Here is a 57,671-nt window from a genome sequence, read left to right as displayed (position 1 = left end):
TCCCGGTCCGCTGCCGGCTCTCGGACTGTAGTCGCTGGTCACGCCTCGCGGGTTGATTGCGCCGCGAGGGTGCGCCGTCCCACCGTCTGAGCGGTCCGTCCCACGCCAGGACGGACCGCGCGCCGGACCGTGGCGCACGATGCGGTCGCGGGCCGCGGCGAGCGGCAGCGCGAGCCTGGGCGATGCATCGGTGCCTGGCCGCGGCCCGGTCCGCCCGATCGCGACGTTCGGAGCGCCGGGCTCTTGCGGTGCTGTGGAAGCCTCGTGGGATGAGGCTGAACGCGGAGCAGGCCGAGTTGGTGACCGGGCTGGCGCGGGACTGGCGGGCGGCGGCCGCGGTGTCCAGGCCGCTGGACCGGGAGGCGACCGAGGCGGTGATCCGGTCGGTCTACGAGGATCTGGAGACCCCGGCGCCACGGATCGCCTGGGTCGACTCACCGCGCGAGGCGGCGCGGCTGCTGGACGATCTCGGTGAGCGGGCCGGCGGCGTCCTGCCCAGGAAAGATCAGCCCCAGGGCATCACCGGTTGGGCGGACCCGCGGCACGTGATCGCGATCGACGCGGCCCTGCTGCACCAGGCCGGTTTCGACCTCGAAGACGTCGACGTCGACCTCCTCGCGGACATCGCCGCGCCGTTCGGCGTCACCGTTCACGACTGGTACGCGCCACCGGTGGAGGGCGCCCACGGCTACGAGGCCGACGCGCGGCTGCGGTGGTCGGTGCGCGAGGCGGTGCGCTCCGACCGGTCGGTGCCCGCGCCCTGCGAGGCGTGGACCGCCGCGACGTGGGTCGGCTTCTACGATGCGGTACTGCGGCTGGGTCTGCTGGGTCCGCCGGAGGACGCGCCCGGCTACGTGCGGTACTTCGGCCAGATCGCCGACCTGGGCCGCTGCGGCGCCGGCTGGTGGTGGCCGCGCACCGACGTGTGCGTGGTGTCGCGCCGGCCGGTCTTGATGTCGGTCGAGCCGGAGGACGTCCGCGGATTCCAGGTCATAGCGCGGGGCGAGGCGCACCGCCTGCACCGCGACGACGGCCCGGCCCTGGTGTTCGCCGACGGCTCGGCCTACGAAGTCCGCCACGGCATACCGCACGCCGGGCCGTGACGACCGGTGGCGCCCTCGTCGCCGTGTCCCCGTCACCGCTCGCCGAAGGCACGGCGATAGCGGTCCGGGCTGGTGCGCAGCGCCCGCCGGAAGTGGGCGCGCAGCGCGGTGGCGGACCCGTGGCCGCTCTGCGCGGCGATCACCGGGACCGGCAGGTCGGTGGTCTCCAGCAGACGGCGGGCCAGGTGCAGGCGGCGGGTGTGCAGCCAGGCCAGCGGCGTGGTGCCGGTCTGTTCGCGGAAGCGGCGGGTGAGCGTCCGGGCGCTGAGGCGGGCGTGCCGGGCGATGTCGGCGACCGTGACGTCGTCCGCGGCGTGCGTGTCCAGCCAGTCGAGTGTGCGCGCGAGCGAGCCGTCAGCGCCGGCCGGTCCGTGGTCGACGAACTGGGCCTGGTCGCCGTCCCGGACCGGCGCCATGACCACGAATCCGGCGGTACGGGCGGCGACCTCCGCACCGAGGTCGCGTCGCACCAGGTGCAGGCAGAGGTCGAGGCCGGCCGCGACGCCGGCCGAGGTGAACACCCGCCCGTCGCCGGTGAACAGCGATGCGGCGTCCACGTCCACGGCCGGATGCCGGCGGGCCAGGTCGGGCGCGGCCCACCAGTGAGTGGTGGCGCGGCGGCCGTCGAGCAGTCCGGCCTGGGCCAGCACGAACGCGCCGGTGCAGATCGAGACGGTGCGCGCGCCGCGCGCGTGTGCGGCCCGCAGCAGGTCGAGCACGGCGTCCGGCGCCCGCCACGGCATCGCGACGCCGGGGATGACGACGGTGTCCGCGTCGGCGGCGCCGTCCAGCCCGTAGGGTGCCTCGATCCGGTAGTGGCTGACGCCGGAGACGCTGGTCCGGACCGTGGTGCGCAGACCACAGACCCTGATGTCGTACGGGTGGGTGCCGTCACCAAGGCGGGCGCTGCCGAACACCTGACACGGTACGGCGAGGTCGAAGCCGACCACGCCGTCGAGTGCCAGGATCGCGACGACGTGGGGTCTACCGGCCACGGGCCGTCCACACCGTGCCACGCGGCTCGAACTCCAGCACGCCGGCGACCATCACCGCCACGTCCGGGCCGCACTCGCGGTCGAGCACGTGCAACGCGAGATCGATGCCGGACGTGCTGCCCGCGGACGTGATCAGGTCGCCGTCGTCGACGACACGCGCGTCCTTGAGCACGGCCCCGGACTCGGCGAGCTGCTCCCGTACCGTGTGATGGGTGTTGCACGGCCGGCCGCGGGTCAGACCGGCGGCGGCGAGAATCAGCGCGCCGGTGCAGACCGAGGCGATGGTGAGCCGGGCCCGCCGGGCGGCCGCGAGGCGCCGGGGCAGCTCACCCTTCTTGATCTCGTGGGCGACGCCGGGCTCGTCCGGCCCGGTCGGCCCGCCGCCGGGCACCAGCAGCAGGTCGGCGTCGCGCGGTGACCAGCCCCGGTCCACGACGATCCGGGTACCGCCGAGGGCGTCGACGGTGCGGGGCCCGTCGGCGGTGACGTAGCCGGCCGTGACCGCGCCGCCGGTCGCGAAGCCGGCGATGGTGAGCGCCTCGTTCGGCCCGATGAAGTCCTGCTCGGCGACGCCGTCGAAGAGCACCATCTGCACCCGCAGCGGCCGATCGGCCGTCCATGGTGGAGCCGATTCCGGAACGGCGGTGAGCGCCGCGGGCGCGAGGGCGGTGGCGGTGAGAACGGCTCGGCGTCGCATGATTCTGCTCCCGGTGTCGGTGCGTGCGGAACACCAGTTCATCGGCCGCGACGGCCCGGGGATAGCAGGTGGCACGCCAGTCTCCGCCCGTTTCCCGCCGCCTGGGTGGGCACAGTCCATCGGGTGGTTGGTCGGGCCGCGGGACGCTGTGGTTCCCGCGCATAGCCGTAAGGGTTGTATCACGTGGCGGCGGTGGATCCCGTCGCGGCGGGCGGCACCGCACAGCGGCTCGGGCGTGCTGTCGCGCCCGAGCCGCTGTCCGGATCACCGCAGGCCGAACGCCCGCGTGATGCGCTGTTCAACGGTGTTGCCCCGGGCGTCGCGGGCGCTGGTGCGCAACGTGACGAACTGGGCTGTCCTGGGCGCGGCGATGCGGGTGGTCCAGCCGTTCGGCTGGCGGTGGAGGACCGTGGGGTGCCAGGTGGCCCCGTCGTCGTAGGAGACGTCGAGCGTGACCGTCTTCACGACTCCGGGGTCGGTCGCCGTGGCCAGGGTGGACGTGGCGATCGTCAGGTCGGCGTTGCGTCTCGCCCGGCCGTCCCGGTCGGTGTCCACGTCGTAGTCGAGCTGGATCAGCGGTGGGCTGTACAGCGTCCCCGGCTGCACGTCACCGGAGGTGAACGACCACTCGGTGCGGGTGCGTGTCGAGTAGGGCCCGGCCCAGGTGTCCCGGTTGTTCTCCGACACCAGCCGGTACGGAAGCGCCTGTGCCGCCAGCGGTCCGGCGACCAGCAGCGCGTTGTACCTGTCGTTGGCGCTCACCAGCTTGTCACCCTGGTAGAGGGTCAGCCGGTTGTCCGCGCCCGGGTTGTCGCCGGTGTTCCCCGCGTGCGCGGCGCCCGAGTCGCCCCAGCCGGGGATGTTGGCGAAGAACCAGCCACCTTCCTGGCGGAAGATGTTGAGGCCGTCGGGCTCGTCGACCAGGCGGGGTCGCTGCACCGGGCCGAACCACCGCTGCCGGTGGACCGCACCGGCGCGGTACGCGGTCGGCGCGGTGTGCTGGGCCTGCTCCCCCGGTATCTCCACGTTGGAGATCCACTTCCGTCCGGCGGTGACCCAGTCCGTGCGGTCGCCGCGGGCCGGAATCTCTGTGTAGTCGAGGAACATCGCGAGGCCGAGCGAGTCGATCTCGGATCGTTGCTCGATCGCGCGACCCTGGCGCCAGTTGTCGAACGACATGTCGACCTTGGCGAGACTGCCCGGCGTGGCCCGGTAGGAGAGGTCCGCGGGCACCGCACCGACGTAGTCGGTGACCAGGTCGTAGGCGTACTCGGTGACCGGGTGCGAGGTGACGTCGAGCCGTACGCCACGCTCGCGCTGGATGCGGGCGATGAGCTTCTCGCCCTCGTCGTGGGTGAGGGTGGCGACGGTGATCGGTGGCGGATCCGTCGGCATCCACACCGAGCCGGGCCAGGGCTCGAGGCGCCCCGGGCCGTCGTTGACGACGAGCAGCATTGTGGCGCCGGCCGCCGCGGCAGCGACCGCCCGGTCCTGGATCGAGGTCGCGCCGCCGGCCCGGACGACGAGCGCCTTGCCGCGCACGGCGCCGCCGAGCACCGCGTCGAGGCTGCGCACGGTGACCGGCAACGGCGTCGCGCCATGCCGTACCCGCAAATCGTCGTAGTCGGCGAGGGTCAGTTGGGGCTGGGCGAGGCGCCAGCGTGCCGACGCGGTCAGGGTGCCGTCCGGAACTTTGCCGGTCGGCAGCACCCAGACGCTGTCGTACTGCGGTCCCGGGTACCACGCGTCAAGCCACGGATTGCCGCCGGTGATGTCCCGGATGAGCGTGAACCGGGACGCGGTCACCGTGGACGGCAGCGGGGCGGTCGCGGTCAAACGGCGGGCACGGCCCGTGTCGAAGACGACAGTGCGGTCCGCGTTCAGCTGGATGCCTGTCACCGGGAGGATGGCCAGGCCCATGGAGCTCGGCCCGTGGGTCCCCTCGACGTCGCCGGTCAGGTAGGCGGTGTACAGGCCCTCCGGCAGCCGCAGGTCGAGCGCACCCGTCTCGTCGATCATCTGGATGACGGTCCGGTCACGGCTGAGCACGACGACCACGCCACCGAGCGGCTTGCCGCCGCGGTCCCGGCCGCGCAGCGCGAGCTGATAGCGGGCGCCCTCCTTGCCACCACCGACTGAGGTACGCAGCCCGCCGGTCGCGGTCACGTAGCCGGAGAAGGTCTGCTCGGCCGGCACCCTGTCGAACGATGTCGTCGCGGTCACCGTAGCGGTGCCGTGGGCCGGGACGGTGATCTGCTTCGCCGACAGGGTGATCAGGTCGAGCGAGGAGGCCAGATCGAGCGTCACCGCAGTCGCGCCGATGTTGGTGTAGGTGATCTCCCGGGTGACCGGGCCGGTCGGCGCGGGATAGGACGCGTAGCCGAAGTCGGCGGACCCCGTCGCGAAGACCGTGGCACGCTCCGTCGCGGCGACGTCGAGCCGGCCCGACCCGCCCTGGTAGGCGTTCAGGTCCGGGGTGGCCTTGGTCGTACTGACCAGGGCATCCTTGAGCTGCCGGCCCTTCAGCTCCGGGTGCGCCGCGGCGACAAGTGCCGCAGCGCCGGCGACGTGCGGCGTGGCCATCGACGTGCCGCTCATCGACGTGTAGGAACCCTCGCCGGTCGCGCTGAGGCGGGAACGGGCGGCCAGGATGTTCACGCCGGGCGCGGTCAGGTCGGGCTTGAGCCCTCGGTCGCCGGCCCGCGGCCCCTGGCTCGAGAAGTCGGCGAGCACGTCGCGGCCGTCCACCGCGCCGACCGTCAGCGCCGCGTCGGCGGCGCCCGGCGTACCCACTGTGTATCTGCCCGGTCCTGCGTTGCCGGCCGCGATGACGAACAGCGCGCCGGTCTCCTCGCTGAGCTGGTTGACTGCCACACTCATCGGGTCCGTACCGTCGGTCGGGTCGCCGCCGAGGCTCATGCTGACGACGCGGGCGTGCCTGTCGCGCACCGCCCACTCCATGCCGCTGATGATCCACGACTCCTGGCCGGTGCCCGTGTTGTCGAGCACTTTGCCGACGTGCAGGCGGGCGCCTGGCGCGACGCCGCGCTCCCTGCCACCGGACGCGGCACCGCTGCCGGCGATCGTGGACGCGACGTGGGTGCCGTGGCCCATGCCGTCCTCGACCGACTCGCCGGGTACGAAGGACGTGGTCGTGGCCACCGCGGCTGCCAGGTCCGGGTGCTCCGTGTCGATCCCGGTGTCGAGGACGGCCACGTCGACCCCGATGCCGGTGTTGCCCTTCTGCCAGACCTCCGGGGCGCCGATCTGCGCGGTGCTGTCGGCCAGGGTTGCCTTGGCCTTGCCGTCCAGCCAGATCTTCTTGACCCCCGAGGCCGATCGGGCGCCGATCGCGGAGTTCAGGAACCGGCCGGAACGGTCGGCGGTCAGCGCGGCGCCGCCGATGCTGTCCAACGGCCGGACCGCGGTGGTGCCGGGCAGTGCCGCGGTACGCATGGTGGCGGCCGGGTCGGTGTAGGTGACGATCAGCGGGATGCCGGCGCTGTGCGCGTCGTCGTAACCGTCGGCCACCAGCTCGGTGACGTTGAACAGGTCCTCGTCGAGCAGACCGGAGGCCAGGTGCCGGAAGGCGTCGTGCGGATAGACGTAGGTGTCGCCGTCCTTGAAGTTCGACAGGTAGCCGGCCATCTGACCAGCGGGGTTACGGACCTGAACGCCGCCGTCGGCGGCGACGGTCACGGTGTCGCCGGTGATCAGGGTGACGGTGGTGGCCGGCGCGCTCTGAGGCGGCGGCACGGACGGGGCGGCATGGGCGGCCGAGGGGACGAACGTGACCGCACTTGCGGCCAGTACGACGAGCCCGAGCCCACGTAGGCGTGACAGTGACAACGAAACCTCGCGGATGATCGATGAATCGAGCACCGCTCACTATGAGTATCTTCGATTACGTTGTGATCAACAATCCGTATCATGTGGACTTGTCCGGTCTGACAACAATCCGCGCGCCGTCATCGCACCCGACCTGCCGGTCGCCGGTGTCGGGGGGCGTATCGCTTTTGAGCGAAAACGCCGAACGGCGGCCCGCTGAACCAGCCGGGCCGCCGTTCGAGGTAAAGCTGTGGATCAGAGCGGGCGGATGTTCGCCGCCTGCGGGCCCTTCTGGCCCTGGGTGACGTCGAACTCCACCTTCTGGTTCTCGTCGAGGCTGCGGAAGCCGCTCGACGCGATCGCGGAGAAGTGGGCGAAGACGTCGGCGCCGCCGTCGTCCGGGGTGATGAAGCCGAAGCCCTTGTCGGCGTTGAACCACTTCACGGTACCTGTAGCCATGTCTGCTCCTTCGCAGGCCGGAGAGCCCGCCCTGTGCGAACCCCTGACGCTGCCGCGTTGATCACCCGCGTCGAAACGACACGACAGAACGAAAAAGCGCCTGCACGGGTGTAGATAACCCATCCGGCGCTGAAAACGTCTTTGGAGATCAAAATTGCAACACACAGACCGTAGCACGGACCGGACAGCGGCACGGTCTCGCCGTGTCCGACCGCTGAGCCGGCCAGCCGCTGTCTGGATGGTGGGCGGCCGGCTCGTGCGGGTCGTCGCTCAGGGGAGGTCGGTGAGCCACTCGGTGACAGTGGGCCTGCGCCGTGGCGCCCGCCGGACCTCACGGCCCGGCGGGATGCACCGTGAGTGGGTCAGCCGCGCGGTGGGCGGATCGTGAAGCCGAGACCGTCCCGGACGACGACCTCCAGGGCGCTGTAGATGAACGCGTCCGTACCGTCGGCGTTCTGCAGTCCGATGAGCGCGTTGCGGCCGCGGACGTACCAGCCGGGATCTGACGTGCGGTAGTTGACTGTGAACGTGCCGTCGGGCCGTAGCACCAGGCTCACCGAGATCCGGCCGTCCGGTTCCCGGCTGAACGGCCGCAGCACCTGGACGTCACGCCACTCCACGACGATCTGGTCCGCGCCGAGCGTGGTGTAGACGCCGGCCTGCGCGTCGATGCCGAGCACCGAGTAGAACGGCAGGACCGCGCCAGTCGGCAGCATGCTGTCCGGCGGCTCGGGCAGCACGTCGATGAACGGCGGCGGGATCGGCCCGGTGACGCTGAGCGCGCCGTTGCCGCTGATCCACGCGGTACGGGACGTGCTGCCGTAGACGCTTACCGGGAACGGCAGGTCCACCTGGGTGACCGCGCCGTCATTGCCGGACAGGTCGAGCCGGGTGGTGCCGGCCTGATATCCGGTGACCGGGGCGGTGCAGGTGTGGCCGTACTCGGCGAGGTCGGTGCGCGCGGGCAGGTCCACGTCGAGGGTCCGGTCGGCGGTGACCTCGATCGGCACGTCGGCCGGAAGCGCGCACCGGCTCGGCGACTCGGCGCTCAGCAGGTAGTCGCCGCCGGTCGGCAGGGTCAGCCGGTAGCGGCCGTCCGCATCGGTGGCGACCCGGGCGGGCGTGCCCGCGACGGTGACTGTCGCACCGGCCACCGGGCCCTCGGCGGACCGCACCACGCCCGTGACAGTCGCGCTCGGCAGCGCCACCGGCGTCACGGGAAGCGTCGCGGTGCCGCCCGCCGGGACGGTCACGGTCCCGGTCGCGTCCTGATGACCGAACGCGCTCACCCGGTACGTGTAGGTGCCCGGCACCATCCGGGCGAGCGCGAACCTGCCGTCCGCGTCCGCGGTCAGGTTCTTCAGCCTCGGCCCGTTCAGCTGGACGGTGGCGTACCCGACTGTGGTGCCGGTCAGCGCGCCGACCGGGCCGCGTGGTGCCGCGCGCAGCGCCGCGGCGATGTCGAGCAGCCCTTCGCCTGCGACGCTGTTGTCGTCCGCGGTCCCGCCGCAGGTCGTGTCGTCGATGTCGCGGGCGGTGTCGTCAAGCAGCCTGCGGGTGGCCGCGACGTCCCCGTCCAGTTCGGGCACCGCCGACCACAGCAGCGCCACCGCGCCCGCGACCTGCGGCGCCGCCTGCGAAGTGCCGTTCTGCACGGCGAACTCCGCGCTGATGTGACTCGACCGGATGGCCGTGCCCGGCGCGGAGATGTCCGGCTTGGTCCGCCCGTCCTGGGTGGGGCCGCGACTGGAGTCGCCGGACACGACGTCGGCCGGGGTGGTGTTGCCGACCGTGTACGCCGAGTCGAACGACGCCGGCCAGGTGTTCGTCGCGCAGGTGCCGCCGTTGCCGTTGTTCCCGGCCGCGATGACCGGGAAGATCCCGGCCGCCACCCACGCGTCAAGGATGTCGCCGAACAGGCTGCCGTTGTCGCCCCGGAAGTACCAGGAGATGTTGACGACGTCCGGCGCCAGGTCGGGGCGCGGGTTCGCGCCGTCGGCGTCGGTCGGCGCGAGCATCCACTGCCCGGCCCGCAGCGCGTCGGCGACCTCGCAGCACCGGCGGGCGGCGATCCACCGGGCGCCGGGTGCGACACCGATCTGGTTGCCGCCGTCCGCGGCCCGGCCGGCCTCCAGGCCCATCACGTGGGTGCCGTGCCCGTCGTCGTCGCACGGCCCGGCGCACGATCCGGTCGGGTCGAACCAGTTGTAGGCGTTGTCGACAGCGCCGTTGCCGTACCGGCCGCGGTAGGCGCCGGCAAGCGCGGGATGGTCGCCTTTCACGCCGGTGTCGATGTTGGCGACCACGATGCCCTCGCCCCGGCTGCCGGACTCGGCCCAGGCCGTGTCCGCGCCGATCCGGTGGATGTTCCACTCCACGCCGTTGACCGGCTGCGGCACCTCCTCCTCCGCGAGCACGGCCGGCGCGGACCTCGGCTCGGCGGGCGCCGGTTCGGCGTCGATGCGCGCCACCTCGGGCCGCGACGCGACCTCGGCGAGCAGACCGGTGTCACCGACCACGCGGATCGCGTTGGAGATCCAGAACGGCTCGAAGGTCGCCTTCCGGGCGGTCAGCAGCGCCCGCAGGTCCTGCTGCGCGGTCGCGGCCTCGCGGGTGAGCCGGTCGTACACGCCGGCCGGAGACCCTTCCACAGCGGACAGGTCAGGCTTCCCCTCCAGCATGATCCAGAACGGCGCGCGGCCGTCCCGTTCCAGTTGCGCGCGCACCGCGGGTGCGATCTCGGCGGAGGCCGTCGCGGCGTCCGCCGGAAGCGTCACCGCCAGGAAGCCCGCGCCGAGCACGAGCACGGCACCGGCGGTCACCCAGCGTCGCCGCAGCGAATAGGTGTTCATCGCAACGACGGTAATGAATCGGGATAGACGTCCCATATACGACCAGAACCTCAGCAGCGGCCCCGGAGAACGGCCGGTGACGGCGGGCCCGGTGCCGTCGAGGCCGCACAGGACCGCGGCGACTCGGGCGATGATGATGCGTGTCAGGTTCTCCGCGATCATGGGTCCGATGTCGACGACGCGCAGGGAGCGAACAGGCCGATGGATCCGCTGGACGGTGTCGAAGAGGTCCCGTGGGACGAACTGCTGGCGACGTCTGACGCACCGGCGACCGGGGCGCAGGTGATCGCGGAACTGCGCGCGCTCGCCGACGGCGGCACCTGGACGGACAGGCTCAGCGACCTCCTCATCGAGGACGCGGACTACTTCTACACGGAGTGGGGAACCGACTGCGGCTACGGTCCGGCGACCGCGCCGGTCCTCCGCTTCCTGGCGCGGATCGCGGCGGCACACCCCTCCGACGAGACCACCATCGCCGTGCTCGACTTCATGGTGGAGCTGGTCAGCGCTCCGATCGACAGGGAGGGCGCGTCAGGTCAAGAGATCGACGACCGGATCGACACGGTACGGGAGGCGCTGCGCGACAGCCAGGGCCTGCTGCGCGCGGCGGCCAGCCATGTGCCGGCGCGGCCGGAGGTGGACAGACTGCTCGCCGGGACGTACAGCGGAGCGTACGAGCCGCGCTGGCGCGGGATCGCCCGTGAGCTGGCAGGGCGCTGCGGCTACCGGGTCGACGTCGTCAGGATCGGGCGGCGCACTCTGATCGACACGGAGAACGGTCTGCTGGACCCGGACACCGGCGAGCAGGTCTACCCGCCACCACGCCCATCCGGTCTGCGGCCCCGGGTGAACTCCTGGCCCGGCCTGCTGTGGTGGCTCCGCAGGCACGTCGAACCCGGCCGGTCCCGGACGGTACGGCAGCCGATCGGCGGCGCGCGGGAACGTCAGATCTCATTCCCGCTGGCCGGACGGACCTGCCTGGTGCGACTCGACGGCGACGCCGTCCGGCGGACGGACGCGGAGAACGGTGAGAACGTCGGCACGCCCATCCCCGTCGCGCGTCCTCGGGCGGTAGGCGTCTTCGACGCTGACGGGCCGGTGCTGGCCGTGGCCTCCGGCCGGGTGATCCACCAGTTCGACGCGATCTCGGGGGTGCACACCCTTCGTACCCTCAGCGGTCACCGTCGCGAGATCCACGACCTCGCCGTCGCCGACATCGGCGGCCGCCCCACACTGTTCAGCGTCGACGGGGTCAGCCTCCGCCGCTGGGACGCGCTCACCGGCACACCCTGGCCCGCGCCGATCCCCGCCCCGGGCCCGATCACCGCTCCCCGGCTGCGCGGCCGTCTTCCGCATCCGGCCGGGCCCCGACCCGGCGGAGACTGACCGCGCCGCACGTCTTCGCTGTCGTGGGCGCGGATGGGCACGGCGGTCCCCGGCTGCCGTGATGATGGGGCGATGACGACCTATTCCGGCACCACAGAGTTCGAGGGCGCGACCTTCATCAAGGCCAGCTTCAAAGGCGCCGCACTGCGATTCTCGGACGTCAGCGGTGTGACGATGCGTGGCGTCGATGTGAACGGGCTCGACATCGACAGCCACGACCTGTTCTTCGGCAGCCTCCTCGTCAATGGGGTCGACGTGGTGCCGCTCGTGGACGCCGCGCTCAACCGTCAGTTCCCGGGCCGTGAGCTGCAGAAGGCGCGGACACCCGAAGGGCTGCGCGAGGGCTGGGTCGCCGTGCAGTCGGCGTGGCGGACGACCGTGGCGGGCACCCCGCCGGACCTGGTGGACGCCCACGTCGAGGACGAGTGGTCCTTGGCCCAGACCCTGCGGCACCTCATCCTGGCGACCGACGCCTGGCTCCGCGGCGGGATTCTGCGGATGCGACAGCCGTTCCACGAGATCGGCCAGATCTTCACGGGCGCCGGCGAGATGGGATTCGACATGTCGGTCTTCCGCGCGGACCCACCGGCCTACGCGGAGATCCTCGCGGTGCGTGACGAGCGACAGCGCCTGGTGACCGACTTCCTGGCCAAGGTCACGGCGGAGGTGCTCGCTGAAGAGCGCGAGGACCCGTGGGGCGGCGGTGACTGGCGTCCCAGCGTCGGTGACTGCGTCCGGGTGATCCTGGAGGAGGAATGGGCACACCTGCGCTACATCCGACGGGACCTCGCTCGTCTGCGTTAGCGTTCAGGATCCCGTCCGCTCACGCCAGGATCAGGGCTGCCGGGTGTCGACGAGTCGTCGGGCCTGTGGTTCTGACTACCGGAGGGGTGAGCCTCCCCCGGCTGCGGATGAGGCGCGTGATCACCGGGGTCGTTGGGTCAGCGCGACACTGGCATCCGCGTACTCGATGAGCAGGCGGGCGAAGGTCAGCCGCTTGGATTCCGGCCAGTCGCGCGTGATCTCGATGAACGCCTGGCGATGCTGGCTGCGAAACCGGTCACGCAGCCGGACACCCTCAGCGGACAGTTCGAGCACGGTACGGCGCCCGTCGCGCTGAGACGCCCGGCGAACGAGCAGGCCGTCGTTGATGCACTCGGCGACCATCCGGCTGGCGACGGACGGATCGACGGCGAGCTGCTCGGCGACGCCGCCGACGGTGATCTCGTCGATGGCCTCGTCCACCACATTGAGCACCTGATTGCGGGACATGTCCTTCCGGGTGACCGGGGGGTCGACCTCGACGAGGGCGGTGCGACGGCCGGATCTTCGACGGGAAGGAGGTGATTCAGGCAGATGTGGTGGTGGTCGACGGTGCACGCATCACCGCTGTCGGCGGCCGGCCCCCGGCCGATGCGGAGATCATCGACGCGTCCGGCGGCACACTGCTACCCGGCCTGATCGACGCACACGTGCACACCAACCCGGAGAGCCTGGCCCTGGCACTGCGCTTCGGAGTCACCACCGAGCTGGAGATGCAAGGCATCCACACACGCGACCAGCGGGCGCACATCACCGACGACGACACGGTCGCCGACGTCCGCTCCTCCGGGTTCGGCATCACCCCGCCCGGCGGACACCCCAGCGAGCTGTTCCCCGAGGGCTTCCGGCCCGGACCTCCACCCGGTGCGACGCCACCGGCCGGGCCACGTCCGGTGATGCCCTTCTCGCGCACACCGCAGGAGGCGGCAGCCTTCGTCCGGGAGCTTGTCGAAGCGGGTTCGGACTACATCAAGTTCATGGTCGACGACGGCAGCGTGGAAGGGCACCCGGGACTGCCGATGCTGGACCAGGCGACGCTGAACGCCGGGGTCTCCGCGGCCCGGCAGCACGACATGCTCACCGTCGCCCACGCGCTGACCGTCGACGCCACCCGCATGGCGATCGAGGCCGGCATCCACGGGCTCGCGCACCTGTTCATGGACCGGCCGCACACCGACGCGATCATCGAACTCATCGCCCGGTCAGGTGCGTTCGTCGTACCGTGCGTGGTCCTGGACGCGTCGATGATGGGCATCACCGGGGCGGCGCTCGCCGACGACCCGCGAGTGGCCTCCCGCCTGCCTGACGCGTGGATGACGACGTTGCGATCGAGCTTCGGCCACTACCCACAGGGCCGTATCGACGACGTCCTCTCCTCGGTCAAGGCGCTGCACGACGCCGGCGTCGACCTCCTCGTCGGTACAGACGCGTCCATGGCGCTGCCGTTCCTGGGAGGCGTCGCCCATGGCGCCAGCGTGCACCACGAACTGCTGTACCTCGTCCGAGCCGGGCTGACACCAGTCGAAGCCCTGCGGGCCGCGACAAGCACCCCGGCGCGACGGTTCGGGCTGACGGACCGGGGGCGCATCGCACCCGGGCTCCGGGCCGACCTGCTGCTCGTCGAGGGCGACCCGACCACCACCATCGGCGACACCCTCAACATCCGCGCCGTCTGGCGTCGCGGGACCCGCCAGCGCCACTGACGTCGTCACCCGCGCCGCAAGAAGGTTGCATCTTTTCTCCCGGCGGACGGATAGCGGCGCGACCGCAGGACGTCTGTAAAACGAGGGTGGTGGGGTGGACGACGACGAACGGGCGCGGCTTGCCGAGTTCGTAGCGAGCCGCGCGCCGGCGCTGATACGGGTCGCCTACCAGCCGCCGTGGCTCCGAGGTCGCCGGACGGCGATCCAGCGGCCGGTGCGCGGGCCGGTCTACGGCCGCAGGGTCAGTTTGCCGGGCCGCCCGGACTCGCTCGCCGTGTGGGCGGCGGCCGCGTCCGCGAGTGGGTACGCACCCGCGTGCACGATCCGGACGCCGCGCTCGGTGACCCAGCGGGCCACCTCGTCGAGGACCGCGCGGCTCTGCTCGCCGCCGGTGGCGTTCGCGACGCCGAGCGCGCCCGCGGTGGCCGGGTCGGCGATCGTGATGATCCGTTCCGGGCCGCCGCGCAACTCCACCGCGCCGTGCAGCAGCCCGTGACCGGCGGTGTCGTACACGGCGTCGATCGGCGCGCCCGCCGCCTCGCGGACCCGGCCGGTCCAGCCGTCGTCGTAGCTCACCGGCCGCACGCCGAGCGCGCGCAGGTCGTCGTGATGCCGGGCGCCGGCCACCCCGATCACTGTCGCCCCACGGGCCACGGCGACCTGGGCCGCGAACCGGCCGGTGGTGCCGCCCGCGCCGAGGATCAGCAGCGTCTCACCGGCCAGGACGGCGAGTGCCTCGAGGTCACGCACGGCCGCGGCCCCGGCGATCGGCAACGACGCCGCGTCCGGCCAGGAGAGCCCGGCCGGACGGCGGGCGAGCACGGTGGCAAGCGCGTACTCCGCGTAGGCGCCGGTGTCGGACCAGCCGAACACCTCATCGCCCGGGGACAGGTCGGTGTCCGGGCCGGCGACGTCGACCACCCCGGCGAGCTCCAGGCCCGGCGTGTGCGGCAGCGGCACCGGGAAGAACGCCTGGATCGCGCCGCTGCGGATCTTCCAGTCAATCGGGTTGACGCCTGCGGACCGGACGGCGACCCGCACCTGCCCCGGACCCGGCTCGGGCAGCGGCACCTCGGACACGGTGAGCACGTCCGGCGCGCCGTACCCGGCGAATGTGATGGCTTTCATGATCTGCTCCTCTGACGGTGTCGCCGGCAAGTCAACCCGCGGACCGGCGGCCGGCGGCCCGCTCGAAGGAGCAGTCCTGACCAGCCGGACGAGCAGGCGGCCGGGCACCGGCGGGCACCTACCCTGGGGGTATGGACGCCATCTGGTCGGACCCGCGGCACGTGCTCGGTGTGGTGGAGCGGCTGCTCGCGGTGCCGAGGCAGGAGCTCTACGTCTCGTTCTCGGCCGAGTTCCGGACGCTGCTGCCGCATCGGGCCGCGGCGATCCAGACGGCCGACTGCCCGCGCAGCCCGCTCGCGGTCGACGGTGATCCGGCGATCGCGGCGGCGGTGACAAGCACGGAGCTGCTCCGGCTGGCCGGGCGCGGCGAACCCGGCACCGCGCTGCTGACCGACGGGCTGCTCGCCGGGACCGTGCGGCGGCTGATCCTGATCGCCTCGCACACCGGCGCGCTGCTGGTGCTGGTCCCCGACGGGCCCGACCCCGGCGCCGACGCGCTGGAGCTGGCCGGGCGGCTGTGGTCCGTGCTCAGCGCCGACCAGGCCCGGCGCGTCAGCGAGCAGGGCCCGGACCTGCTCGCCGGCAACCTCGCCGCGGCCGCCGCCCGGGCCCGGACGATCACCGACCTCGGGCAGACGTACGCGACCACGCTCACCGCGCTGCAGGCCGTGTTGCGCTCCGGCCGGCTCACCGACGCGGCCGCCCGCCGGACCGCCGTCGACCTGGCCGCGGACGCGCTGATCGACCTGCGCGCCGTCGCCCGCCGCGACCAGGAGCTGTCCTCCGAGACTGCCGCCGAGTCGTTCGCCGCCCTCGAACGGCAGCTCGCCTACCTGCTGCGGCACACCGAGGTGGAGATCACCCTGGCCGGCCCGGGCACCGGCGGCGTCATTCCGCAGGACATCGCGCACGCCGCCCGGACCGTCACCCGCGGCCTGGTCGTCGCCGCGGTAGGCCGCCAGGACGTCCGCCGGGTACGCGCCTCCTGGCGCCTCGACCACGCCACCCTGCACGTCACCGTCCGCGACGACGGCCCGGACGTGACCGAAGCGGTTCCGGCGGCCCCCGGCCTCACCGAGTGGATCACCGGCACGGGCGGGCGCTGGGAGATCGACACCGTCCCCGGCTGGGGCACCACGATGACAGTCGCCCTGCCGCTGACAGTCGATGCGCCCGCCGGGGCACGGCCGCTGGACCGGCTCAACCCCCGCGAGGTCGAGGTGCTCTCCGGCATCGCCGAAGGCCTGCGCAACCGGGGCATCGCCGAGCGACTGCGGCTCAGCGAACACACGGTCAAGTTCCACGTCCGCAACATCCTGGAGAAGCTGGAGGTCACCTCCCGCGGCGAGGCGGCCGCGCTGGCCCGCCGGCGCTAAGGGCGGGATTCCGTTGTGGACAGCCGCCGCCGGCGGCTCATCCAGGTCCGGTGGGGATGCGCGGGATGACGGTGGCGCCCTCGCCGGGCTCGCTGGTCACGGTCGCGGAACCGCCGTGCGCCTCGGCGACCTTGCGGATGATGGACAGGCCCAGGCCGTTGCCGCCGGTCTGCCGCACCGCGCCTGTCAGCACACACGGTGGAGAGCCATCTCCGGTCGCTGTTCGTCACGTTCGGCGTCGGCAGCCGCGGACAGCTGGTCTCACGACTCGTCGGCGAGATCTACCAGCTGCGACAGGCGGCGGCCCCGGCTGGCACCGCACCGGGCGCGGCCGAACGCTCAGATTCCCGCCCGTCACCCGGCGGAGTCGGCCTCCCGGGCGTCGTTCCCGGTGGTGGCGGGCGGCAGGGTCAGGTCGCGGCGGACCGTGGACGCGTCCAGGCCGTAGCGGGCCAGCGAGGGCCGTTGCGGACGGTCGCCGGTGCGCGCGGTGTGACCGTCGCGCCGTGCCTCCGCGGTTGCGAGCCGTTGCCAGGACGGGGAATCCGCGAGTCCGAGCCGGGCCGCCACCCCCGCGGCCACGGGGACCGGCGCTTCGGAGAGCGCGGCGTAGTCGACGTCGACGAAGCGCCCGGGGTGGGCCTGCCGGACGGCCCGGGCGCGGGTGACCGCGGTGGTCCAGATCCCGAGCCAGGTGGCGCCGATCTCGTGCGGGTCGACCACAGTGTTGTAGAGCCGGCGGCTTCCCTCCATGAAGTAGCACCAGGACAGCAGGGCCGCCGCCGGATCGCGATGGGTCATGACGATCGTGGCGTCCGGGAACGTGTCCAGGACGACGTCGAGACGGCCGAGGTGATAGGGCGACTTGAGGACCCATCGGGCGGGGTCGTCGCGGGTCTGCATCGCCTGCAGCTGATGCCGGTAGTAGGCGTAGTCGGGCCGGACGTCCCGGTCGGCGTACCACGCGCGGTAGGCGGGCACCGGTACGACGCCGTCGAACTGGTCGCTGTGCGGGAGCAGGAACACGCACTCCTCGGGCCCGAACGGGTCGAGCGGGTGCACCGTCCGCATCTCGGGCATGCTGCGGTGGTACATCGAGGACATCCGGCGGGCGGCTTTGATCAGCTTCTCGTCCTCCCGGCCGAGCGAGGCCGGGCCCAGCAGCTCCCACAACGCCGGCGCGCGGACCGCGGGGTGCACGCCGAGCATGCGGTGCAGCACCGTCGTGCCGGTCCGCGGCAGGCCGGTGATGATGATCGGCCGATCGACCGGCCGGTGCGCGACGGAGGGATCCTGATCGAGCAGGTGCCGCATCCGCAGGCGGGTCTCCAGCCGCCGGGTAAGCTCCTCCTGGGTGCCCAGCCGCCCGATCGGGCTCAGCGCGGGTGCGGCCCGGATCGCGTCGGCCAGCACCCGCATGTCGTCGACGAAAACCTGATCATCGGTACGGGCGGGCAGGCCGGTACGCCGGCTCGCCGTCCTCTGCGCGGTCTCGATCGAGGCGCGCGGGCTCACCGGCCCCAGGACGGCGTTCAACGCCCCCACCCAGGAGGCCGGGCGCGGGCCGTCAGCGGCGGGACTCCTCATATGCCTCTCCCCGGGTGCGGCGCGACGAGCGAACGACATTCGACTGCCAGCGGGATCACCCGACGACCCTACCGACGGACACCGGCATCGCGCTCGGGGCGGACCTGCCCTGCGGTCTCGCGGCGGCGAGAGGCCCGCGCCCACCCCGTACCGGAGAGGGCGCGGGTGTGATCTTTCAGATGATGACACGTTCCTCGGTGACCATGACGGAGAGGTCGGCATGGACGAAGAAGGTCGACTCGTCGGGCTGGACCACCGTGCGGTAGTTCTCCGAGGAGAAGAAGGCGTCGTGGTCGGCCCAGGAGTCGAAGCAGATCTCCACCACGGCGTCCCAGCCGGGCGCCGGGTACTGCTCGGCGGGAACGGGGTGCGAGACGGTGTAGCGCCTGACGTACTTCGCCGCCTCGGGGATGGAATTGAACAGCGGCGCGTGACTCTCCCGGTGGTACGTGACGAACTCCTGGAACGTCAGGTGCGCGGCGCGCTTGACCAGGAACACAAATTTGATCATCGACTCTCCCCTATCGGATGTCCGGTGGGAGATACCGTAGAAGTTGACATTGATGTCAAAGGCAAGGCGTCGTGACGGGGCGCACACGAGGGATGAGGGCTGCGATGCGCATCGGTGAACTGGCCGCCCGGACCGGTGTCAGCACCCGGTCGCTGCGCTACTACGAGCAGCAGGGTCTGCTGGTGAGCACGCGTTCCGCGACCGGGCAGCGCCACTACGAGGAGGACCACATCGATCGGGTACGCACGATCCAGGCGTACCTGACCGCCGGGGTGCCGAGCCGCACGATCGCCGAGATGGTGCCCTGCATGGACAGTCCGAGCCTGCGCGAGGCCCGGCACGCCGCCGAGGTCATGGACCGCGAACGACAGCGGCTGTCGGAGTCCATCGACGATCTGACCACCGCCCGTACGGTGCTTGACGCCCTGATCGAGAGCAACAAGCGTTTCCTGCGCGCGCAGGAGAGGTCCCGCGCTCGCTGAACACACGTCCGTGGCCTCGGCGACCGCCACCACAGAGTGTACTTGCAGGTACATTTTCGGCTCATTAGCTTCGGCCGCATGAAAGCGATCGTGATTGAGAAGCCCGGTGGTCCCGAGGTGTTGCAGCTGCGGGAGCGGCCGATTCGCCACCCCGGACCCGGCGAGATCCTTGTCGACGTCCGCATCGTCGGCGTCAACTTCTTCGACACCGCCGTTCGTAGGAACGCCCTGTTCGAGGTGCCCGGATTCGAGGGCGTCGGCGTGGTGAACGACGTGGGCGACGGCGTGAGCACGTTCGCCGCGGGGGACCGCGTCGTGTGGCTGTATCTGGGAACCCACGCGAGCTACGCCGAGCAGATCGTGCTTCCGGCGGATCAGGTCGTGCGGGTGCCCGACACCATCGACGACGAGACGGCCGCGGCCGTCTACGTGCAAGGGCTGACCGCGCACCACTTCAGCACCGTCTCGCACCCGATCCGGGCCGGCGACATCGCCGTGGTCCACGCCGCGGCCGGCGGGGTGGGCATGATGCTCACCCAAATGATCAAGGCACGCGGAGGTACGGTCATCGGCCTGGTGTCGCGGCCCGAGAAGGTCGCGGCGGCCACCGAGGCGGGCGCCGACCACGTCCTGGTCTCCACCGGCGGAGCCTTCGCCGGCCCGGTCCGCGACCTGACCGACGGCAGGGGCGTCCACGTGGTGTACGACGGGGCCGGAGCGACCACCTTCGAAGCCTCGATGTCCGTGCTGCGCACACACGGAACGATGGTCTTCTACGGCCCGCTGATCGGGGAACCGCCGGTCATCCGGCTGAGCGACATTCCGCGCAGCATCAGCATCACCTACCCGGCGACCGACCACCACATCGAGACACCGGAACTGCTCGCCGCACACACCTCGGAACTGTTCGGACTCGTCGAGAAGGGCGACCTGACCGTACGCATCGGCGGCCGGTACCCGCTGGCCGAAGCGGCGAAGGCCCACGCCGCCATCGAGTCCCGCGGCACCTCGGGCAAGTTGCTGCTGATCGTCTGATCCACCGAGCCGCACTGTGCCCAGCGTGACACTTGAATCTGTACATCTGTACCTGCTACAAACGTACCAGGTACAGATGTACCGTTTCTGTGTAACGGAAGAACGAGGACATGACCGACAACCTCTTCGGCAGCTTCAACCTGCGCGGTCTCACTCTGCCCAACCGCGTGGTGATGGCACCGATGACACGAGCACGGGCCGTCACCGGCAATCCCGACGAACTGACGGTCCGCTACTACGGGCAGCGGGCCGGCGCGGGCCTGATCGTCACCGAGGGATCTCCGGTGTCCCACGAGGGCACCGGCTACCTGTTCACACCCGGTCTGTACACCGATGCGCAGATCACGGGATGGCAGCGCGTCACCACCGGCGTCCGTAAACGTGGCGGCCGAATCTTCGCCCAGCTCTGGCACGTCGGCCGCGCCTCGCACGTGTCTCTTCAGCCGGGCGGGGCCGCGCCGGTCAGCGCCACCTCGACGTCCTCGGGCTACACGGCCTTCGCCTATCAGCCCGACGGCGTTCCGGGCCGGGTGCCGGCGTCGGCGCCGCGCGCCCTGCACACGCACGAAGTGGTACGCGTGGCCGCCGACTTCGCCACGGCGGCGGCCAACGCGGACACCGCCGGCTTTCACGGCGTCGAGCTGCACGCCGCCACCCAGTATCTGTTCGAACAGTTCCTCAACTCCGAGGTCAACGACCGCACCGACCGGTACGGGTCACGCACCGTCGCGGACCGGATCCGCTTCACCCTCGAGGTGGTCGACGCCGTGACAGCGCGACTCGGCGCCCATCGGGTCGGGATCCGGCTGTCACCGTTCAGCACGGTCGGCAACATGCCCGCCGACGACCGGACGGAGGAGACCTATCTCGCGCTGAGCGGCGAACTCGCGGACCGCGGGCTGGCCTATGTCCACCTCATCGACACATCCGTGTTCCTGCCCGCCGACGACGGCTCCCTGACCCGGCGGATCCAGGCGTTCCTGCAGCGCCTCCGCGTGGAGCTGGGCGACACCCCCGTCATCCTGGCCGGCAACCTGACCCAGCAGAGCGCAAGCGAGCTGATCGGCCGCGGCGTGATCGACCTCGCGGCGTTCGGCCGCCCCTACCTGAGCAACCCCGACCTGGTCGAGCGTTTCCGCAACGGCAGCCCGCTCGCCACCGCCGACCCGGAGACCTTCTTCGGCGGCGGCGAGGCCGGCTACGTCGACTATCCGCCGGCCACGGACCCGGACACCGCGCGGCGGACGGCGGCATCGGAGCTCAACGCGCGAGTCATAGCGGAGTTCCGGGCCAACGGCGGCGAAGTCGGTGGTCGATTCACCGGCGCCACGATGCTCCTGCTCCACACCACCGGCGCCCACAGTGGCCGGACGCACGTCAGCCCGGTCGTCTACCTCGCCGACGCCGGACGCTACCTGATCTTCGGTACGAACGGCGGCGCGGACAGACACCCCGCCTGGTACCGCAACCTACGGGCGAACGCGGCCGCCACGATCGAGATCGACGGCACGACGGTCCCGGTGCACGCGGTGGAGTTGCCCGAACCCGAGCGCACCCGGCTCTTCGCCCGGCAGGCCGAACGCCATCCCGGCTTCGCCGACTACCAGGAACGTACGAGCCGCGTGATCCCGGTTTTCGCCCTTGAACCTCTGCGGCACCACACCCACCCGCGGTAAGCGGGGCGCTCGTCGCGTGGCGGCCGCGCACCTCTCCGATGCCACGCGCCCGGGTCGTCCGGTACTTTTGTGCCTGGTGCGAAAGCGCGAGGAGGGAGAGCCGTGAACGACGTACCGGGCGCGACAGTCCGTGGTCTGACCGTCCGTGGTGCGGCTCGTCGCGCCGCCCTGCTGGACGCCGCCGTCTCCGTCGTCGCGTCCGCCGGCTCCGGCAGCCTGACGCATCGGGCCGTCGCGGCGACGGCGCGCGTGTCGCTCGCCTCCGTGACCTACCACTTCTCCTCGATCGAAGACCTGCGCCGCTCACTGTTCGAGCATGCGCTGCAGATCATCGACGATCAGCTCACCGCCACGGCGGCAACCGGGAGACCTGACGAGCTGCCACGGCTCATGGCCGACTACGTCGTCGCCCTGGTGACCCGGCGGGGCGAGGCCGCCGCGGCCGTGCAGGAGCTGATCGTAGCGGCGATCCGCGATCCGGCCCTCAGGTCCACCTACCACGACCACCACCGGCGCGTCGCCGAACTCCTCACGCCGTGCGTCGGCGAACACACAGTCGGCCTCGCGGTCGCGGCCGCGATCCAGGGCCTGATCGTCACCGCCCTCACCTATCCCCGCGGCGACACCGGTGAACTCCACGCCGCCATCGTCGAGCTGATCAACCGGGTCAGCGCCGGCCACCTCACCAGCACCAGCTAGCTCGGCCTCCGACGGCCGGGCCGGCTGGCGCATGGCCGTCCACCTCGATCGCCGCGCCGTAGACGTTCTCGCCGGTCTCACGCACCACGCCTACGACGCGGAGGCCCACCAGGATCTCGACCGGGACGCTCACGTAGCCGCGGCCGATCGGTACCACCGGGCTTGTCGATCACGATCGTCTTCCTGGCGGCCACGCTGATCTCGCAAGAATGTACCTGCTAGTACAGTATGGGGATGGCCACCAAGAAAGGCGCCGCCACGCGACAGCGCATCATCGAGGCCGCCACCGCCGAGATTCGTGAGCGGGGTACGAACGCCACCACGCTCGACGATGTGGGCCGGCGCAGCGGCACCGGCAAGAGCCAGATGTTCCACTACTTTCCCGACGGCCGTGAGCAGCTGCTGCTCGCCGTGGCCGAGTTCGAGGCCGCCAACGTGTTCGACGGCCAGCAGCCCTACCTGGGCAAACTCGTCTCGCGTGCGGCCTGGGAGTCCTGGCGTGACCTGGTCGTCGGGCAGTATCGCGATCAGGGACGGTACTGCCCGCTCGGCGTGCTGATCGCCGACGTCGGGCGGCACAGCACTGCGGCCCAGGCGGTCACCGCACAGATGATCCGGCGGTGGCAGGAGTGCATCCGCGACGGCATCGTGGCCACGCAGGCGGCCGGCGAGGCAAACCCGGCGCTCGACCCCGACCGTACCGCCGCAGCGGTTGTCGCCGGTATCCAGGGCGGCGTCAGCGTCCTGATCTCCACCGGATCGGCCGACCACCTGGAGGCCGCCCTCGACCTGTGCCTCGACCACCTTCTGCTGCCCGATGACCGGGTGGCCGGCGTCGACGCCGGGAGTCCGCGCAGGTCATAAAGGGCAGGGCGGAGGGCGGCCGCCGGGACGCACCAGCCGGGACGCCCCGCCGACCAGGCTCGCGTCTCCACGGAAGCGACGCCACGCGTCGGATGCTTATCGAACACTTATCGAGCTGCCGCAGCCTTGAGGGACCCCTGCTGGAGCGCCGGTGGGGTCGAGGTCCCGGTGTCAGCCGGCGACCGCTTTCGAGGAGAAGAGCACGTGGACCTGCAACTCAGTGGCAAGACGGCATTCATCAGCGGATCCAGCCGCGGCATCGGTTACGCGACCGCCAGGTCCCTGGCCGGCGAGGGCATCGACGTGATCCTCAACGGCCGCAACCCGGAGACGCTCGCCAAGGCCGTCGACGCACTACGCCGCGAGGTGCCCGGCGTGTCCGTCACCGGCCTGTCCGCCGACTTCACAGATGCGGACGACATCGAACGGCTGTGCGACGCGCTTCCCGATATCGACATTCTCGTCAACAATGTCGGGCTCTTCGAGCTGAAGCCGTTCGCACTCATCTCCGACGACGACTGGCGACTCTATTTCGAGGTGAACGTGCTGGGCGGAGTCCGGCTCGCACGACGGCTCCTGCCCGCGATGCTGGAGCGGGGCTGGGGCCGGATCGTGTTCGTCAGCAGCGAGTCGGGAGTCAACGTCCCCGCCGACATGATCCACTACGGCACGTCCAAGACGGCGATGCTGTCGGTGGGCAACGGCCTTGCGAAACTCACCAAGGGCACCGCCGTGACCGTCAACTCGGTCCTGGGCGGCCCCACCTACTCCGACGGGGTCGCCGACACGGTCACGGCGATCGCCGCAGCGCAGTCGATCCCTGAGGAGCAGATGAAGGCGGCGATCATCGGCGGCAACCAGACGACCCTGCTCGGCCGTTTCATCACACCGGCCGAGATTGCACACGCGATCACCTTCCTGGCCAGCCCGCTGGCATCCGCGATCAACGGATCGGCCATGCGCGTCGACGGGGGCGTGCTGACCGCGCTTCTGTGACGGCCGCGCGCGTCGGGCACACCGTCGCGGCCGGATCTCCGCACTCTCCGGAACGCGGTTCCTGCCGCCTCGGCGTGCCCGCACGACACTCGCTCCTCTCTGTGGCGGTAGCCGTCGGGCCTCCGCGCCGGGAGCCGTTCGGCCTCGGCCTGATCGGGCCGCGGCATGACGTCCGCCGCCTCGAAGTCGAGGCGAACGGCACGACACCCCCCCGATCGCCGCCCACTCGGCGATCGGGGACGGCGTCGGCGAGTCGATCGGCATGGACGCCCGATACGGCCTCGCCGAAGCCCGGGTCGACCGCATCGCCGACAACGCCAAACCCAACAAAAGATCCATCAATCCAGATATGAGGTACGGGAGTTCGGCGAGAAGGCGCTTCGTCGTCTGCTCCGCTGAAGTCGGTGTCAGGCGGTCTGACCGGGTGCTTGTCGATGGTTTGTCACCGTGCTCGACGGCTGGCTGAATACCCGATGGCGAGTTGGCTGCCAGCACTTTCACGCCCTCCGCGCTACGGTGATGATCTCGGGTGACTCGGGTGTCAGCGGTGTTCGGTGCCAGTCGCCGTATTGGTCAAGGACGGTAAATCCCGTTGCTTCCAGTGAGCGCACGAGTGCGGTCGGGTCGCGGAAGGCGAGGACGTCGCGATCGACTTTCTCGTCATGGGTGTCGAGGTTGCGGGGGTGTCGTAGGCCACCAGCGGAAGCGACACCCATACGGTCTTGTGCCAGAAATCGATCCGGCCCTCCTCGGTGTCGAGTGTGCGCAGCGTGGCCTGCCGGCTCCATTGCTCCCATGCGCGGGCCGCGGGGTTTCGGGACTCGAAGGCCAGCGTGCCGTTCGGGCTGAGTGCGCGGTGCAGATCGTGCAGTACGGCGTTCCAGGCGCTGTCATGCCGGAAGACCTGCGCGACGTGGCCGGACATCACGGCGAAGTCCGCCGAGGCCGTGTCGGCGCGGTCGCTGAATCCGAGCCGCCAGTCGACCTCCTCGCCGTTCGACTTCTGCCGTGCCACCCGCAGCATCTCCGGGTCAGGATCGACGCCCACTGCCGAACAGCCTTGGGAGGCGAGAGGCCGCGTTAGGGTTCCGGTGCCACAACCGAGGTCCAGGATGCGGGTCGCCTGCATTTCGGCTGCGAGTCCGGCGTAGAAGCGGTAATCGCCATCGTCGGGGTTCAGGTCGCTGTATGCGGCGGCGAAGTCGAAGGCCATCAACGCAGTCACGCAGGTGCCGATGTCTCCCGCAACCGGAATATGACGCGAGAGCCGACCAGAGGTCAGCGCGGCTTCGGCTCGTCCGCCGAGTCCGGAGTCGCACGCACCGCGCTATCACGCCCTGCCGCCTCCCCCGCTCCGGAACGGCTTCCAACGACGATCGGCCCGCGCCGCGTCGTGGGCCGCACGTCCTGACGGCGGCTCGCCGGCGATCGCGCCCATCGTTCGCTTCCGGGCACCTGGCAGTAGAGCGGCCGGTACCACCGCGAGCATGGCGAACCCGCACAGCGCCCATACAGCGGCACCGCTCGTCCAGCCGCTCATAATTACGGCGGCGATCGCGATGCCAAGCGTCGAACCGATGTTCAGCGCGGTCTGCTTGAGACCGCCCACCACGCCCGCGTACGCCGGTGGGGCGTCGCCGACGACAGTGCCCGTAGCGGTCACCATCACGATCGCGTAACCCGCACCGAGCACGGCGGCGGTGAGGCCGACCGGCCCGAATTGCGCCAGTCCGGCAATACCGAGCACCACGAGCAACACCCCGGTGATCGCGGTACGGCGAGCGTCCCACCGGCGTAACGCCAAGCCGACCAGAGGCGCCCCGAACACCATGGCCATGGTCAGCGGTAGGACCTGTACGCCGCTGGCCAGGGCGCTCAGGCGTTGCCCGTCCTGAAGCATCAGGCTGGCCAGGAAGAGTGAGCCGAACAGGGCGGCCGCGGTGATGAGTAGCAGGCACATCGACGCCATCACCGGGCGGGAGCGGGCGACCGCTGACGGCACCAGTGCATCCGCATCCTGCCGCTGTCGTCGCACCAGCAGGGCCGCGAGCACGGCTGCGACGGCCAGCTCGCCCAGGATCACGGGTCCGTTCGCACCGGAGGTCGAGACCTGGGTCAGCGCGTGCACCAGGAGCCCGAGCGAAGCGGCCATCAGGGCGGATCCGATCAGGTCGAGGCGTGTGGGGGCCGGCCGTTCCGTGGCCTTGAGGTCCTTCACCGAGACGGCCGCGACCACGATCAGCAGAGCGACCGGGACGTTGACGACGAACACCGAGCGCCAGCCGTATTGGTCCACGAGTGCACCGCCGAGTACCGGGCCCAGCGCGGCGGCGATGCCGATGCCGCTCGTGCGGATGGCCACCGGCGTGCTGAGCTTGTCCGGCGGATAGGCGAACCGGAGCAGGGCGAGGGTGGCCGGCTGCAGAAGGGCGCCGAACAGGCCCTGCACGGCGCGGCAGGCGATCACCCAGCCGATGTCCGGGACGACCGTGATCGCCACCGAGGCGGTCCCGAATCCCGCTGCGCCGATCAGCAGGAGACGGGCGTGACCGTACCGATCGCCGAGCCGGCCACCCAGCACCAGCAGCGACGCCACCGCGACCAGGTAGGCGGTGCTGGTCCACTGCACGTCGACGACAGATGCGTGCAGATCGCGGAGCAGACTCGGTTGAGCTATCAGCAGGGCCGTGCCATCGAGGGCGACCATCATGGCCCCGAGAACGCTGGCTATCAATGCCACGAAACGATGCATGCCCGAAGCTACCAAGGAGGAGTAGACACTGTCTACTCGCAGTTGATAGGCGCCCGGTGGGATGCGGCAGAGCAGGCTTACGGAACGAGGCGGTCGGCGACGACTCCGGTGGCGGCCTGCTTGACCTGGTAGTCGATTGGTGAGACCTCAAGTGATCGCAGGCCCGGAAGGTCACCGAGGCCGGTGGTGGTGAGCTCGTAGAGGGCGCCCAGGTCACGGCAGTTCGCGACGGCCAGCACGTTGTCCCGGCCGGAGACGGCGGTGGCGAACGGGATGGCGGGATCGAGGGCGAGTGCCCGGCCGGCGGCATGCACCTGGGCCGGGTGGATGCGCAGGAGCAGGACGGCGCGGGTATGCAGGCCGAGGGCGGCCGGGGAGATCTCGACATCGATGTGGACGACGCGCCGCTCGATCAGCGCCTGAAGGTGGCGGGCGGCACGGCTCGGCGTGAGGTCCGCAGCGGCGGCGAGGGCGGACAGCGGGGCGCGGCCGTCGACGGCCAGGGTGGCGAGCAGCTTGTCGTCAGCGGCCTCCAGGGTGGCCGGAGTGGTCGCCACGACCGGGGATTCGACGACGGGGGGATGACCCAGGGCGGCCTCCTCCCGCGGGGTGAGGACGCCGGACAGAGTGGCCCAGTAATGGCCGCGCCCGCCGACGAACTGATGCAGGATCACGGCCGCGCTGATGTCGAGGACGGCGGCGGTGCGGGGCAGGCGACGGCCGATCAGGTCGTCGCGGTCGACGGTGGTCCGGGAGCGGACGGCGCAGGTGATCTCGGTGCCGGCCGCGCCGACCGCGATCCAGTTGACGTCGTCGCGCCGGGCGAGGCCTGTGGTGATCGCCGGGACGCTGTCGGGGCGGCACCGCAGCCGTACCAACCAGCGGCTCTGGCCGAGCGCGCCCGGGTCGAGGACGCCGGCGACGTGCACGACCCCGTCGGCGTGCAGGCGCAGGTATCGGCGGCGCACCGCGCCCTCGGCGAGACCCAGGACGGCGCCGATCCGCGCATACGACGCCCGCGGGTCGAGCTGGAGAGCACGAATGATTCGCACGTCATCGGGCTCAAGAGTGCCGGATTCAACCACCGATGATGCTTCCACAGCCCGAATCTTACGAACGCTGGCTCGTCGGCGGGCAGAGAGGCGAGGCTTCCGGCGTACCCGGGAAGGGGTTTGATGATCGCCATAGAGGAACATTGGCAACTGCCTGAGGTCGCCGCCGAGGTGCGGGCGCTCCCGGAGCAGCGCGGTGATGCGAGCGTCATGTTCGACGAGATCGACGACAACGCGGAACGACTGGCCGACCTCGGTGACGCCCGGATCGCGTGGATGGACGACCAGGGCGTAGACATCCAGATTCTGTCCCTGACGCCGCCCGGCACCCAGCCGCTCGACCCGGCGCCGGCTCGCCTGCTCAGCCGGCGCGCGAACGACATCGTCGCCGAGGTCATCCGGCGCCATCCGGCTCGGCTGCGCGCCTTCGCCACCCTGCCGATGGCCGACCCGGAGGCCGCCGTCGCGGAGCTCGAACGGACGGCGGGCCTCGGCTTCGTCGGGGCGATGCTCTACGGGCGGACCGGACCGACGCCGCTCGACGATCCGCGCTACAACGAGCTGTGGGCCACCGCCGAGGCGCTGCGGCAGACAATCTTCATTCACCCCCAGATTCCGGCGGGTACGGTCCGGCGGGCGGCCTACAGCGGCTTCGACCCACTGACCGACCTGGGGTTGGCGACCTTCGCCTGGGGCTGGCACGTGGAGACCGCGCTGGCCGCGTTGCGGCTGATCGTCCGCGGCACCTTCGACAGGCATCCCGGCCTGCAGATCGTGCTCGGCCACTGGGGCGAACTGCTGCCCTTCTGGACCGGTCGCGCCGACAGTCTGTCCGCGATCGCCGGGCTGGACCGGAAGGTGTCGGACTACATCCGCTCCAACGTGTACCTCACCTGCTCAGGAATGCTGGATCCCGCCTTGCTGCGGCATGCCGTGGCGGTCACCACACCGGACCGGCTGCTGTTCTCCACCGACTACCCGTTCCAGCGACCGTCCCGGGCGGAGATCGGCGCATTCCTGGCCGAGTTCCCGACCGATGAGGCCCGCGAGCTGTTCGCCACCGGCAATGCCCGCGCACTGTTCGGCATCTCATAACAACGGAGGAGGAGGACCATATGAGGACCACAGTGGTGCTGGGAGGTGGCGGGACCGTCGGTGTCGCCTGGCAGACCGGCCTGATCATCGGCTTGGGCGAGGCCGGCGTGGACCTCGCGGGGACCGCGGAGATCGTCGGAACCTCCGCAGGCTCACTCGTCGGCGCGTTGCTGGCGAGCGGCCGAGACATGACCGGAGCCCTCGCCATGCTGAAGGCGGTGGGAGAACGGCTCGACGCCGGCAACCTCGCGGCCGGCTCCGACGGCTTCCAGGACGCCTCCCGCAGGGCAGCGTCCGCCACCGACCCACGGCCGACGCTACGCGAGATCGGCTCGGCGGCACGGAAAGCACCTGTCACGCTCACCGAGGACGACTACCTCGGCCTGTTCGGCGTTCTCGACGGTGAGACCTGGCCGCCGGGCTTCCGGTGCACCGCGGTCGACACCGACACCGGAGAGCTTGTCGTGTGGGGCGAGCACTCCCGGGTGCCGCTGTTGCACGCGGTCGCCGCCAGTTGCGTCGTGCCGATGCTCTTCCCTCCGGTCACCATCGGCGGCGTGCGGTACATGGACGGCGGCATCGTGAGCCGGTTGAACGTCTCGGCCGCACCCCGCTCCGACGTGCTCGTGGTGGTGTCCTGCCGGCCGCTGGACGGCGCGGAAGCGACCGAGGTCGACAGGCAGCGCGGGTCTACCCGGGTGGTCACCGTCGAGCCCGACTTCGGTGACCTCGGCACCCCGGCCCGCATGATGGACCCGGCGGCCACCGCTCTCGCCTTCCCGGTCGGCAGGCGCCAGGCGGAGCATGCGGCAGCCGCGATCCGCGCCGCCCGTAATGGTTTGATGTGGCGGAGGTAGCGCATCAAGTATCAATCCACTGTAGATACCGTTGGCGGATGGACGAGATCACCGAAGCCGAGGCGGCACGGATAGCACGTGGGATCCCGCTGCTGGCGGCGCGGATCGCGGACGGGCCCGCCGCACGGCTGGGACGGCTGGGAGCACCGGACGCGCAGAGGCCGGACCCGGCGCGGCAACCGCACCTGCCGGCCGGACCGTGGGCAGCGGGTGCGACGCGTCCGATCGGGCAGGCGCTGGGTACTCTCGGCCGGGACATCGACCGGCTGCTGGGTGCGTTGGAACTGGCCGTGCCGCAGTTGGACGGGCCCGACCTCTCCGCGCACGTCACCGCGCGCACCGCGACCCGGTATTTCGCGATCGGCGGTGAGGGCCACAACAGTGAGGCGTTGACCGCGGCGACGACGATGATCGCCCTGTACCCCGGGCTCGACGACCTGGTGGTCGCGCTCACCCGGCGGTTGGCCGACCGGCTCGCGGACGCGCTGCCCACCATTCCGGACGGTGCTGACGAACAGGCCTTGGCCGCACGGCACGGTGCCGGGTACGTCGCGCTCGCGGTGTGCGTGGCGGACGCGCTGCTGCCGGACACGCCCGCGGGCCTGAATGTCACACGGCCTGTCGCGGTCGTCGGGCTCGGGCTCGGCGCGGCCGCGGTGCTGCTGCGCGAGGCGCCGATGCCGGACGCCTACCCGGCGGCGCTGCTGGCCCGGATCCGGGCGGAGTACCTGCTGCCGCGGTACGACCACGGCTACGCGCGCGCGACCGGGCACCGGTTCGCGCTGGCCGAGGGCGACAGGCTGCCGGACGGCGGTGACTTCCGGGAGACGGGCCTGGTCGCGGCCGTGGACGGCGGCGCAGTGATCCGCACCGGCATCGAGGGCGGACCGGTCAACGTGACGGTGAGCGTACGGGCGGATCCGCCGGGGACGCCCGAGGACGGCTGGGACGAGATCGCGGAGGTGAGCTGGCACGCGGCCGAGGGGCGCGCCTCCGTGCTCCCGATCGACCATCCCCGGCACGGCGCGCTGATTCGGGTGACACCGCCCTGGCCAGGTGACTACCGACTGCGCGTGCACGCGCGCGGCCGGGACCGCGAGGACGGCGGCACGGAGTCGTACTCCCTGGAGGTGTGGGCCGCCCCGCCCGCGCCGGCACTCGTGCACCGCAGCACGGACCGGCTGGGTGCCCGGCTGCGCGGCGAGCCTGAGCCGTCCGTGCCGCCGGAGTGGGCGTACCGCTGGATCCACGCCTCCCGGCTGCAGGTCGCGGCCACCGTCACGGTGGTGGTCGGACTGACCGCGCAGGAGGTGCTTCGCGTGTTCGGCGCCGACCCCGGTGACCCACGGCCCTACCCGCACGACAATACGGACAGCGCACTGCTGTCCGTACTGGAGACGCCGGAGGCGGTGCTGGTCGTGGAGGACAACAACTACCGGGGTTCGCACCACGAGGTGCTGACCGCGCTCTCCGTGAACGGCCTGGCCGGGAGCATGTTCTGGAACGTCAACGCGCTCGCCCGGCTGTCATTGGCCGAGGACGGCCGGGAGTTGGTCTCGTTCGAGCCGTCCCCCGACGTGGAGATCCCGAAGGAGGTGGCCGACGTGCTGGACGGCATCACCTTCACCGGAGGTGGGACGATCGAGAAGTGCCTGGTCGCGGTGGAACGGTTCACCGGCCGCGGCATCACGCGGACCGACCTGGCCGCTATCGAGGAGGCCGGAGTCGCGTACGCAGCCCCCGAGCCGCCCCAGTCAAGCGCGGACCACGCGACGCGGGACGCCGCTGAAACAGGTGATCGGTGACCGTCCACTTGAGCGCCGGCCGTTCATGAATTCTCCCGGCTGCCACCGGATCGCTGCCGGCCGGCGGACTTGCGTGGCCCTGCTTGGATATACGCATCAACGCTCCCCTAAGGAAGGTTGTGCGTGAACACAAGACTTGTGGCATTGGCGGCGGGGGCCCTGATGGGAATGGCCATGGCCACACCCGCACTGGCGAGCCCGGGCACCGGGACGCCGTCCGCGCGGCAGTACGAGGCGGTCGGGCTCGGCTCCTATCAGGGCGACTTTCTGGAGCCGGCGGCACTCAACAACCACCGTGACATCGTCGGCAGGGTGGGAGGCCAGCCGTTCCTGTGGCGTTCCGGCGAGGTGGAGACCCTGGCGGTCCTCACCATGGGTTCAACTGGCGAGGCCTTGGACATCAGCGACAGCGGCCACATCGTCGGCGCGTCGACGACCGACGGTGTTCAGCACGCGGTGTACTGGAAGGCCGACGGCTCAGTGTGGGAACTGCCCGGCCTGGGCGGCCCGTTCAGCGTCGCCCGTCAAGTCAACGAGCGCGGCGTGATCCTCGGCGAGGCGATGGATGCGGACGGCAATTGGCACTACGTCCGGTGGGACGACAGGGTCGTCACCGACCTGGGTGCGTTCTCCGGGGACGTCAGCACCTCCGGCATCAACGGTGCGGGTCAGATGGTCGGGACGGCGCCGTTCGGCTCCAGCCGCCACGCCGCCCGCTGGGAGGCCGACGGCACGCTCAACGATCTCGGCGTCGTGGCCGGCACCACGATGAGCTGGGGTAACGCGATCAACGACCACGGCGTTGTCGTCGGCGAGGCCAGCAACGGTGGCATGGGTGATGTCACTGTCGCGTTCAGTGCCGATGGCGCCGAGAGTTCCGTGCTACCGGTCGCCGACGGCTACAGCGCTACGGCGCTCAAGATCAACAATGCCGGCCTGATCATCGGTCAGACGTTCGGCGGGCTTGCGGAGTCCAACCCCACCATGTGGGTGGACAGCGTCCAAGTGGACCCGAAGTCAGTCGGTGTCGGCACGCCGCTGATCAAGGACCTGAACGACAATGGCGACCTGATTGGCGGCTTCGGCGGCATGCAGACCGGTGAGGCGTACCTCTACGTCTGATCTCCACCGCACCGGATCCCACGTGGAGGACGACTACCTCGCGATTTCACCGTTGCCGGCCGGCACGTGACCGCCATCGTCCACGACGAGGCCACCACCGGTGTGGTTCTGGTCCCGCCGCCGACCGGACGGCGGATGTGCGGGTCTCTTTCGGCATGGGCGCGTCCGGCGCTGGCAGGGCACCCTTAGCCCTCGGCGAAGCCCGGTCGTCGGTTGGGTCTCCGTTAGATCGAAATCCGCCCCCGGACAGACCGGGGAGGCAGCTGCACTATCGAGCTGGATCCCTCGGATGCCGGACGCGCCCTCGTGACCGTATAGACGTCGATGTCGGGCGACCAGAGGGGTGCCGTCGGCTCGCATCGCGCACTCGTGCCGCCGACCAGGTGCCGGTCGGCGGCACGGGAGCGCGCGTCGGAAGCCTGCCCGACGCGCCCTCATGCGAACGAGAGTGGGTGGAATCGACGTCTGACTTTCCAGCAGCCGCTGTCCAGGGACAGTTGCACGCCGTCAACACGAGCGGACCCAGGGCCATTGCGTAGTCGCGTGGCGGGTCTGTGACCAGGGGGTTCGAGGCGTGATTGGCCTCTGTGGAGGCGAAGAAGGCGGGTGGGACCGCGTAGGTGATCATGGAGTTGCGACGCTTCAAGACCACCAGAAAGACCCCACCCGCCAATGGCATCATCTCTCATCCCCGCACTCGCCGTAACAGCACCCACCCTTATCGCCCCGGCTACGCCGATCACCGAAGGTGAGCATGGCGGGCTGTTGGAGGTGCTGGCTGCAATTCCTGATCCTCGTGATCCGCGCGGGGTCCGTTACCCTCTGACATCGTTGCTCGCAGTGGCGGTCTGTGCCGTTCTCGCCGGGGCGTCATCGTTCGCGGCGATCACCGACTGGCTGCGTGACCTCGACGAAAGCGGGCAGACCCGACTCGGATTCACCAGCGGGATCCCGGCCGGCACGACCGTCTGGCGGCTCCTGACCCGCCTCGATGACAGGCTGCTCAGCCGGATCCTCGCCGGCTGGCTTCACGCCCGCACCTCACCGCCCGCGGCCCGCCCGGCCAGGTATCGGACGGTCATCACCATCGACGGCAAGACCCTGCGTGGTGCCCGCCCCGACGGACGACAGGTCCACCTGTTGTCCGCCCTGGACACCAGCATCGGGATCGTCCTCGCCCAGGTCACCGTCGATGCGAAGAGCAACGAGATCCCGGCGTTCACGCCGCTGCTCGATGCGGTCGAGCGGGTCCTCGGAACTCTGGCCGGGGTCTTGTTCACCGCCGACGCGATGCACACCCAGACCGGTCACGCCGACGAGGTCCACCGCCGTCACGCTCACCTCCTCGTCCAGGCGAAAGGCAACCAGCCGACCCTGCTCGCCCAGCTCAAACACCTGCCCTGGGCACAGATCCCGGCCGGAGACCGGACCCGCGACCACAGACACGGACGACGTGAGACCCGCACCGTCAAAGCCGTCACCGTCGCCACACCCGGCGGCATCTTGTTCCCGCACGCACAGCAGGCCATCAGGATCACCCGCACCCGGATCGTCAACGGCAAGACCAGCAGAGAGACCGTCTACCTCGCCATCACCCTGTCCGCCGGCCAGGCGACAGCCCGTGACCTGCAGGCCTGGATCCGCCGCCACTGGCATATCGAAAATCGGGTCCACCACGTCAGGGATGTGACTTTCCGTGAGGACCAGCACCAAGCCCGGACCGGGACCGGACCCGCCATCCTCGCCACACTCCGTAACACCGCGATCGGCTGGCACCGCACCACCGGCGCCACCAACATCGCCCGCGCGACCCGCCGGGCCAACCGCCGCTCACACGACCTGATCACCGCCGTGACCAGCAGCTAACCGACAACGCAATGGCCCTGCGAGCGGACCGGCCGCCTACAAGCATTCAGCAGATGTCGGGTAGTACGTCGTGCCAGGCCGTCAGCTCGGCGATGAGGTTCGGTGCTGTTGCTCTGTCCCGTAGCGCGTTCGCGGCCAGCACCAGGGTGCGGGTTACCCTGCAACGCCGCACGTCCGACGGCTCAATCGTGCGCCAGTCCGTGGGAAGGGACCGCGCTGACTCGCGGCTGAGCGGCAACAAGGCGAGGCAACCACCAATGATCTGATCGGCCGACGGTACGCCCGGACGGGCGGGCAGGGGTTCCCTGCTGGCATCGCCGGCGACGCAACGGGCGTACAGCAGTGCGCGCTCCACGCCGGACCATACCTGTGCGGCATCTGCCTGACTCAGCAGCCAATCGTGGAACGTCGTGGCCTGATGTATCCGCTCAGGATGCTCGTCGACGACGAGGTGGATCGCTCCGTGAGCTAACTCGTACCACTCCGCGTGGGGCCGAGCTTGCCGGCCCAGCCACCGGTTCCAGTCGTTCTCAGGCCCGGTGACGGCGGCGTGGACAGTGCGGTGGATCGCGTTGAAGCTGAACGCATCGGACGGTCTCCCCATCGACAGTCGCTCGGCCGACGAGATCTTCGCGATATGGCCGCGCATCCGGTCCGGGGCGTTACCTGTGCCGAAAACCACCGCCCCTGCGCCGGACTCATAGACACGGAAATAGTTGTCGTCGAGAGTCGGCATGGCCTCCGGCATCACCTCGTACCCAAGGTTTCTCAGTTCACGAGCTATGAGCTTCCATTTCAGCGGCTTGGGCATACGGTGCAGTTGGCCCATGAACAGCGTCCCGCGCCAGGTCGCGGCGGGGTACTCTCGCTCGTAATACGCCTCGAGCAGTCCCCAGTCCCGCAGTAGGTTGCCGGAGAATTCGAGAATCCCCTCGCAGGCCGGCGGGCCGAGCAGTCGCTCCAGATCCTCTGGCGAATGACCAAGTGGAATCCCGCGTACCCGGCCGGTGGCCAGCAGCTCGAGGGAGAGCTCGATGGCCAACTCGCGATCACGAGGCCGGTAGCGCATACATGAAGGCTAGACACCGTACGCACCCGAATTTCGGCACGCCGGCGCGCACTAGGCCGATCCCGCCGCCGCTGTGGCCGACGAAGAAGATTGCTTCGGGTGTCGCGTCCGGTGGCCGATGACATAGGTGCCGTGCCAGCGGTCGTACCAGGTCCAGGTTTCCGGTTGTCGCGACCTCGGCGACCGCATTCGTGCTTGGCATGCGAGTTCCGAAAAGGGCCATTGAGCTTTTCATCCCGCGTAGCGCGGGGGCCGGCTGCCACCCGGGCGCACGGTGCCTGTTACGCCGCCGTCCCGGCCGGCGCGGCGCAGGCGCGGCGTAGGACTTCGACGGCCATTTCGCCGTCGACGGCGTAAGCGGCGCGCATGGCTACTGTAGCGATCACCGGGCCGATGAGCCGGTACGTTTGCTCGTCTGTGCCTTCGCATACCAGCAACGCGTCGGCGAGCGCTTCCAGCGCGAAGAACGCTTGATGTTCCTGCATGCCGAGTAGCGCGGCGACCATCGATGCGGAGACTTGGTCAGCCGGCATGACACCGAGCGCACGAAACACCCGAGCAGCGCCTCGAGGAAGAAGGTCGTGGGCGCGGAGCACCGGTGCGGCCAGCGTGTGACAGTCGCCGTGATCAGCGGGATAGGGGTTGGCCATCTCGTTGGCCATTTGGTCGGCTATAGCGGTGATGCTCCAGTTCGGGTGCGCATGGACTCGTTGAGCGAAGATCCGGGCGGCAAAGGCGTAGCCTCCCGTGAGGTTGGCCAGGCGGCGGGCTCCGAGAAGGTCGCCGCCGATACGGGCCTGGCCCGCTACCGCGACGAAGAGCGCGAGACACTCGGAAGGATCCAGCGGGCCGAGGCGAATCCAGTCGACGCCTGGCAATGAGTGGAGGCGTCGCGTGGTGGTGAAGATCAGCGCGGCGTCGGGCAGCATGAGGCGAAGCCGGTGCAGCTGCTCGGCATCGCGCACGTTGTCGAGCACCAGCAGTAGCCTGCGACCCGAGGTTAGACGGAGCAGCTCTGCTGTCTTGGCCGCAGGGTTCCGGGGTACGTCCTGGGCGTCGCCGAGCAGCCGCAGCAGTACGTCTTCGACATCGCCCTTTTCGAGGTCGTGATAGATCCGGCCGGCGGGAAAGCGGTCGGCGAGGCGATGTGCGGCGCGGATGGCGAGTGACGAACGCCCCGAGCCGGGCATGCCGGCCACCCCCACGGCAGGGGACCTGCCGTCCAGCGAATTCTGGAGCGCGGCCAGCTCGGCGGTACGGCCTACGAAGTCGGCCGGGTCCGGCGGCAGGTACACGGCCCCCTTCGCCGCCACCGGTTCCCTCGTCACCGCGGACGAGTCGTCCCGCAGGACGCTTGCGTGAGCGTCTCGCAGGCCCGGACCGGGTTCCAGGCCGAGTTCGTCACGAAGCATCCGATAGCCGGACTCGTAGGTCTGCAGGGCCTCGGAGCGCCGGCCCCGCCGGTGCAAGGTGCGCATGAGTAAGGCGCGCAGGTTCTCGTGCAGAGGCTGCGCTTCGACGAGCCGCGTCAGCTCGGCGAGATCCTGGGCGGATGGCACGCCGATGCGCAAACGCGCCGATATGAGCGACTCGAGAGCCGACGTACGAGCCTCGGCCAGCCGGGTGCGCTGCCGCTCAGCCCAGTCACCGCCCACTCCGTTCAGCGCCGGCCCCTGCCACGACTCGAGCACAGGATGCAGCAGCGTCTCGGCCTGTTCCCAGGATCTGTCACGGATCAGGACGGAGGCCTGATCCGCCGCGGATCGCAACTCCCACACATCCACGCTGACATCCTCACCGCGCAGCGCGTATCCATCACCCGAGGTGACGATCTCGGCTGTCGTACCGCGGAGAAGACGCCGAAGTCGAGAGAGGTAGCTGCGCATCGTGCTGATCGCCGAACTCGGCGAATCATCACCCCACAGCACGCGGAAGAGCTGCTCCACACTTGTGGGCTGACCCTCACTGAGTGTCAAAGCCGCGAGCACTGCTTGCTGTTGCGGTGAGCCGACGGGGAGCTCGTCGCTGTCGCGCCATAGCCGCACCGGGCCAAGAAGCGAGATACGTACGCTCATTGTGCAAGCCCAACCTTCAGGAACTGTGGTGGCGCACGTCCCTGATTCCATGGACTCGCCAGAGGGAATCCTACCGGCGGAGCCGACGTCATCACCGGGACGGCCATCGCCCGTCAGTGCACTCGCCGGTCTTGGCGAGAGCCATAATGCGCAGCATTCGCTCGATGAAGGAGTCTCCGTGGCCGTGCCGCATGAGGCCCGTCAACGCGGAGCTTTCCTGACTGACTCCGCGTACGGGCCTCATGCGGCTCGACCGAACAACTGCCGTTCCCCCTCGTCAACATTCCTGCCAGCTCTCACCAATCGGTTCGCGCTTTGATTCAGCCATGACAACTGATCTTGCTGATCTGGCGGTCCTGAGGGCTCAGGTGGCCGGCCCCGTTGTGACGCCTTCCGACGAGGGGTACGCGGAGGAAACCTCCACCTGGAACCTGGGCTTCTCGCAGACTCCCGCCGTTGCCGTGGGAGCCACCTCGGCCGAGGACGTCGTCGCCGCCGTTCGCTTCGCCGGGGCGCACGGCCTCCCGGTCGCTGTCCTCGCCACCGGCCACGGTCCGCTGACGGCCGCCGATGGAGCAATGCTGATCAACGTACGGCGGCTCGACAGCGTCGCGATCGACCACAGCGCCGGAACCGCCACCGTCGGCGGGGCAACCGAGTGGCAGACCGTCACTGATGCCGCGGCGAAAGCCGGTCTGGCTCCTGTCAGTGGATCCTCACCCAATGTCGGCGTGGTGGGCTACACCCTCGGCGGCGGCCTGAGCCCCGTGCTGGGCCGCCGGTACGGCTGGGCCTCGGACCACGTGCTGTCGATGGACATCGTCACACCCGACGGCGAGTTGCGGGTGGTCACGGCGGAGTCGGAGCCCGACCTCTTCTGGGCCGTCCGCGGAGGCAAGTCCAACTTCGGCGTGGTCGTGTCCATGACGTTCACCCTCGTGCCGGTCACCCGCTTCTTCGGCGGTGGCATCTACGTCGACGCCGAACACGCGCCGGCCGTGCTTACCGAGTTCCGCCGGCTCGCCGAGCTCGACGACGACAAGCTCACCGTCTCCTTCGCGATGCTGCGCATGCCACCGCTGCCCTTCGTACCCGAGCCCCTGCGCGGTCGTGTGAGTCTGCACGTGCGGTTCTCGTACCTGGGTGAGGCCACCGCAGGCGCCGAGCTGATCGCCCCGATGCGATCGCTGGCACCCGCGCTCATCGACACCGTCGGTGAGATGCCGTACGCGTCCTACACCTCGGTCCACAACGATCCCGTGGACCCCGTAGCCACCTACGACCGCAGCCAGTTGCTCAGCGGCTTTCCGGCAGACGCGGCGGCGGCCCTGATCGAGGCGGCCGGGGCTGGCGCGGACACCTCGGTCCTGCTGGTCGAGGTCCGGCAACTGGGCGGCGCGCTCGCCCGCGAGGCACCTTCGCCCAGCGCTGTCAGTCACCGCGACGCCCCCTTCTCCCTGATGGTGGGGACGGCCGGGGCGCCGGGACAGGCCGCCGCGGTGGCGGCGGATCTCGACCGAATCATGGAGGCGATGGAGCCCTGGCATCACACCGGCACCATGCTCAACTTCCTCAGTTACGCCGACGCGGACCCCGAACGGGTGGCGAGCGCGTACTCGAAGGACGCCTACGAGCGACTTCTCGCCCTGAAGCGCGTGTACGACCCCACCGGCCTGTTCCGCCTCAATCACTCTCTGACAGGCACCATCACGAAGACGACTTCGTAACCGTGGGCGCACTCTCTTTTCGCTGAACAACCGACGCGAGCGGGGGCGGGCCGTCCTGACACACCCGTGCCCCGTCGCCGCCGCATCGGCCAGGATCTAAAGAAAGGCCGATGACGGTACGGCCCCGATGGCAGGAACGGCCAAGGGAGCCGAGCGTGAACGGTCACACCAGCGGCGGCACGACGGCCAGAGCCCTCGGTCGCACGTACGCTCGCGCGATGGGAGTCGAACGAGCGGCGGCGGGCCTGCCGTCCCGGATGCTCGTGTCGAGCGCACCCCTGGGCTGGCGATCGGTCGAGGCGGTGACGTACGCCGACCCGCCCCGCGCCGAGGAGTTCACGTTCCGGCCCGACCGGTTGATGCTGGTCCTGATCGTCAGCGGCCAGTTCACGATCGAGCGCCGGGACCGGGGAAGCTGGCGCCGCGACTCCCGCGGCCCCGGCTCGCTCTGCGTCGTCGCGTCCGGTCATGACGCCCGCGTGCGCTGGCGGGCCGCCTCTGCCGCGCCCATACGGTCGTTGCAGCTGCACCTCTCCCCCGGTGCCACGGGAGTGGCGTGCATCCCTGACGAGGCGACGCTCAGCGACCCGTTCCTGTCCGCCGGCGCCTGGGCACTCCTGCGCGCGCTGGACACCGGCGGTTCGGCCCTCTACGCGGACTCCGTCGCCCAGGCCCTGATCGCCCAGCTCGATCTGCGGGCGCGGGCTGCGGCATCGCCCCCGGGCGGCACGGCTCGGCCGCTGGGCGCCCGGCAGGTCGAGCAGGTGACCGACTACATGCGCGCCCACCTGGCCGACGACGTCACCGTCGATGACCTGGCCGCCGTGGTCAACGTCAGCAAATTTCACTTCATCCGTACGTTCGCCGCCAGCACCGGCCTCACCCCGAGCAGGTACCTGCGCCGCCTCCGGGCTGGTACCGCCGCCGAGCTGCTCACCGCCACCACCTTGCCGATCGCCGCGGTAGCCGCACACTGCGGCTACCGCAGCGCCGGTCAGTTCGCGGCGATCTTCCGTGCTGAGCATGGCGTGAGCCCCAGCGCCTACCGCGGTGCACACGGCGGCGTGGGCCCGGGCGACCCCCGCAACTCCGCAATCAGCCGGTAGAGCGGCGCAATTCCCCGAGCCGGTCCGGGCCCTGGTCACGCAAGCATTACTCGAGGCCGACCCGCTCGATCAACAAGGGAATCACCATGACCTACGACTACTCCACCGACGGTTTCGATCACATCGTCGTCGGTGGTGGCGCGGCCGGTTCGGTCGTCGCCGCCCGGCTCTCGGAGAACGCGGATCGCCGGGTGCTGCTGCTCGAAGCCGGACCAGCCGATGCGGATCCGAACATCTCCGCGCCACACGGGGTCTTCCAGTTGCTGCGCGGCCCGCTCGACTGGAGCTACACCACCACTCCGCAACCGCATCTGCACAACCGGGAGATCCCGGTCTCGGGCGGACGGCTGCTCGGCGGCGGCGGCTCGATCAATTACCAAGCCTGGTTCCGCGGCCACCAACTCGACTACGACACCTGGTCCGCGCGCGGCATGAAGGGCTGGAGCTGGGACGAGGTGCTCCCCGCATTCACACGCAGTGAGGACCACGAACTCGGCGCGTCGCAGTGGCACGGCACTGGCGGGCCCATCCGGGTGAGCACGGCCCAGGACATCAGCCCGCTCTCGCTGGCCTTCATCGCGGCCGGGGTCGACCAGGGCCTTCCACTCAACCGCGACTTCAACGGCGCCGACCTCGACGGTGTCGGTCTCATGTACGGCAACCTCTGCGACGGGGAGCGGGTCAGTGCCGCCCGCGGCTACCTGCGCCCGGCAACCGATAGACCCAACCTCGAGGTACGAACCGGGGCGCTGGTCCGCCGCGTCATCACCGACCGGGGACGCGCGGTCGGCGTCGAATACCTCGACGACTCGGGCAGGCTGACGACCGTACACGCGGATTCCGTTGTCCTGTCTGCGGGTGGCATCCGCTCCGCGCAACTGCTCATGCTGTCCGGCATCGGGCCGGCCGACCACCTGCGCGAGCACGACATCGACGTCGTCGCCGACCTGCCCGGCGTGGGCGGCAACCTGCAAGACCATCTCTCGGCCATGGCCATCTGGCCGGTCACCCACGGCTCGACCTGGCTCGACGCGTACACCCCGGAGAATTTCAGCCGCTACGAGCGGGAGCGAAGCGGTCCGCTCGCCTCGGTCGGCCAAGCCGCAGGCTTCCTGCGGGTAGGCCACGGCGCGCCGGCACCGGACATCCAGCTGATGCCCATGCTGATCGACTTGTCAGGCAGCGGACAACCCGGCTTCACCTGCCTGGTCACGCTGCTGACTCCGGAGAGCCGGGGAACCGTGCGACTCAGGTCGGCAGACGCGGCGCTGAACCCCCTGGTGGACATGCGCTACATGGAGAGCGAAAAGGACCGCCGGATCCTGATCGACGGCCTGCGCGCGACGCTGGCACTGGGCGAGAGCCCGATCTTCCGCGCGGTGACAGGCGAGCCGATCCTGCCCGGCGCCGCCGATGACACCACGCTCGACCAGGCGGTCAGGGCCTCCGCGATCTCGATCAACCATCCCGCGGGCACCTGCCGGGCCGGCGTGGACGACGCGTCGGTGGTCGATCCCACGCTACGCGTGCACGGGGTGACCGGCCTGCACGTCGTGGACTCCTCAGTCATGCCGACACTGCCCCGCGGCAACATCCACGCCCCGTCGATCATGATCGGCGAGCGAGGCTCCCAGCTGATCGCCGCCGCATAACCGCCCGCCGGCAGACCTGTCCCGGCCACTCTCACGATCGGCCGGGACAGTCCCTGGCGAGTCACGGATGCTTCGGAGACGACATTCTCGTTCACTGCCCGGCCTGCTCCAGCCAGGCATCGGTCCGGCAGATCCCCGTTTGGATGAAGGCAGGCAAACACCGCGACGGCCTCCTGCGCGCCGTCCACCATTTGCGGGCCCGCCTGCCTTGAACAGAAGGCGACCGGCCACCTGCTCGACGGCGAGATTGTCGACGGCCGACAGCGGCCCGCGACGGGCGGCGATGCCGAGGCTGACTTGGGGCACTCTCCACCCTCCGTGCACCAGGCCCGCAGGCGAGCTTCCAGACACCCACCTGCGGGCCGGGCAGCCTTTAGAGATCAGTGCGCCACTGGTGATAGATGACGCTACTACCGACGCACTGCGCGGTGTAGACGTCATCGTTGAAGTTCGCGCTGAGACAGCGGCCCGTGCCGTTGTTCATCAGCTCACCGAAATTGGTCCAGCTCCAGCTGTGATACACGGTCGTGCCGTTACACGCGGTCGGGTAGACGTCATCGTTGTAGTTGGCGCTCAGGCACTTACCGCTACCGACACCGTTGTTGATGAGAGCCGTGTAGCCAGTCTGGACATAGGTAACCCAATACCAGTCGTGGTAGGCGATATTGGTGCAGGGGTACACGGTGTAGATATCGGTGCCGTTCGAGCTGAGACAGGCACCGGTGCCCCGGTTGCTGATCCGAAACGTGGAAGGCGCCGCAGACGCCGACGACGGCGCGACCAGCGTCAGTGCGGAGACGGCCGCGATCGCAAAAATAGCTGCGGCCAAGCGGCGAAACAGTGTGATGCCTTGCAATGTTGCCTCCCCCGTAAAGGCGGGCACGAACGAGACGTCGCACCCTGCGCCGATCATGGAAGCATAGATACACTCCACTCAGCAAGATTGAGAGGTGAATCAACGATCAAGCAATGCTGAATCCAACATGAACAAACCTCTCCGCGAATTCACCTGTCTGCAACCATTCAGACAGGCTGCGATATCGTCGTCAACGACGGCTTCGCACCAGAACGTCGCCACTCCCCCGCAACCGGGCATCGCACACAACGGACCTGCAACGAGGTGCGCCGGACCCGCCCGCCCGGGACCGGTTTCAGCCGCGCGGCACGCGCGCCCTGCCCCTGTCTACGTCGGCCGTAGAGCGAGGACATCCGTCCTACCGGCGAGTAGCGCACTCTCCGGTCGGCGGTAGGCGCCAGACGGGGAACGCGGCGGCCGAGATCCATGACGGCCGCAGCCGCTGCCCGCGCACGCTCGCGCGTGACCAGCTCAGTGTGCTCGTGCTACTACCGACCGGACCGGTCGTCGCCGCCGGTGCGCGGCCGACGCTGATCGCCGCGGCCGCACCGACTGCGGCGGCACCGGTCATTCCCGGTGAGCCGGTTCTCGGACCCGACGCCCATGAGGAAGGACACGCCGAGGCCACTAATGCTTAGCCAGAGCTATTGCCATAGATTGGCAATAAGCGTCGCGGTGGCCTGATCGCGACGACGCGAACCCGAGAGGTGGACGATGGCCGTCTACACGCTTCCCGACATGCCCTACGACTACGGCGCACTCGAGCCGGCGATGTCCGGGCAGATCCTGGAACTGCACCACAGCAAGCACCACGCCGCCTACGTCAAGGGCAGCAACGACACCCTCGACCAGCTCGCCGAGGCCCGCGACAAGGGCGACTACTCCACCCTCGTCGGCCTGGAGAAGACCCTGGCGTTCAACCTCTCCGGGCACGTACTCCACTCGATCTTCTGGAACAACCTCTCCCCCGACGGCGGCGGCCGGCCCGAGGGCGAGCTCGACGCGGCGATCGCCGAGCACTTCGGCTCGTTCGACGCGTTCGCCGGGCAGCTGTCCACCGCGACCAAGGGCGTGCAGGGCTCCGGCTGGGGCATCCTGGCCTGGGAGCCTCTGTCACAGCGCCTGATCGTCGAGCAGGTCTACGACCACCACGGCAACGTCGGCCAGGGCTCCACGCCCATCCTGGCCTTCGACGCCTGGGAGCACGCCTACTACCTGCAGTACAAGAACGTCCGCCCGGACTACGTCGACCGGCTGTGGGACCTCGTCAACTGGCAGGACGTGACCAAGCGCTTCGACGCCGCCCGCGCGGCCGGGAACCCGCTCATCGTCGCACCGTGACCGACGCCTTCCAGGCAGCCCAACGCGCCGCCGGGGTCATCGCTGCCAAACACCGCGGCGACCTCGCCGGCGCGGAGGCACTGCTCGCGTCCTTCCCGGACGAGGCCAGCAGGACCCGCGGGTTCTGCCTGCTCGCCGAGCTGTCACTCAGCCTGGTCACATCACAGACCGGGCAGAGCATGGACGAACTGGTCCAGGAACTGACCCTGCTGATGGAATCGATCCCTGGCACGGCGTGAACCCTCGACACCCTGATCCGCCGCGTCCACTCGATCGGCGCGGCGGATCGGCTCCCGCGGTTCCCTCATGGACAGCGGCGGGATCTTACGGTGAGGAACGGGCCTACGGGCAAGCCGCTGGATCCATCCGGAACCGGCCCGGCGATATGCCGTTGGCGCGGCGGAAGGCCTCGCTGAACGTGAACTCCGTCGAGTAGCCGACCCGGCGGGCGATCGTCGCGAGCGGGGCGTCCGTCTCCCGGAGCATGGTCGCCGCCTGCGCGAGACGCCAGGCCCGCAGATATGTGATCGGCGGCTGACCTACGGCTGTGGTGAATCGCTGAACGAACGCCGTGCGTGACATTCCGGCGGCCTCGGTGAGCTGCCGCACCGTCCACGGTTCGCCCGGGCGCGCGTGGATCTCGCCCAGCACGGCGGCGATCACCGGGTCGTCGACCCGCCACCAGGCGGCATCGCCGTTGCGGGCGAGCCACTGGCGCAGGATGTGGGTCAGCAACAGGTCCAGCAGCGCCGGGCGGGTCGCTCCGGTGCCCGCCGGACTCTCGACGATCTCGGTGCGTAACAGGTCGGCAAGCGTGCGCAGCACCGGGCTCTCGTCGTAGTCCGGCGTGATCGCCATCTGGTGGGGAAGCATCCTCAGCAGGTGATGCGCGCGCCCGTGGTCGAGCCGGTAGCCGCCGCAGAGGAACTCGAAGTCGGCGTGATCCCGATCCGGCTGGTTCTCGTGCATCACCGCCGGCGGCAGATCGACAAGCCGGACCGCCGCGTGACTGAGCCCGTGCTCAGCCCCGGACGGGGTGAACACGACGTCTCCGGGCGCGAGCGCACGCGGGCTCTCCTCCGCAGTGATCAGCCATCCGCGGCCGCGCAACACGACGTGGAATCCGCTGCCGGTGAACTCTTCGAATCGCATGCCCCAGGCGCCGGACTCCTTGATCCGGTACGCCGCCGCCCGCCCGACACGCACGCTACGGATGACGTCGGCCAGCATGTCCATGCCGGCCGACTCTACGAGGAGCGTCAGTCGCCCGGCACGCCGGGGACCCGGGCGTGCACGATGTTGGCCCGCCCGACGAGGTGCCCGCCACCGCCGGTCCTCAGCTTTCCGGCCTCCTCCGTCAGCAGAGCCTCGAAACGTCCACGGTCCGCGGCGAGCGCCTCGGCGTACTGCGGATGGAATGCCAGGATCGGCTGCAGCTCCCGGATGAACGCCTCCGGGTCCGGAACGGCGCACTCGACCTCGACGACCTCCGACACCGCGTCGACGCAACCGGCCCCGACGAGCGCGGCCTCCACCTCGGCGCGGTCGAGATAGCTGCTCAGGGCGGGCACGAACACCCCTATCCGGGGATCGTTCATGCGTGCGACGGCCCGGCCCAGCGGCTCGAAGAACGGCGCGCTGCGTGCGTCCGCCCACCCCGCGACGCTGATGATGCCGCCGGGGCGAACCACCCTGACCATCTCGGCCAGGGCTTTCGGCGTGCCGGGACCGAAGTTCAACACACCCAGCACCGAGTACGCGGCGTCGAACTCGTCGTCGCCGTACCGCAGATCAAAAGCATCCATCACCGCGCCGGAGCAGCCTCGGTACGACCGCAGCCGCTCCTGGAGGCGGTACGTCATCGCCGGCGACGCATCGATTCCCCGCACGCGGTATCCACGCTCGGCAGCGGTGACGGCAAGGGCGCCGGTGCCGGCGGCCACGTCGAGCACGGCGCCACCGGCACGCGGTGCGGCTTGATCGAGCGCGGCCTGTGCCATGCGCCGGGAGAACGGCTCCGCCCACCGCTCGTACGCGGGAATGACCGGGCCCCAAGGATCTTGATCTTCACTCACGGGAATCGAGTCAACCGGACGATCACCGCCCATTCCATCCGCGCACGTCCCGGAACCATACGGCCGCGTCCGCCGGGCAGGAGTGCAGTGCCGGGGCCACGGCGCGGAGGTCGGTCTCGACCTGCGGATGGCCGATTAACGTACCGCGATCGCGGATGTAATCGGTCGGGCCCGAGGTCTGTGGCATGGCAGGATCTCGGACGTGACGGTCGGGGAGCCCTGGTATATCGGCAGTTGGATGGACGTGGTCGAGCGGCCCGAGATCGTCGACGACGTCGTCGAGGCGAACGGCGAATATGCCGGCGTCGCCTTGCTCGCCCTGGTGCTCAACCATCCTGAGCCCCAGATCGTGCTTCCTCGAATCAAGCGGGCGCTGGTTTCGCCTCGTGCCCAGACCAGGGCAAACGCGCTGCAATGCGCGGGTCACTACACCCGGTTGCACGGGTCGATCGACCACGATCTGATAGCGCTGCTGCGTAGCGCCTTGAGCGACCAGACCCGTGCGGGTGGTTTCCAGATCCGCGGTTATGCAGAACACGCCGCCGCCGATGTCGGCATGTTCGCGCCACGGCGAAGGCTTCCCCGGTGGTTCCGCCGCCGATTCGCGGGGCCGAGGCGTTCACGCCGTTGGTGACGCCGCCTGGATCCGGGCGTCGTTCAAGGGCGTCCGGTAGAGCCGACGTAACAGAGCATCCGGTAGTCGACCCCGGGCTCGATGTTCACGAAACCGTGTCGCTCGTAGAACCTCCGGGCGTCAACGTCGACCTCATCGACGTTGATGTGCATCTCGGGGCAACCCCGCTCCCGTAGCAACTCGCGGGCCTGCGTGAGCAGCGCGGTACCGGCCCCGTGACCGCGGCTGGCAGGCACGACATACAGCTCGTCAAGCGTGGCCACCGGCCCGTCGAACCAGATCGCCGGTCGCAGGGTGATCAGGGCGAAACCGGTCTCCTGCCGGCCGTCCGACGCCAGCAGGGCGATCACCGCGTCGCTGGCCAGGATCCGCGCGAAACGGACCGCCAGCACGGGCTCGCTGTCGGTCTCGGCGTCGAACTCGGTGTTGAACTCGTACAGCAGCCGCGCCAGCGTCCCCGCGTCCGACGCACCGGCACGGCGGACGTGCTGCTCACCAACACCCATATCTGCACTATGGCAGCTTCGGTCGGCCGCCTCCAATGAATAGGGAACAGGCCTGGAATCGCGATCCGGACGTTTAGACATGGTCGGCTTCCAGCCGTCGTGAGCGGCACGGCCTCGACCGTCCGGGCCGGAGGAGGGCTACAGCGCCCACCCCGGGTTGTAGCCAGGCCGGCCGGCGTAGGCGGAGGCCAGAGCACGCAGCGTGTCACACGGAGTCTCCACCGGGGCCCGATCATGGTCGTCGAGGGTCATCTCTCCGCAGGACGTGCACCAGCCGAGCCCGTCATCGCGATGCATCTCCAGAATCGCGCGGTGCGCGGCGACCACAGTGCCGGGTTCCTGGCCGCCGTCGAGCTGGGCGCGTAGCCAGGTGACCAGGTCAGTCATGATGCCTCCCGCATGTGAACTGCGACCGACGTTACGTGCGCAGCGCCGCGAACCGGTGAGCGGGTACCCACGAGCACACGATCCATCGGGGGTACGCGATGGGCCGCCCGAGTCTGCTCACCGTCGGCATCTGCCGGCCGGTGGCGTCTCGGTCACCGGTGCCGCGACGCCCTTTCAGCGCGCCGGCCTTTCGCCCTTCCCGCTGGAACTCGCATCGGCCCACCCGGCAGTCCTGACGCGATCCTGCACGGCCTCCTGATCCGGATCGAGCCGCCACCGCGGGCTCGTGGGTCTTCTCTCGGCAGCGACGCTGCCTGCACGTGAGGCCTGCGCCCGACCGTTGCTCAGGCCGCGGAGGCGCCCCGGGCGGTGGCCCGCTCGTACAGGCCGGCATCTCCCTCGAGCGGGGCCGTGGGGATCACCGCCCACCGGGTGATGAGCCATCCCCCGGCGGCGCGTCGGAGGGCGATCTCCCACCGGCCGCGCATGGTGACGTACGAGACCGTACCGTCAGCTTCGGTGATGTAGTGGTAGGCGACCATGTCGGCGCGACCCCGTGCCTCGTCGCCGTCGACCGTGACGAGCATGTTGGAGAGGTTGTGCTGCGTTCCGTCGAAGCCGTTGAGGACCGCGGCAGGGGCGGCGACGAAGTCCTCGGCCGTCAGGTCGGCAGGCACTCCTCCCACGTGGCGGGAGGCGTCGAAGTGCACGCGGTCGGCGAGAAGCGATCGTAGCCGGGCCCAGTCACGGTCGTCCGACGCTATCGCGGCGGTGGTGAGGATGTCGCTGATCAGCGACTTGTCCATGAGCAACGAATCCATCGGCGCACGTCCTTCGAGATGAGCAGTGGACCTCGCCCCTCTCGGGCGGGCCTTGATCCATCTTCGGGCGGGTGATCGTCACCGGCGGGGGCCAGGTTGTCCCCCTTGGTTCGTCTCGCGGCCGGTGTGTGCGGACGGTGGCGTGTGCCGGTCTGCGCTTTGAGGCCCAGGCGGGACTTCCAGCTTCACTGCCGGGTGGCGAGCGCGGCTGCCTGCTCGCGGCAGGTGTGGCGGAAACGGAGAGCCTCACACCGCTTTCGCCGTGGCCAGGCTTCCCGGCCGCGGCGGTTTCACTTATTACCGCGCTCTTACCGGTTGCTCCCACGGCTGACAACAAATGATGCACGTCGATAGGTTTTCGGTGCGTGACGATCGGTCACGCAGCCAATGGGAGGAGAATCGGTGAGGAGAATGCTGGCCTCGACCGGCGCCATCGCTGTGGTGCTGGGACTGGCGATCGCAGTGCCGACGGCCGCGCAGGGCGCGCCGTCAGGTGGTGATCGGAAGCCCGACCGCGCCACCGCGCTGGCCCGGGCCGACCAGGCCGTATCGGCGCACCGAGCGGCGATCAAGGGAGCGGACGGCGAGAGGTACATCGCCGGGCGGGTCATCATCGATGCCTCGGGCGCCTCCCATACCCGCTATCAGCGGACGTATCAGGGCTTGCCGGTGCGGGGTGGCGACTTCGTCGTACACAGTGACGCGGCCGGGCAATTCGCCGGGGCGGACGTGGCGCAGCCGGCGGCCGTCTCGTTGCCGTCCGTCACTCCGAAGTGGACCTCCGGGCAGGCCGTCGATGCGGCCAAGCAGGGGTTCAAGGGCACTCTGTCAGGGCTGCTCGGCAGCACGCTGATCGTGGACGCCGTGCAGATTCCGCGACTCGCCTGGCAGGTGCGGCTGTCCGGCACACGTGCGGACGGCCAGACCCCGAGCAAGGAGAACGTCATAGTCGACGCCCATACGGGTGCCGTACTCCAGCGCTGGGATGACGTGCGGGTGTTCATCCCGTCCGCACAGATAACGGCAGCGGCGGCAGCCCCGAAGCCGGCGGCACGCGCGGCCGCCGACGCGCCGGCCAAGGGTTCCGGCATCGGCATCTTCAACGGAGCCGTACCGCTGGACACCACGGCGAAAACGGGAGGCAGCTACACGCTTGAGGATCCGACCCGGGGCGACAACGACACCTGCACGTTCGGCAACAACACCAATCTGTGCAGCACCCTGTGGGACACCGACAATGCGTGGGGCAACGGTACGCAGGCTGATCGCCTCTCGGCGGGCGTCGATGCGCACTACGGTGTCGCACAGACCTGGGACTACTTCAAGAACGTCCATCAGCGCACCGGCATCCGTGGTGACAGCAAGGGCGTCCGGGCGCAGGTGCACTACAGCTGGAACTACACCAACGCCTTCTGGGACGGAACGAATGTGACGTTCGGCGACGGCCAGAACAACGCCAACCCCTTGGTGGCGCTCGACGTGGTCGGCCACGAGCTCAGCCACGGATTGACCGATTCGCTCGCCGCCCTGGAGTACAACGACGACGCGGGCGGCCTCAACGAGTCGACGAGCGACATCTTCGGCTCGATGGTCGAGTTCGCGGCGAACAATCCGAACGATCCCGGTGACTACGACATCGGCGAGGAGATCAACCTGTTCGGCGACGGCCGGCCGTTGCGGTACATGTACCAGCCCAGCCTGGACGGCCGATCCTTCGACTGCTACCAGTTCCCCTGGCCGAACTACGACCCGCACTACACCTCGGGTCCCGGCAACCACTTCTTCTACCTGCTCGCGGAGGGCTCATCCGGCGGTCCGAAGCCGAGCCCGACCTGCAACGGCTCCACCGTCACCGGCATCGGCCGGGAACGGGCGGCGAAGATCTGGTTCCGCGCCCTCGACGCCCACTTCACCAGCACCGAGTCGTACCGCAAGGCCCGGCAGGACACTCTCAAGGCCGCGGCGGACCTGTACGGCATGTGCAACGACGAGTACAAGGCCGTGCAGACCGCCTGGTCCGCGGTGAACGTCTCCGGCTCCGACGCCGTGTGCACCGGCCCGGGTGGTCCGCCGCCGGGCGAGCTTCCGCCGGTGGAGAGCAACTACTTCTCCAACACGAACCGCATCGTCATCCCCGACGGTCCGATCGGCGAGGCCGAATCGCCGATCACCGTCACCAGTCAGCCGACATCGCCTCGCGACCTGAAGGTCAAGGTCCTGATCTACCACGGCGAGCCGCGCGACCTCATCGTGGACGTGATAGCCCCGGACGGCACGGTGTACAACGTCCATAATCGCGGCGACGGCTACTACGACAGCATCGACAAGACGTACGTCCTGGACGTGTCGTCGAAACAGCCGAACGGCGTCTGGAAGCTCCGCGTCCGCGACAGGAGTTCCAGGGATAACGGCTCGATCCAGTCCTGGTCGCTCCAATTCTGACGCTGGTGCGCAGGTGAACGCCGGGCCGCGACCTCGCCGAGGTCGCGGCCCGGCGCGGTGACGAGGTCACCGGCGCCCGGTGGCAGCGCTTCGCTGCGCTGCCGCCCGCCACGTCAGGAAAGGCGCTGGTTCGCGATCAGGGCCAGCAGGGCGGCATGGGTCTGCTCGTCCGCAGCCGCGACGAGACCGCCCGCCCCGGTATGGATCGGCCCGCCGTCGATCCCGGTGACCACGCACCCGGCCGCCTGGCAGAGGGCGATTCCGGCCGCGAAGTGAACGCTGTCGCGGAGGTGGCCATCGGTGACGTAGGCGGCGCGGCGGCCGGCGGCGACCCACGCCACGGCCAGCGTGGTGGAGACGACCCGCGGGCGGAACTGTGCGATGAAACCCTCATCGGCGAGCATCCGGGCGGCAGAGAAGCTCCCATGATTAGGAAACGGCGGGTCGAGATTGACGTCCACCAGCCTCGACTCGGCCGACGGGGTGAGTCGCTCGTCCGTCCCGTCGCGACGGACGTACGCGGCGGTGCCGTCGGTCCAGAACACCTCGTTCGTGAACGGGTCCGCGGAGGCGGCAACCGTGGTCCGCCCGCCGGTTCGTAGCGCCACGTTGACCGAGGCCAGCATGTTCCGCACGGCGAAGTTCACCGTTCCGCACAGGGGGTCGACCAACCACAGTCGATCGTTCACGCCGTCGCCCGTGTGCCCGCTCTCCTCACCCAGTACGAGATCCTCCGGCCGCGCCGCACGCAGGACATCGATGATGGCCTTCTCCGCCTCGATGTCGGCCGTGGTGGCGAAGTCACCAACGGACTTCTCGAAGCGTGTCAGCGATGATCCGTAGTGCGAGCGGACGACCGAGGCGCCAGCTTCACTCGCTTCGGCGGCCAGTTCGCGGTCGGTGATCGTCATGCGGAAACCATAGATGCCCATAACGCCTCACGCCATGGAACGGCGCGCACCCTCGGGGCCTTATAAATCTATTTACATCTATGTAATTCTGAGGAGCCGGAATGCCGTCCCAGGAGGAGTCCCCATGACGCCCACTTCCCATCACCGGCGGCGACCGCGGCGGTCCGCCGTACGCCACCGGTTCGTCGCCGCCCTGTTCACCGCCGTCATGTGCGGCGCGGCCGCGTTGACCGGGGCACAACCGGTGGCCGCCGCGGCGGCGCCCTGGGTGACCGTGACCGAGGGTTTCGTATCGTTCCGGGTTCCGGTGGCCGACGTCCAGAACGCCGTCGGCACCGTGTCGTCGATCGTCGTCGAGGCGAACTTCGGCCCGTCCTCGAACGTGTCGGAACTCGGCCTCGGCCGCTCCGGCGATGCCTGGACGTCGGTGATCGGACCACTGCCGGCCGGGTTGTACCACTACCGGCTCAAGGCTGACGGCACGAGGATCTTCGCGGATTCCACGAACAGTGCGACTGTCACCTCGGATCCGAGCTGGCGAACCCTGTTCATCCCGGGTGACTCCGCGCGGCTGCTCACCGATGTGCCCACCGGCCAGGGCGGAGCGATCACGACGATCACCTACCGGGGCCGGGCGGCGAACGTGTGGACCCCGCCACGGTACGACGCGCGCCGGAGCCGGCCGTACCCGGTGTTGTACCTGCAGCACGGTGAGGGCGGCGGCCACGCCGACTGGGCCGAGCTCGGACGCGCCCGGCAGATCCTGGACAACCTCTCGGTCGAGGGCCGGATGGAGCCGATGGTCGTCGTGATGGGCGACACCTCCGGCTCCCGGAACGAGCTCGAGCACCTCATGCGCGCCGTGCACGCCAGGTACCACGTCGCCCGCGACTCGGCGCACCAGGCGCTCGCCGGCGCCGACTCCGGCGGCACACAGGCCCTTCGTACCGCGTTGACCCGCCCTGGCGAGTTCGCCTACGTCGGGTCGTTCGCCGGCGCCTACCCCGAAGGCGGCCTCCACATCGACGCCCGGTCGGTCAACGCGGGCACCCGATTGCTGCGGCTGTACACAGGCAATGTGACCGACCCCGCGTACAACCCCACCTACCGGTTGCTGCGCGGGCTCGACCGGGCCGGCGTCAGGCACGAATTCGACGGGGTCAACCCCGACGCCGGTCACAACTGGACGGCCTGGCAGGAGAATCTGGCCGACTTCGTGCCCAGGCTGTTCCGTTCCGCGCCGGACCCCGGGCCGAGCAGCGGGCACCTGCCCCTGCGGGAGGAGTTCAGGCCGCCGGCGCCCGGAACGACCCCGACCCCGTGGCTCACCACCCTCGCCAACGGCGACACCTTCGTCACGGTCGAGACCGGCACCGAGTTCACCGGCGCGAAGCAGGTCACGCTCTGGGGCAACTGGGCGCCCGGTGGCAGCTGGGTCAATGTCCCGCTGACCCGCGTCGGTGACCGGTGGCGGGGAACCGTGGGACCGCTCAAGCCCTGGTTCTACTACTACAAGTTTATAGTGGACGGCGTCTCGCAGAAGGACGCCGCGAACCCGACGCGCGTCACCACGGAGCCGACGTGGAGCACGTTCCTCGTCCCCGGTGCGCGGGCGCGCCTGCTCACCGACGTCCCGCCCGGCCAGGGCGGCACGGTCGAGACGCTCACCTATCACAGCACCGTGGCCGGCGAGCAGCGCTCGGCGTACGTGTGGACGCCGCCCGGCTACGATCCGGACCGGCCGGCCCCGTACCCGGTGCTCTATCTGCAGCATGGCGGCGGCCAGAGCTACACCGACTGGGTCGAGATGGGCCGCGCCAGACAGATTCTCGACAACCAGTTCCGTGACGGCGACATCGTCCCGATGGTGGTCGTGATGGGCAACGGCAACGTTCCCGACTTCACGAGGGAACTGCGGGAGAACATCGTTCCGGCCGCCCGCGCCGAATATCACATCGCCGATGATCCGGCGGGGCAGGCGCTCGCCGGCCTGTCGATGGGCGGATTCCAGACGTACGACGTCCTCAAGACGCACCCCGGCGAGTTCGCCTACATCGGCACGTTCTCCTCGGCGATCGGCACACCCGGCGGCGGCGTCGACCCCACCGGCTACGACCCCGAGGCGATCAACAACGGCACAACACTGCTCCGGGTGTACGTCGGCAACGTAACCGACTTCGTGTACCCCTTCACGATGGCGACGATGGCCGCGTTCGACCGCGTGGGCATCCGCTACGAGTTCGCCGGGGTCACGCAGGGCCCGCACGGCTGGGACGCATGGCAGAAGAACCTCATCGACTTCGCCCCACGGCTGTTCCGGCCGGACACACAATGATCCTTTTCCATCCCGGGTACGGGTCGGCGTCGCAGGTGAACCCAGTCTCATGAGCGTTGGTGAGCAGCCTGAGGCCGGCCAGGTCCCGGCCGCAAGGCTGCTCGCCAACTGACGGGTCGCACGCCCACCGCGCCGCGTACGACAGGTGAACTCGGCCGGCACGGTGCCGCCGGCCGAGTTCACCTGTCGAGAGGGTTGCGCAGCACGCCGCCGAGGTCGGCCGGCATCTCGATCTCTCGCAGGCCTCGGTCGGTGGCGACGAGAAGGGTGCCGGTGAGCGGGTCGATGGCCGCCGAATCGGCCATGCCGTCGACCGGCAGCACAGCAAGACAATCGCCGTCGCCGGTACTCAGCAGCACGAGGTTGCCGTCGAATCCGAGCACGATCATCCGCCCGTCTGCGGTGATGCACGGCTTCGTGAACCAGCCCATTGGCGCTCCCACCGCCTCCAGCGGCGCACGCACGCCGGTTGTCCTGGCGTCGATGTCACGCTGCCACGTGACGGTGCCATCGATGCCGGCCAGTAGCACGCTGCCGCGCCACCCGGGAGCACGACCTCCACCGCCGACCGACGATGTCTCCCAGATGACCAGGTGGCGGCCGTCCGGGGTGAACACTACGGCCGGGATCGTGTCGCTGGCCGGCCGCTCGACTTCGGTGATCAGCTCGAGCGTTCCCTGCTCAGTGACGCGGTCGACGCGTACGTGGGCGCCGGCCTGGAACGAGCACGTCGTCGCGAGAAGCGAACCATCGGCGGAGAAGCTCACGCAATCCGTCCGCTCGCCGGCCTCGGCGTCGGCGGTTACCCGCCGGGCGTCCAGATCGAACAGCACGACCCGTTCGGGCCCGGTGGCAGCGGCCAGCCACCGGCCGTCCGGCGAGAACGCTAGAGCGCTGACGTTCTCAAGCCCGTGCAGCGACTCCGGGTCGGAGAGGTCGTCGTCACGAAGTTCGGCGGGTCCGTCAACGGGTACGACCGCGATCAGCCGGCGCCGCGGGTGCACCGCGAGATGACGGATCGCGGCGTGCTCGGTCGAGACGATCACCTCGGGTACCCAGGGCCAACCACACCGCCAACGGACCAGGGTCGCGTGGCCGGCGACGCTGTAGGCGATGCCTCCGTCCCTACCCAGGTGCAGCGCCCGTTGTGAGCTGCCGACGACGATCGGAGGACTGGTGGGCTCGGTCAATGCACCTCCCGCGCTCGCCAGCAGCACCCGAATCTCTTGCGATTCGCGTCGACGAGCCAGGTGGACCGGGCTGCTGCCACCGTGATCGCGCGTCACCGCGTCGGCCCCCTCCCTGAGCAGGAGTGTGACCAGGTCCATGTCGCCGTTCAAGACCGCGTGATGCAGCGGCGTACGACCCTGATCGTCTCGAGCCCCGATGTCCGCGCCTGCGTTCAGCAGCACTCGCGCCTTCGCTGCACCGGCATGGTGCAACGGCGTGCCGCCACGGTTATCCCTCGCGCTGAGCGAGGCACCGCATCGCAGCAGCACGGCGCTCACCTCGCCGTCTCGAGCGCAGTGCAGCGGCGTCTGCCCGAACTGGTTGCGCTGATCAGGATCGATCTCGCCACTCGCCCGAAACAACAGCTCGGCGATCTCCGCGGTCGCAGCGCGGTGCAATGCCGTATCTCCGTTATGACGCCGGGCTCGCACGTCGGCTCCGGCCCCGATCAGCACCCGGACCGCCTCGGCCGCTCCCGAGGCGGCGGCCGCGTGCAACGGCGTCTCGCCCATCCCACCCCGCGCGTTCGCCGCCGTCGGATCCTCGACGAGGATCCGACCTAGAACAAGCACATCGCCGTCCCGCGCGCACGTGATCACCATCGGCTCCCGCATCGACCACGCCCCCATCGCCTCGGCAAAGCCCGGTCCCACCGCCGTGAACCGACCCCAGCCCCAAGCTTGCCGGACGACACCCTCAGCCTTCCGGCAAGGGGTGGATGCGCGGATCTGCCGATGTGAGCGCGTTTGCCGGATGTTTACGATGACGGGAGTGAGTGATCTGCTCCTATAACTAGACAATCAGTTTAGGACGCGAAGAACAAGGCTTGTTCTAGCGATATCCCGGGCTCACGCTTGTGTCATGGATTGGGATCCGTTCACGACACTGCAACGCGCTCTCTGGATCGGCGGCGGCCAGTGGGCCGGCAAGTCCACTGTTGCTGGAATCATCGCCGAGCGGCACGGGCTGACCCACTATCACTACGACTACCACGACGCCCGGGGACATCTGGATCGCCGAACAGCCCGGCGGCTACGCCTTGGGGAGGCGATCACGGATCCCGACGCGGAGAGCATGTGGATCCGGTCGACTGTCGCGCAGTCGGTCGATGATGCCCTCGCTGTTTGTGTCGAACGCTTCGACTACGTCCAGGACGACCTGCGCGCCCTTGTAGCGCCGCGACCGATCATCGCTGACGGCTGGGGTCTCCGTCCTGAACTTGTCGCGCCGCTGACGTCCTCCCCGCGGCGCATGGTCGTCATGGTGCCCACCGAGGAGTTCCGCCGACACCAGCTCCGCCTACTGCCACGAGCCGGCGCAGCTCCGCTCGACGTCAGCGACCCCGAGCTCGCTCAGCGCAGGCGAATCGCACGTGACAGTCTGATCGCCAAGGACGCGGTCCGTAACGCCAGACGTCTCAGAATTCGCGTTATCGACGTCGACGGCTCCCGCGATGCCCATGCCATGGCAGATCTCGTGGCCGATCATTTCCACGAATTCCTGCCATAGGCACCTCATCGACTCACTCTTCTGCCGCGCATCGAGTGCAGCGGTCAGGGTCTCCGTCACGCTCGGTGTCGCGGTCCTACGTGGCGGGCGTCCGCTGTTGTCGAGAAATTGGTGTTCTCGGGTTGCTGTCCTCACGTGTGCGTGGGGGTCAGGCAGGGCCGTTGCGTAGTCTGATGGCACGGCGCTGAGCTGGGGATTCGAGGTATGAATGGCCTCTGTAGAGGCGAAGGTGGCGGGTGAGATCACG

48 protein-coding genes are annotated in these 57,671 nt (G+C 69.8%); 25 read left to right on the top strand and 23 right to left on the bottom strand.

Annotation, left to right across the window (positions count from 1 at the left end; all coding sequences use genetic code 11):
- The first annotated feature begins 269 nt into the window (after positions 1 to 269).
- Positions 270 to 1,103, top strand: a complete 834-nt coding sequence (locus ACIA8K_RS34325) for a DUF6745 domain-containing protein (protein ID WP_396066947.1) — start codon at positions 270 to 272, stop codon at positions 1,101 to 1,103.
- 32 nt (positions 1,104 to 1,135) lie between these two features.
- Here ACIA8K_RS34325 and ACIA8K_RS34320 read toward each other — a convergent pair whose 3' ends face one another.
- The 5 genes from ACIA8K_RS34320 to ACIA8K_RS34300 all read right to left on the bottom strand — a co-directional run bounded on the left by ACIA8K_RS34320 (position 1,136) and on the right by ACIA8K_RS34300 (position 9,934).
- Positions 1,136 to 2,098: a GlxA family transcriptional regulator gene (locus ACIA8K_RS34320; protein ID WP_396066945.1), complete on the bottom strand. Its 963-nt coding sequence runs from the start codon at positions 2,096 to 2,098 to the stop codon at positions 1,136 to 1,138.
- The gene (locus ACIA8K_RS34315) at positions 2,088 to 2,795 is read right to left on the bottom strand and encodes a DJ-1/PfpI family protein (RefSeq protein ID WP_396066943.1); all 708 of its coding nucleotides are present in this window, start codon (positions 2,793 to 2,795) and stop codon (positions 2,088 to 2,090) included. The genes ACIA8K_RS34320 and ACIA8K_RS34315 overlap by 11 nt, the downstream gene beginning before the upstream one ends.
- Positions 2,796 to 3,059: 264 nt before the next feature.
- The gene (locus ACIA8K_RS34310) at positions 3,060 to 6,644 is read right to left on the bottom strand and encodes a S8 family serine peptidase (RefSeq protein WP_396066941.1); all 3,585 of its coding nucleotides are present in this window, start codon (positions 6,642 to 6,644) and stop codon (positions 3,060 to 3,062) included.
- 234 nt (positions 6,645 to 6,878) lie between these two features.
- Positions 6,879 to 7,082 carry a cold-shock protein gene (locus ACIA8K_RS34305; RefSeq protein ID WP_396066939.1) on the bottom strand — a complete coding sequence of 68 codons (204 nt, stop codon included), beginning with the start codon at positions 7,080 to 7,082 and terminating at the stop codon, positions 6,879 to 6,881.
- 362 nt (positions 7,083 to 7,444) lie between these two features.
- A complete protein-coding gene (locus ACIA8K_RS34300) occupies positions 7,445 to 9,934 on the bottom strand; it encodes a S8 family serine peptidase (RefSeq protein WP_396066937.1) in 2,490 nt (829 codons plus the stop codon).
- Between the two features lie 201 nt (positions 9,935 to 10,135).
- On the opposite strand from ACIA8K_RS34300, the gene ACIA8K_RS34295 reads away from it, so the two are divergent.
- Positions 10,136 to 11,320: a hypothetical protein gene (locus ACIA8K_RS34295; protein WP_396066935.1), complete on the top strand. Its 1,185-nt coding sequence runs from the start codon at positions 10,136 to 10,138 to the stop codon at positions 11,318 to 11,320.
- Between the two features lie 72 nt (positions 11,321 to 11,392).
- Positions 11,393 to 12,124 carry a DinB family protein gene (locus ACIA8K_RS34290; protein ID WP_396066933.1) on the top strand — a complete coding sequence of 244 codons (732 nt, stop codon included), beginning with the start codon at positions 11,393 to 11,395 and terminating at the stop codon, positions 12,122 to 12,124.
- Between the two features lie 120 nt (positions 12,125 to 12,244).
- Here the strand turns inward: ACIA8K_RS34290 and ACIA8K_RS34285 are convergent, their stop codons facing one another.
- The gene (locus ACIA8K_RS34285; protein WP_396066931.1) at positions 12,245 to 12,568 is read right to left on the bottom strand and encodes a MarR family winged helix-turn-helix transcriptional regulator; all 324 of its coding nucleotides are present in this window, start codon (positions 12,566 to 12,568) and stop codon (positions 12,245 to 12,247) included.
- Positions 12,569 to 12,663: 95 nt separating this feature from the next.
- On the opposite strand from ACIA8K_RS34285, the gene ACIA8K_RS34280 reads away from it, so the two are divergent.
- A complete protein-coding gene (locus ACIA8K_RS34280) occupies positions 12,664 to 13,845 on the top strand; it encodes an amidohydrolase family protein (protein ID WP_396066929.1) in 1,182 nt (393 codons plus the stop codon).
- A 228-nt stretch (positions 13,846 to 14,073) separates the two neighbouring features.
- On the opposite strand, the gene ACIA8K_RS34275 is transcribed toward ACIA8K_RS34280, so the two are convergent.
- Positions 14,074 to 14,973 carry an NADP-dependent oxidoreductase gene (locus ACIA8K_RS34275; RefSeq protein WP_396066927.1) on the bottom strand — a complete coding sequence of 300 codons (900 nt, stop codon included), beginning with the start codon at positions 14,971 to 14,973 and terminating at the stop codon, positions 14,074 to 14,076.
- A 131-nt stretch (positions 14,974 to 15,104) separates the two neighbouring features.
- Here ACIA8K_RS34275 and ACIA8K_RS34270 point away from each other — a divergent pair, with 131 nt between their 5' ends.
- Entirely contained in the window at positions 15,105 to 16,349 is a 1,245-nt protein-coding gene (locus tag ACIA8K_RS34270; protein WP_396066925.1) for a LuxR C-terminal-related transcriptional regulator, read from the top strand.
- A gap of 37 nt (positions 16,350 to 16,386) precedes the next feature.
- Here the strand turns inward: ACIA8K_RS34270 and ACIA8K_RS34265 are convergent, their stop codons facing one another.
- The 3 genes from ACIA8K_RS34265 to ACIA8K_RS34255 all read right to left on the bottom strand — a co-directional run bounded on the left by ACIA8K_RS34265 (position 16,387) and on the right by ACIA8K_RS34255 (position 18,447).
- Positions 16,387 to 16,542: an ATP-binding protein gene (locus tag ACIA8K_RS34265; protein WP_396066923.1), complete on the bottom strand. Its 156-nt coding sequence runs from the start codon at positions 16,540 to 16,542 to the stop codon at positions 16,387 to 16,389.
- 161 nt (positions 16,543 to 16,703) lie between these two features.
- Positions 16,704 to 17,936, bottom strand: a complete 1,233-nt coding sequence (locus ACIA8K_RS34260) for a sulfotransferase family protein (protein ID WP_396066921.1) — start codon at positions 17,934 to 17,936, stop codon at positions 16,704 to 16,706.
- Positions 17,937 to 18,111: 175 nt separating this feature from the next.
- Positions 18,112 to 18,447: an EthD domain-containing protein gene (locus ACIA8K_RS34255; RefSeq protein ID WP_396066919.1), complete on the bottom strand. Its 336-nt coding sequence runs from the start codon at positions 18,445 to 18,447 to the stop codon at positions 18,112 to 18,114.
- A 104-nt stretch (positions 18,448 to 18,551) separates the two neighbouring features.
- Here ACIA8K_RS34255 and ACIA8K_RS34250 point away from each other — a divergent pair, with 104 nt between their 5' ends.
- From ACIA8K_RS34250 to ACIA8K_RS34225, 6 genes are all read left to right on the top strand, one after another.
- On the top strand, positions 18,552 to 18,929 hold the full coding sequence (locus ACIA8K_RS34250; protein ID WP_396066917.1) for a MerR family transcriptional regulator: 378 nt from the start codon (positions 18,552 to 18,554) through the stop codon (positions 18,927 to 18,929).
- 78 nt (positions 18,930 to 19,007) lie between these two features.
- Positions 19,008 to 19,964 carry a quinone oxidoreductase family protein gene (locus ACIA8K_RS34245; protein ID WP_396066915.1) on the top strand — a complete coding sequence of 319 codons (957 nt, stop codon included), beginning with the start codon at positions 19,008 to 19,010 and terminating at the stop codon, positions 19,962 to 19,964.
- Positions 19,965 to 20,074: 110 nt separating this feature from the next.
- Positions 20,075 to 21,640 (top strand): nitroreductase/quinone reductase family protein, encoded by a 1,566-nt coding sequence (locus ACIA8K_RS34240; RefSeq protein ID WP_396066913.1) that lies wholly within the window; start codon positions 20,075 to 20,077, stop codon positions 21,638 to 21,640.
- Positions 21,641 to 21,742: 102 nt separating this feature from the next.
- Complete coding sequence (locus ACIA8K_RS34235) at positions 21,743 to 22,339, top strand: TetR/AcrR family transcriptional regulator (protein ID WP_396066911.1); 597 nt, start codon at positions 21,743 to 21,745, stop codon at positions 22,337 to 22,339.
- 234 nt (positions 22,340 to 22,573) lie between these two features.
- Positions 22,574 to 23,203: a TetR/AcrR family transcriptional regulator gene (locus ACIA8K_RS34230; RefSeq protein ID WP_396066909.1), complete on the top strand. Its 630-nt coding sequence runs from the start codon at positions 22,574 to 22,576 to the stop codon at positions 23,201 to 23,203.
- A 204-nt stretch (positions 23,204 to 23,407) separates the two neighbouring features.
- Positions 23,408 to 24,199, top strand: coding sequence for an SDR family NAD(P)-dependent oxidoreductase (locus ACIA8K_RS34225; protein ID WP_396066907.1), 792 nt, complete (start codon positions 23,408 to 23,410; stop codon positions 24,197 to 24,199).
- Positions 24,200 to 24,740: 541 nt separating this feature from the next.
- Here ACIA8K_RS34225 and ACIA8K_RS34220 read toward each other — a convergent pair.
- The 3 genes from ACIA8K_RS34220 to ACIA8K_RS34210 form a co-directional block, all read right to left on the bottom strand.
- Entirely contained in the window at positions 24,741 to 25,412 is a 672-nt protein-coding gene (locus ACIA8K_RS34220; RefSeq protein WP_396066905.1) for a class I SAM-dependent methyltransferase, read from the bottom strand.
- A 117-nt stretch (positions 25,413 to 25,529) separates the two neighbouring features.
- Complete coding sequence (locus ACIA8K_RS34215) at positions 25,530 to 26,906, bottom strand: MFS transporter (protein WP_396066903.1); 1,377 nt, start codon at positions 26,904 to 26,906, stop codon at positions 25,530 to 25,532.
- 122 nt (positions 26,907 to 27,028) lie between these two features.
- The gene (locus tag ACIA8K_RS34210) at positions 27,029 to 28,003 is read right to left on the bottom strand and encodes an Lrp/AsnC family transcriptional regulator (RefSeq protein ID WP_396066901.1); all 975 of its coding nucleotides are present in this window, start codon (positions 28,001 to 28,003) and stop codon (positions 27,029 to 27,031) included.
- A 123-nt stretch (positions 28,004 to 28,126) separates the two neighbouring features.
- Here ACIA8K_RS34210 and ACIA8K_RS34205 point away from each other — a divergent pair, with 123 nt between their 5' ends.
- From ACIA8K_RS34205 to ACIA8K_RS34185, 5 genes are all read left to right on the top strand, one after another.
- A complete protein-coding gene (locus ACIA8K_RS34205; RefSeq protein WP_396066899.1) occupies positions 28,127 to 29,098 on the top strand; it encodes an amidohydrolase family protein in 972 nt (323 codons plus the stop codon).
- A 20-nt stretch (positions 29,099 to 29,118) separates the two neighbouring features.
- A complete protein-coding gene (locus ACIA8K_RS34200; protein WP_396066897.1) occupies positions 29,119 to 29,955 on the top strand; it encodes a patatin-like phospholipase family protein in 837 nt (278 codons plus the stop codon).
- Between the two features lie 38 nt (positions 29,956 to 29,993).
- Positions 29,994 to 31,760, top strand: a complete 1,767-nt coding sequence (locus ACIA8K_RS34195; protein ID WP_396066895.1) for a DUF6461 domain-containing protein — start codon at positions 29,994 to 29,996, stop codon at positions 31,758 to 31,760.
- A gap of 174 nt (positions 31,761 to 31,934) precedes the next feature.
- Entirely contained in the window at positions 31,935 to 32,882 is a 948-nt protein-coding gene (locus tag ACIA8K_RS34190) for a hypothetical protein (protein WP_396066893.1), read from the top strand.
- A 672-nt stretch (positions 32,883 to 33,554) separates the two neighbouring features.
- Positions 33,555 to 34,748, top strand: coding sequence for an ISAs1 family transposase (locus ACIA8K_RS34185; RefSeq protein WP_396066891.1), 1,194 nt, complete (start codon positions 33,555 to 33,557; stop codon positions 34,746 to 34,748).
- Positions 34,749 to 34,794: 46 nt separating this feature from the next.
- On the opposite strand, the gene ACIA8K_RS34180 is transcribed toward ACIA8K_RS34185, so the two are convergent.
- A complete protein-coding gene (locus ACIA8K_RS34180) occupies positions 34,795 to 35,817 on the bottom strand; it encodes a hypothetical protein (RefSeq protein WP_396066889.1) in 1,023 nt (340 codons plus the stop codon).
- Positions 35,818 to 36,098: 281 nt separating this feature from the next.
- Entirely contained in the window at positions 36,099 to 37,892 is a 1,794-nt protein-coding gene (locus ACIA8K_RS34175; protein ID WP_396066887.1) for a BTAD domain-containing putative transcriptional regulator, read from the bottom strand.
- A gap of 242 nt (positions 37,893 to 38,134) precedes the next feature.
- Here ACIA8K_RS34175 and ACIA8K_RS34170 point away from each other — a divergent pair, with 242 nt between their 5' ends.
- The 3 genes from ACIA8K_RS34170 to ACIA8K_RS34160 all read left to right on the top strand — a co-directional run bounded on the left by ACIA8K_RS34170 (position 38,135) and on the right by ACIA8K_RS34160 (position 42,377).
- A complete protein-coding gene (locus ACIA8K_RS34170) occupies positions 38,135 to 39,619 on the top strand; it encodes an FAD-binding oxidoreductase (RefSeq protein WP_396066885.1) in 1,485 nt (494 codons plus the stop codon).
- A 218-nt stretch (positions 39,620 to 39,837) separates the two neighbouring features.
- Entirely contained in the window at positions 39,838 to 40,725 is an 888-nt protein-coding gene (locus ACIA8K_RS34165; RefSeq protein WP_396066883.1) for a helix-turn-helix domain-containing protein, read from the top strand.
- An 86-nt stretch (positions 40,726 to 40,811) separates the two neighbouring features.
- On the top strand, positions 40,812 to 42,377 hold the full coding sequence (locus tag ACIA8K_RS34160) for a GMC family oxidoreductase (protein ID WP_396066881.1): 1,566 nt from the start codon (positions 40,812 to 40,814) through the stop codon (positions 42,375 to 42,377).
- Between the two features lie 373 nt (positions 42,378 to 42,750).
- Here the strand turns inward: ACIA8K_RS34160 and ACIA8K_RS34155 are convergent, their stop codons facing one another.
- Positions 42,751 to 43,290 (bottom strand): RICIN domain-containing protein, encoded by a 540-nt coding sequence (locus ACIA8K_RS34155; protein ID WP_396066879.1) that lies wholly within the window; start codon positions 43,288 to 43,290, stop codon positions 42,751 to 42,753.
- A 657-nt stretch (positions 43,291 to 43,947) separates the two neighbouring features.
- Between ACIA8K_RS34155 and ACIA8K_RS34150 the strand changes: the two genes are divergently transcribed.
- Together ACIA8K_RS34150 and ACIA8K_RS34145 are read left to right on the top strand one after the other, a co-directional pair.
- Positions 43,948 to 44,574 (top strand): superoxide dismutase, encoded by a 627-nt coding sequence (locus ACIA8K_RS34150; protein ID WP_396066877.1) that lies wholly within the window; start codon positions 43,948 to 43,950, stop codon positions 44,572 to 44,574.
- The gene (locus ACIA8K_RS34145; RefSeq protein WP_396066875.1) at positions 44,571 to 44,813 is read left to right on the top strand and encodes a superoxide dismutase; all 243 of its coding nucleotides are present in this window, start codon (positions 44,571 to 44,573) and stop codon (positions 44,811 to 44,813) included. The genes ACIA8K_RS34150 and ACIA8K_RS34145 overlap by 4 nt, the downstream gene beginning before the upstream one ends.
- Before the next feature lie 103 nt (positions 44,814 to 44,916).
- Here ACIA8K_RS34145 and ACIA8K_RS34140 read toward each other — a convergent pair whose 3' ends face one another.
- Both ACIA8K_RS34140 and ACIA8K_RS34135 read right to left on the bottom strand, forming a co-directional pair.
- Positions 44,917 to 45,810, bottom strand: coding sequence for an AraC family transcriptional regulator (locus tag ACIA8K_RS34140; protein ID WP_396066873.1), 894 nt, complete (start codon positions 45,808 to 45,810; stop codon positions 44,917 to 44,919).
- A gap of 23 nt (positions 45,811 to 45,833) precedes the next feature.
- Entirely contained in the window at positions 45,834 to 46,649 is an 816-nt protein-coding gene (locus ACIA8K_RS34135) for a class I SAM-dependent methyltransferase (protein WP_396066871.1), read from the bottom strand.
- A 202-nt stretch (positions 46,650 to 46,851) separates the two neighbouring features.
- Here ACIA8K_RS34135 and ACIA8K_RS34130 point away from each other — a divergent pair, with 202 nt between their 5' ends.
- Positions 46,852 to 47,283, top strand: a complete 432-nt coding sequence (locus ACIA8K_RS34130; RefSeq protein ID WP_396066869.1) for a hypothetical protein — start codon at positions 46,852 to 46,854, stop codon at positions 47,281 to 47,283.
- Between the two features lie 23 nt (positions 47,284 to 47,306).
- Here ACIA8K_RS34130 and ACIA8K_RS34125 read toward each other — a convergent pair whose 3' ends face one another.
- The 3 genes from ACIA8K_RS34125 to ACIA8K_RS34115 all read right to left on the bottom strand — a co-directional run bounded on the left by ACIA8K_RS34125 (position 47,307) and on the right by ACIA8K_RS34115 (position 48,997).
- Complete coding sequence (locus ACIA8K_RS34125; protein ID WP_396066867.1) at positions 47,307 to 47,789, bottom strand: GNAT family N-acetyltransferase; 483 nt, start codon at positions 47,787 to 47,789, stop codon at positions 47,307 to 47,309.
- Between the two features lie 138 nt (positions 47,790 to 47,927).
- On the bottom strand, positions 47,928 to 48,176 hold the full coding sequence (locus ACIA8K_RS34120) for a DUF6221 family protein (RefSeq protein WP_396066865.1): 249 nt from the start codon (positions 48,174 to 48,176) through the stop codon (positions 47,928 to 47,930).
- A gap of 344 nt (positions 48,177 to 48,520) precedes the next feature.
- Positions 48,521 to 48,997 carry a nuclear transport factor 2 family protein gene (locus ACIA8K_RS34115; RefSeq protein ID WP_396066863.1) on the bottom strand — a complete coding sequence of 159 codons (477 nt, stop codon included), beginning with the start codon at positions 48,995 to 48,997 and terminating at the stop codon, positions 48,521 to 48,523.
- Between the two features lie 411 nt (positions 48,998 to 49,408).
- Here ACIA8K_RS34115 and ACIA8K_RS34110 point away from each other — a divergent pair, with 411 nt between their 5' ends.
- Positions 49,409 to 51,439, top strand: coding sequence for a M4 family metallopeptidase (locus tag ACIA8K_RS34110; protein ID WP_396067103.1), 2,031 nt, complete (start codon positions 49,409 to 49,411; stop codon positions 51,437 to 51,439).
- Between the two features lie 113 nt (positions 51,440 to 51,552).
- On the opposite strand, the gene ACIA8K_RS34105 is transcribed toward ACIA8K_RS34110, so the two are convergent.
- Positions 51,553 to 52,350, bottom strand: a complete 798-nt coding sequence (locus ACIA8K_RS34105) for an inositol monophosphatase family protein (protein ID WP_396066861.1) — start codon at positions 52,348 to 52,350, stop codon at positions 51,553 to 51,555.
- 124 nt (positions 52,351 to 52,474) lie between these two features.
- Here ACIA8K_RS34105 and ACIA8K_RS34100 point away from each other — a divergent pair, with 124 nt between their 5' ends.
- Positions 52,475 to 54,685, top strand: a complete 2,211-nt coding sequence (locus tag ACIA8K_RS34100; RefSeq protein ID WP_396066859.1) for an alpha/beta hydrolase — start codon at positions 52,475 to 52,477, stop codon at positions 54,683 to 54,685.
- 179 nt (positions 54,686 to 54,864) lie between these two features.
- On the opposite strand, the gene ACIA8K_RS34095 is transcribed toward ACIA8K_RS34100, so the two are convergent.
- The gene (locus ACIA8K_RS34095; protein ID WP_396066857.1) at positions 54,865 to 56,529 is read right to left on the bottom strand and encodes an ankyrin repeat domain-containing protein; all 1,665 of its coding nucleotides are present in this window, start codon (positions 56,527 to 56,529) and stop codon (positions 54,865 to 54,867) included.
- Positions 56,530 to 56,776: 247 nt separating this feature from the next.
- Between ACIA8K_RS34095 and ACIA8K_RS34090 the strand changes: the two genes are divergently transcribed.
- Positions 56,777 to 57,424 (top strand): hypothetical protein, encoded by a 648-nt coding sequence (locus tag ACIA8K_RS34090; RefSeq protein WP_396066855.1) that lies wholly within the window; start codon positions 56,777 to 56,779, stop codon positions 57,422 to 57,424.
- The last annotated feature ends 247 nt before the right edge of the window (positions 57,425 to 57,671 follow it).

Source organism: Catenuloplanes sp. NPDC051500 (assembly GCF_044454585.1).
Taxonomy (GTDB): Bacteria; Actinomycetota; Actinomycetes; order Mycobacteriales; family Micromonosporaceae; genus Catenuloplanes.
Note: the sequence above shows the minus strand (reverse complement) of the source record. Positions and strands in the feature narration are given on the sequence as shown.

Coding starts and splice junctions, on each gene's coding strand:
- ACIA8K_RS34325 (WP_396066947.1), top strand. CDS start 270: ATGAGGCTGAACGCGGAGCAGGCCGAGTTGGTGACCGGGCTGGCGCGG.
- ACIA8K_RS34315 (WP_396066943.1), bottom strand. CDS start 2,795: ATGCGACGCCGAGCCGTTCTCACCGCCACCGCCCTCGCGCCCGCGGCG.
- ACIA8K_RS34305 (WP_396066939.1), bottom strand. CDS start 7,082: ATGGCTACAGGTACCGTGAAGTGGTTCAACGCCGACAAGGGCTTCGGC.
- ACIA8K_RS34300 (WP_396066937.1), bottom strand. CDS start 9,934: ATGAACACCTATTCGCTGCGGCGACGCTGGGTGACCGCCGGTGCCGTG.
- ACIA8K_RS34295 (WP_396066935.1), top strand. CDS start 10,136: ATGGATCCGCTGGACGGTGTCGAAGAGGTCCCGTGGGACGAACTGCTG.
- ACIA8K_RS34290 (WP_396066933.1), top strand. CDS start 11,393: ATGACGACCTATTCCGGCACCACAGAGTTCGAGGGCGCGACCTTCATC.
- ACIA8K_RS34275 (WP_396066927.1), bottom strand. CDS start 14,973: ATGAAAGCCATCACATTCGCCGGGTACGGCGCGCCGGACGTGCTCACC.
- ACIA8K_RS34270 (WP_396066925.1), top strand. CDS start 15,105: ATGGACGCCATCTGGTCGGACCCGCGGCACGTGCTCGGTGTGGTGGAG.
- ACIA8K_RS34260 (WP_396066921.1), bottom strand. CDS start 17,936: ATGAGGAGTCCCGCCGCTGACGGCCCGCGCCCGGCCTCCTGGGTGGGG.
- ACIA8K_RS34255 (WP_396066919.1), bottom strand. CDS start 18,447: ATGATCAAATTTGTGTTCCTGGTCAAGCGCGCCGCGCACCTGACGTTC.
- ACIA8K_RS34250 (WP_396066917.1), top strand. CDS start 18,552: ATGCGCATCGGTGAACTGGCCGCCCGGACCGGTGTCAGCACCCGGTCG.
- ACIA8K_RS34245 (WP_396066915.1), top strand. CDS start 19,008: ATGAAAGCGATCGTGATTGAGAAGCCCGGTGGTCCCGAGGTGTTGCAG.
- ACIA8K_RS34240 (WP_396066913.1), top strand. CDS start 20,075: ATGACCGACAACCTCTTCGGCAGCTTCAACCTGCGCGGTCTCACTCTG.
- ACIA8K_RS34230 (WP_396066909.1), top strand. CDS start 22,574: ATGGCCACCAAGAAAGGCGCCGCCACGCGACAGCGCATCATCGAGGCC.
- ACIA8K_RS34220 (WP_396066905.1), bottom strand. CDS start 25,412: ATGGCCTTCGACTTCGCCGCCGCATACAGCGACCTGAACCCCGACGAT.
- ACIA8K_RS34215 (WP_396066903.1), bottom strand. CDS start 26,906: ATGGTCGCCCTCGATGGCACGGCCCTGCTGATAGCTCAACCGAGTCTG.
- ACIA8K_RS34205 (WP_396066899.1), top strand. CDS start 28,127: ATGATCGCCATAGAGGAACATTGGCAACTGCCTGAGGTCGCCGCCGAG.
- ACIA8K_RS34200 (WP_396066897.1), top strand. CDS start 29,119: ATGAGGACCACAGTGGTGCTGGGAGGTGGCGGGACCGTCGGTGTCGCC.
- ACIA8K_RS34195 (WP_396066895.1), top strand. CDS start 29,994: ATGGACGAGATCACCGAAGCCGAGGCGGCACGGATAGCACGTGGGATC.
- ACIA8K_RS34190 (WP_396066893.1), top strand. CDS start 31,935: ATGGCCACACCCGCACTGGCGAGCCCGGGCACCGGGACGCCGTCCGCG.
- ACIA8K_RS34185 (WP_396066891.1), top strand. CDS start 33,555: ATGGCATCATCTCTCATCCCCGCACTCGCCGTAACAGCACCCACCCTT.
- ACIA8K_RS34180 (WP_396066889.1), bottom strand. CDS start 35,817: ATGCGCTACCGGCCTCGTGATCGCGAGTTGGCCATCGAGCTCTCCCTC.
- ACIA8K_RS34175 (WP_396066887.1), bottom strand. CDS start 37,892: ATGAGCGTACGTATCTCGCTTCTTGGCCCGGTGCGGCTATGGCGCGAC.
- ACIA8K_RS34170 (WP_396066885.1), top strand. CDS start 38,135: ATGCGGCTCGACCGAACAACTGCCGTTCCCCCTCGTCAACATTCCTGC.
- ACIA8K_RS34165 (WP_396066883.1), top strand. CDS start 39,838: ATGGGAGTCGAACGAGCGGCGGCGGGCCTGCCGTCCCGGATGCTCGTG.
- ACIA8K_RS34160 (WP_396066881.1), top strand. CDS start 40,812: ATGACCTACGACTACTCCACCGACGGTTTCGATCACATCGTCGTCGGT.
- ACIA8K_RS34155 (WP_396066879.1), bottom strand. CDS start 43,290: ATGATCGGCGCAGGGTGCGACGTCTCGTTCGTGCCCGCCTTTACGGGG.
- ACIA8K_RS34150 (WP_396066877.1), top strand. CDS start 43,948: ATGGCCGTCTACACGCTTCCCGACATGCCCTACGACTACGGCGCACTC.
- ACIA8K_RS34140 (WP_396066873.1), bottom strand. CDS start 45,810: ATGGACATGCTGGCCGACGTCATCCGTAGCGTGCGTGTCGGGCGGGCG.
- ACIA8K_RS34125 (WP_396066867.1), bottom strand. CDS start 47,789: ATGGGTGTTGGTGAGCAGCACGTCCGCCGTGCCGGTGCGTCGGACGCG.
- ACIA8K_RS34120 (WP_396066865.1), bottom strand. CDS start 48,176: ATGACTGACCTGGTCACCTGGCTACGCGCCCAGCTCGACGGCGGCCAG.
- ACIA8K_RS34115 (WP_396066863.1), bottom strand. CDS start 48,997: ATGGATTCGTTGCTCATGGACAAGTCGCTGATCAGCGACATCCTCACC.
- ACIA8K_RS34110 (WP_396067103.1), top strand. CDS start 49,409: ATGCTGGCCTCGACCGGCGCCATCGCTGTGGTGCTGGGACTGGCGATC.
- ACIA8K_RS34105 (WP_396066861.1), bottom strand. CDS start 52,350: ATGACGATCACCGACCGCGAACTGGCCGCCGAAGCGAGTGAAGCTGGC.
- ACIA8K_RS34100 (WP_396066859.1), top strand. CDS start 52,475: ATGACGCCCACTTCCCATCACCGGCGGCGACCGCGGCGGTCCGCCGTA.
- ACIA8K_RS34095 (WP_396066857.1), bottom strand. CDS start 56,529: ATGCGGGAGCCGATGGTGATCACGTGCGCGCGGGACGGCGATGTGCTT.
- ACIA8K_RS34090 (WP_396066855.1), top strand. CDS start 56,777: ATGGATTGGGATCCGTTCACGACACTGCAACGCGCTCTCTGGATCGGC.